The sequence below is a fragment of the Actinoplanes sp. NPDC051388 genome (assembly GCF_055586225.1).
Window position 1 is genome coordinate 1 of sequence record NZ_JBVJIP010000018.1, and the last position, 57,671, is coordinate 57,671.

Annotated in this window: 40 protein-coding genes and 1 pseudogene (1 of these 41 running past the window's edge); 14 read left to right on the forward strand and 27 right to left on the reverse strand. The window is 68.8% G+C overall.

Going from position 1 to position 57,671, the window contains the following annotated elements:
* Positions 1-369: 369 nt before the first annotated feature.
* The gene (locus ACZ6TI_RS36220) at positions 370-516 is read left to right on the forward strand and encodes an SDR family oxidoreductase (RefSeq protein ID WP_465349925.1); all 147 of its coding nucleotides are present in this window, start codon (positions 370-372) and stop codon (positions 514-516) included.
* Positions 517-614: 98 nt separating this feature from the next.
* Here the strand turns inward: ACZ6TI_RS36220 and ACZ6TI_RS36225 are convergent, their stop codons facing one another.
* The gene (locus ACZ6TI_RS36225; protein ID WP_465349744.1) at positions 615-1,454 is read right to left on the reverse strand and encodes an SAM-dependent methyltransferase; all 840 of its coding nucleotides are present in this window, start codon (positions 1,452-1,454) and stop codon (positions 615-617) included.
* A gap of 228 nt (positions 1,455-1,682) precedes the next feature.
* On the opposite strand from ACZ6TI_RS36225, the gene ACZ6TI_RS36230 reads away from it, so the two are divergent.
* The 6 genes from ACZ6TI_RS36230 to ACZ6TI_RS36255 all read left to right on the forward strand — a co-directional run bounded on the left by ACZ6TI_RS36230 (position 1,683) and on the right by ACZ6TI_RS36255 (position 7,135).
* On the forward strand, positions 1,683-3,839 hold the full coding sequence (locus ACZ6TI_RS36230; RefSeq protein WP_465349745.1) for a family 43 glycosylhydrolase: 2,157 nt from the start codon (positions 1,683-1,685) through the stop codon (positions 3,837-3,839).
* Positions 3,840-4,094: 255 nt separating this feature from the next.
* Entirely contained in the window at positions 4,095-4,994 is a 900-nt protein-coding gene (locus tag ACZ6TI_RS36235) for an MBL fold metallo-hydrolase (RefSeq protein WP_465349746.1), read from the forward strand.
* Positions 4,991-5,773: a DJ-1/PfpI family protein gene (locus ACZ6TI_RS36240; protein ID WP_465349747.1), complete on the forward strand. Its 783-nt coding sequence runs from the start codon at positions 4,991-4,993 to the stop codon at positions 5,771-5,773. Before ACZ6TI_RS36235 ends, ACZ6TI_RS36240 begins: the two co-directional genes overlap by 4 nt.
* Positions 5,770-6,234 carry a nuclear transport factor 2 family protein gene (locus tag ACZ6TI_RS36245; RefSeq protein WP_465349748.1) on the forward strand — a complete coding sequence of 155 codons (465 nt, stop codon included), beginning with the start codon at positions 5,770-5,772 and terminating at the stop codon, positions 6,232-6,234. Before ACZ6TI_RS36240 ends, ACZ6TI_RS36245 begins: the two co-directional genes overlap by 4 nt.
* Before the next feature lie 55 nt (positions 6,235-6,289).
* Positions 6,290-6,664 (forward strand): nuclear transport factor 2 family protein, encoded by a 375-nt coding sequence (locus ACZ6TI_RS36250; protein ID WP_465349749.1) that lies wholly within the window; start codon positions 6,290-6,292, stop codon positions 6,662-6,664.
* A gap of 6 nt (positions 6,665-6,670) precedes the next feature.
* Positions 6,671-7,135, forward strand: a complete 465-nt coding sequence (locus tag ACZ6TI_RS36255; protein WP_465349750.1) for a VOC family protein — start codon at positions 6,671-6,673, stop codon at positions 7,133-7,135.
* Positions 7,136-7,175: 40 nt separating this feature from the next.
* Here the strand turns inward: ACZ6TI_RS36255 and ACZ6TI_RS36260 are convergent, their stop codons facing one another.
* The 6 genes from ACZ6TI_RS36260 to ACZ6TI_RS36285 all read right to left on the reverse strand — a co-directional run bounded on the left by ACZ6TI_RS36260 (position 7,176) and on the right by ACZ6TI_RS36285 (position 15,673).
* Entirely contained in the window at positions 7,176-8,885 is a 1,710-nt protein-coding gene (locus ACZ6TI_RS36260) for a thiamine pyrophosphate-binding protein (protein ID WP_465349751.1), read from the reverse strand.
* Positions 8,882-9,517, reverse strand: a complete 636-nt coding sequence (locus tag ACZ6TI_RS36265; protein WP_465349926.1) for a DJ-1/PfpI family protein — start codon at positions 9,515-9,517, stop codon at positions 8,882-8,884. The genes ACZ6TI_RS36260 and ACZ6TI_RS36265 overlap by 4 nt, the downstream gene beginning before the upstream one ends.
* Before the next feature lie 5 nt (positions 9,518-9,522).
* The gene (locus ACZ6TI_RS36270; protein WP_465349752.1) at positions 9,523-10,386 is read right to left on the reverse strand and encodes a type 1 glutamine amidotransferase domain-containing protein; all 864 of its coding nucleotides are present in this window, start codon (positions 10,384-10,386) and stop codon (positions 9,523-9,525) included.
* A complete protein-coding gene (locus ACZ6TI_RS36275; protein WP_465349753.1) occupies positions 10,383-12,584 on the reverse strand; it encodes an AGE family epimerase/isomerase in 2,202 nt (733 codons plus the stop codon). Before ACZ6TI_RS36275 ends, ACZ6TI_RS36270 begins: the two co-directional genes overlap by 4 nt.
* A gap of 47 nt (positions 12,585-12,631) precedes the next feature.
* Positions 12,632-14,767 carry a glycogen debranching protein GlgX gene (gene glgX, locus ACZ6TI_RS36280; RefSeq protein WP_465349754.1) on the reverse strand — a complete coding sequence of 712 codons (2,136 nt, stop codon included), beginning with the start codon at positions 14,765-14,767 and terminating at the stop codon, positions 12,632-12,634.
* Between the two features lie 117 nt (positions 14,768-14,884).
* Positions 14,885-15,673 carry a bestrophin-like domain gene (locus tag ACZ6TI_RS36285; protein WP_465349755.1) on the reverse strand — a complete coding sequence of 263 codons (789 nt, stop codon included), beginning with the start codon at positions 15,671-15,673 and terminating at the stop codon, positions 14,885-14,887.
* Between the two features lie 153 nt (positions 15,674-15,826).
* On the opposite strand from ACZ6TI_RS36285, the gene ACZ6TI_RS36290 reads away from it, so the two are divergent.
* Positions 15,827-16,534 carry a hypothetical protein gene (locus ACZ6TI_RS36290; RefSeq protein ID WP_465349756.1) on the forward strand — a complete coding sequence of 236 codons (708 nt, stop codon included), beginning with the start codon at positions 15,827-15,829 and terminating at the stop codon, positions 16,532-16,534.
* Between the two features lie 51 nt (positions 16,535-16,585).
* Here ACZ6TI_RS36290 and ACZ6TI_RS36295 read toward each other — a convergent pair whose 3' ends face one another.
* On the reverse strand, positions 16,586-19,825 hold the full coding sequence (locus tag ACZ6TI_RS36295; protein WP_465349757.1) for a putative bifunctional diguanylate cyclase/phosphodiesterase: 3,240 nt from the start codon (positions 19,823-19,825) through the stop codon (positions 16,586-16,588).
* Positions 19,826-19,976: 151 nt separating this feature from the next.
* Between ACZ6TI_RS36295 and ACZ6TI_RS36300 the strand changes: the two genes are divergently transcribed.
* Positions 19,977-20,222 carry a hypothetical protein gene (locus tag ACZ6TI_RS36300; RefSeq protein ID WP_465349758.1) on the forward strand — a complete coding sequence of 82 codons (246 nt, stop codon included), beginning with the start codon at positions 19,977-19,979 and terminating at the stop codon, positions 20,220-20,222.
* Between the two features lie 172 nt (positions 20,223-20,394).
* Positions 20,395-20,955, forward strand: coding sequence for a GAF domain-containing protein (locus tag ACZ6TI_RS36305; protein ID WP_465349759.1), 561 nt, complete (start codon positions 20,395-20,397; stop codon positions 20,953-20,955).
* Here the strand turns inward: ACZ6TI_RS36305 and ACZ6TI_RS36310 are convergent.
* From ACZ6TI_RS36310 to ACZ6TI_RS36360, 11 genes are all read right to left on the reverse strand, one after another.
* Positions 20,900-21,115, reverse strand: coding sequence for a PAS domain S-box protein (locus tag ACZ6TI_RS36310; protein WP_465349760.1), 216 nt, complete (start codon positions 21,113-21,115; stop codon positions 20,900-20,902). The genes ACZ6TI_RS36305 and ACZ6TI_RS36310 overlap by 56 nt on opposite strands.
* A gap of 25 nt (positions 21,116-21,140) precedes the next feature.
* Positions 21,141-23,246: a putative bifunctional diguanylate cyclase/phosphodiesterase gene (locus tag ACZ6TI_RS36315; RefSeq protein ID WP_465349761.1), complete on the reverse strand. Its 2,106-nt coding sequence runs from the start codon at positions 23,244-23,246 to the stop codon at positions 21,141-21,143.
* A 174-nt stretch (positions 23,247-23,420) separates the two neighbouring features.
* Positions 23,421-25,091 carry a GGDEF domain-containing protein gene (locus tag ACZ6TI_RS36320; RefSeq protein WP_465349762.1) on the reverse strand — a complete coding sequence of 557 codons (1,671 nt, stop codon included), beginning with the start codon at positions 25,089-25,091 and terminating at the stop codon, positions 23,421-23,423.
* 289 nt (positions 25,092-25,380) lie between these two features.
* The gene (locus ACZ6TI_RS36325; protein WP_465349763.1) at positions 25,381-26,838 is read right to left on the reverse strand and encodes a S8 family serine peptidase; all 1,458 of its coding nucleotides are present in this window, start codon (positions 26,836-26,838) and stop codon (positions 25,381-25,383) included.
* Positions 26,839-27,962: 1,124 nt separating this feature from the next.
* Positions 27,963-30,830 (reverse strand): glycosyl hydrolase family 95 catalytic domain-containing protein, encoded by a 2,868-nt coding sequence (locus ACZ6TI_RS36330; protein WP_465349764.1) that lies wholly within the window; start codon positions 30,828-30,830, stop codon positions 27,963-27,965.
* 19 nt (positions 30,831-30,849) lie between these two features.
* Complete coding sequence (locus tag ACZ6TI_RS36335; RefSeq protein WP_465349765.1) at positions 30,850-32,550, reverse strand: ThuA domain-containing protein; 1,701 nt, start codon at positions 32,548-32,550, stop codon at positions 30,850-30,852.
* A gap of 14 nt (positions 32,551-32,564) precedes the next feature.
* On the reverse strand, positions 32,565-35,390 hold the full coding sequence (locus ACZ6TI_RS36340; protein WP_465349766.1) for a PQQ-dependent sugar dehydrogenase: 2,826 nt from the start codon (positions 35,388-35,390) through the stop codon (positions 32,565-32,567).
* The gene (locus ACZ6TI_RS36345; RefSeq protein WP_465349767.1) at positions 35,387-36,745 is read right to left on the reverse strand and encodes an endo-1,4-beta-xylanase; all 1,359 of its coding nucleotides are present in this window, start codon (positions 36,743-36,745) and stop codon (positions 35,387-35,389) included. The genes ACZ6TI_RS36340 and ACZ6TI_RS36345 overlap by 4 nt, the downstream gene beginning before the upstream one ends.
* On the reverse strand, positions 36,700-37,665 hold the full coding sequence (locus tag ACZ6TI_RS36350; RefSeq protein WP_465349768.1) for an RNA polymerase sigma factor: 966 nt from the start codon (positions 37,663-37,665) through the stop codon (positions 36,700-36,702). The genes ACZ6TI_RS36345 and ACZ6TI_RS36350 overlap by 46 nt, the downstream gene beginning before the upstream one ends.
* A gap of 72 nt (positions 37,666-37,737) precedes the next feature.
* A complete protein-coding gene (locus tag ACZ6TI_RS36355; RefSeq protein WP_465349769.1) occupies positions 37,738-37,878 on the reverse strand; it encodes a hypothetical protein in 141 nt (46 codons plus the stop codon).
* A complete protein-coding gene (locus ACZ6TI_RS36360; RefSeq protein WP_465349770.1) occupies positions 37,875-39,497 on the reverse strand; it encodes a glycoside hydrolase family 27 protein in 1,623 nt (540 codons plus the stop codon). Before ACZ6TI_RS36360 ends, ACZ6TI_RS36355 begins: the two co-directional genes overlap by 4 nt.
* Positions 39,498-40,192: 695 nt before the next feature.
* On the opposite strand from ACZ6TI_RS36360, the pseudogene ACZ6TI_RS36365 reads away from it, so the two are divergent.
* A pseudogene (locus ACZ6TI_RS36365) lies at positions 40,193-40,999 on the forward strand (type I glyceraldehyde-3-phosphate dehydrogenase); the annotation flags it as partial.
* On the opposite strand, the gene ACZ6TI_RS36370 reads toward ACZ6TI_RS36365, so the two are convergent.
* Positions 40,899-43,289, reverse strand: coding sequence for an RICIN domain-containing protein (locus ACZ6TI_RS36370; RefSeq protein ID WP_465349771.1), 2,391 nt, complete (start codon positions 43,287-43,289; stop codon positions 40,899-40,901). The pseudogene ACZ6TI_RS36365 and the gene ACZ6TI_RS36370 overlap by 101 nt on opposite strands.
* Before the next feature lie 762 nt (positions 43,290-44,051).
* Here ACZ6TI_RS36370 and ACZ6TI_RS36375 point away from each other — a divergent pair.
* The 3 genes from ACZ6TI_RS36375 to ACZ6TI_RS36385 all read left to right on the forward strand — a co-directional run bounded on the left by ACZ6TI_RS36375 (position 44,052) and on the right by ACZ6TI_RS36385 (position 50,510).
* The gene (locus ACZ6TI_RS36375) at positions 44,052-47,600 is read left to right on the forward strand and encodes a ThuA domain-containing protein (RefSeq protein WP_465349772.1); all 3,549 of its coding nucleotides are present in this window, start codon (positions 44,052-44,054) and stop codon (positions 47,598-47,600) included.
* A 64-nt stretch (positions 47,601-47,664) separates the two neighbouring features.
* Positions 47,665-49,131: an arabinofuranosidase catalytic domain-containing protein gene (locus tag ACZ6TI_RS36380; protein ID WP_465349773.1), complete on the forward strand. Its 1,467-nt coding sequence runs from the start codon at positions 47,665-47,667 to the stop codon at positions 49,129-49,131.
* Between the two features lie 29 nt (positions 49,132-49,160).
* A complete protein-coding gene (locus ACZ6TI_RS36385) occupies positions 49,161-50,510 on the forward strand; it encodes a ricin-type beta-trefoil lectin domain protein (RefSeq protein WP_465349774.1) in 1,350 nt (449 codons plus the stop codon).
* A gap of 239 nt (positions 50,511-50,749) precedes the next feature.
* On the opposite strand, the gene ACZ6TI_RS36390 is transcribed toward ACZ6TI_RS36385, so the two are convergent.
* The 7 genes from ACZ6TI_RS36390 to ACZ6TI_RS36420 all read right to left on the reverse strand — a co-directional run.
* Entirely contained in the window at positions 50,750-51,100 is a 351-nt protein-coding gene (locus ACZ6TI_RS36390) for a YciI family protein (RefSeq protein WP_465349775.1), read from the reverse strand.
* Positions 51,097-51,435, reverse strand: a complete 339-nt coding sequence (locus ACZ6TI_RS36395; protein WP_465349776.1) for a DUF6069 family protein — start codon at positions 51,433-51,435, stop codon at positions 51,097-51,099. Before ACZ6TI_RS36395 ends, ACZ6TI_RS36390 begins: the two co-directional genes overlap by 4 nt.
* Positions 51,436-51,706: 271 nt before the next feature.
* Positions 51,707-52,462 (reverse strand): cellulose binding domain-containing protein, encoded by a 756-nt coding sequence (locus tag ACZ6TI_RS36400; RefSeq protein ID WP_465349777.1) that lies wholly within the window; start codon positions 52,460-52,462, stop codon positions 51,707-51,709.
* A gap of 17 nt (positions 52,463-52,479) precedes the next feature.
* Positions 52,480-52,848 carry a DUF742 domain-containing protein gene (locus ACZ6TI_RS36405; protein ID WP_465349778.1) on the reverse strand — a complete coding sequence of 123 codons (369 nt, stop codon included), beginning with the start codon at positions 52,846-52,848 and terminating at the stop codon, positions 52,480-52,482.
* Positions 52,845-54,464, reverse strand: a complete 1,620-nt coding sequence (locus ACZ6TI_RS36410) for a sensor histidine kinase (RefSeq protein ID WP_465349779.1) — start codon at positions 54,462-54,464, stop codon at positions 52,845-52,847. Before ACZ6TI_RS36410 ends, ACZ6TI_RS36405 begins: the two co-directional genes overlap by 4 nt.
* Positions 54,461-56,995 (reverse strand): LuxR C-terminal-related transcriptional regulator, encoded by a 2,535-nt coding sequence (locus ACZ6TI_RS36415; RefSeq protein ID WP_465349780.1) that lies wholly within the window; start codon positions 56,993-56,995, stop codon positions 54,461-54,463. The genes ACZ6TI_RS36410 and ACZ6TI_RS36415 overlap by 4 nt, the downstream gene beginning before the upstream one ends.
* A protein-coding gene (locus ACZ6TI_RS36420) for an Hsp70 family protein (RefSeq protein ID WP_465349781.1) crosses the window boundary here: on the reverse strand, positions 56,992-57,671 show its 3' portion. It continues 349 nt past the right edge of the window; the window shows 680 of its 1,029 coding nt (coding positions 350-1,029); its start codon lies beyond the right edge, outside the window; it ends in the stop codon at positions 56,992-56,994. The genes ACZ6TI_RS36415 and ACZ6TI_RS36420 overlap by 4 nt, the downstream gene beginning before the upstream one ends.

Here is a 57,671-nt window from a genome sequence, read left to right on the forward strand (position 1 = left end):
CTCGCCCGACTGATCGGCACCTGCCCAACCTGCCAAACCCGCTTCCCGCAACGCATCCAGCGCGCAGGACGAGGACCATGACAAAGCCCTACTAGGCGACCAGATGTGGCGAGTTGACCGTTCGCCGGCGGCCTAGCGGACTCGATGAGCTTTGAACGCCATGGCGACACCGCCGGCCGGTGAGCCCGGTCCAGCATTCGTACCTCAAAGTCCGTCGTGACCGCCACGCGGTGTCTCTGGGACATCCGCCGACGACGCGGAGGTTGAACCCGCGTCCTATTTGGAGGAGGTGCGGGCGGCGGCGTAGCTGGTCCAGTTGCCTCCGGCAGTCAGGGTCCGCGGCGTTGACCGCTATCCAGTGCCGGTGAGCTGGGCCGGCTCGGGCAACCATCCGACGTCGCAGCGATGGTCCTGGCGCTCATCAAGGCCCCCTTCGTCACCGGTGAGGTGATCCACGTCGACGGCGGCATCAACCTCGTCACCCACGTCGACGCGCCTCGCAACGACGACGAGTGATCCGTGAGCCCGTTCCGCCCCGCTGAGCGGGCGCATCCGCATCGGAACGATCCGTCCGGCGCCCGAGTGAATCACCGCGCCGCCGCTCGCCCCGTGCGTTACGGCTTTCGACCCATGCCGGCCCCGATGATCTTCCCGGCGAAGCTCATCGGGTCAGGCACGATGTCGCTCGGATCCGGACGCCAGAGCGGGTTGTAGACGACACCCGGCTCCAGCAGCTCCATGCCGGCGAAGAGGCCGCGGACCTCGTCGAAGCTCCGGAACCGTCCGCTGCCCAGGTCGGTGAGCATCACCCGTTCGATTTCGGCGGTCTCGTCGCCACCGTCGATGAAATGGGTAATGAATACGAAGCTGCCGGGAGGGACCGCGTCTCGATAGCGTGCGACCAGCTCGTCGGGGCGTTGTGCGTCGTCGAGGTGGTGGAGCACGGCGACCATCAGCAGCCCGACCGGCCGGCCGAAGTCGATCAGAGCACGCAGATCGCGGTTGTTCAGCACCTCCTCGGGTTCGCAGAAGTCGGCCGTGATCACCGCGGTGTTCCCGTTCTTGGCCAGCAATGCGCGGCCATGGACCAGCACCATCGGGTCATTGTCGACGTAGACCACCTTGGCTTGTGGATTCTCGCCCTGCGCGACCTCATGGGTGTTCTGCACTGTCGGCAGGCCGGCACCGAGGTCGATGAACTGATCGATGCCCTGGCTGACCATGTACCGGACACCCCGACCCAGGACGGCCCGATTGTAAAGCGGCACGTCGGCCCCACCGGGGGTCAACTCCATGAGCTTGTCTGCGATGGCCCGATCGACAGTGAAGTTGTCCTTCCCGCCCAGAAGGGCGTCGTAGACCCGTGCCACGCTCGGCACCGTGGCATCTATACCGACCGGCACCTTCTGCGTTAGTCCCGGAGCGTCGTCGGCGGTTTCGGCAGCGTGATCCATTGTGTGCACTCCAGGTCAATGAGGGTGCTGGCGGAGCACAGCGTACCCAGGCTGCTCGACGCCACGACGCGCAGTGTCATGTCCGCCCTGTACGGTCCGTGCGGTGTCTTCGGGGCGGGACGCGCCTCGCGACAGAATTGATGCCGGAAGGGCGCCGCGTGACGTCGTCCTTGGCTATATTCATCGAAGGATAGCAATCTCCGGTGGTGAGATGTTAGCTTCACCACCGTGAAACGTTTCATACTGACTGCCCTTCTCCTGGCCGCCTCCACCTGTCTGACGGTGGTGTCCCCGGCGAGCGCCACCCCGGACACGGCGAACGCGACCATCGAGAACACCCGCCCGGACGGCGGTCAGGTGAGTCGCTTCGATGTCGACGGCAACGCCCTCGATGCCCACGACGGGTCGTTGCTGCAGGTCGGCGACACCTTCTACCTGTACGGCACGAGCTACGCGTGCGGATACCGCTACCAGCAGAACAGCCAGTTCTGTGGCTTCAAGGCGTACAGCTCGCCCGACCTCGTGCACTGGACGGATCGCGGCTACATCGTCGCGCCCGGCGCCTGCGGCTACTGCTTCCGGCCGCACGTCGTCTACAACGCCGTGACCGGCAGGTACGTCTTGTGGGCCGATGCCGGCGGCCGGTACATGGTCGCCACGAACACCGCGCCGACGGGCATCTTCACGGCCGAGCCGGACCCTGTGCCGGCGGTCGGCGGAGCAGTGGACGAGTCGCTGTTCGTCGACACCGACGGCACCGGGTACGTCATCCACAACACCACCCAGGTGGCCGCGGGGCTGACCGCCGACATGGTGGTGGAACGGCTCACCCCGGACTACCTGCGTACGACCGGCCAGTACGTGCGTCTCGGCCTCGGCGACGTCGAGGCGTTCGCCGTGTTCAAGCGGAACGGCCTCTACCACGCGCTGATGTCCGACCCATCCTGCGCATACTGCTCAGGCTCCACCGGCGAGATGACCGCCACTTCGATGCTGGGTCCGTGGTCGGGCGCCTGGTACGACCCCGCCGGGGTGCACCAGAGCGGGCGGCCGGAACCCCGGTGGCGTGCCCGGATCGTCAATGCCGACAACTGCGGAGGGCAACCCCTCGCAACCCTCCCGATCACCGCCGCCGACGGGACCACCGGCTATTACTTCGTTTCCGACCGATGGAACAACCGCGCACCCAACGAATCCCTGGCGAACTTCTTCATCGGCCCGATGAATTTCGACAGCACGGGAACGCTCCAGGACATCGTCTGCACGCCGTCGTTCTCCTTGTCGCTGCCCGGTGCCGCAGGGGCGTACCCCGCGTCTCCCGATCTCGACCAGCGCAGTGGCTTCGCGGGTTTCCGGCACTACTGCGACGTCGCCGGCCGGGTCGCCCGCCAGCAGAGCTTCGTCCCATCGCGCACCGGCACGCTCAGCGCCGCGTCGATCACCACCTTCCAGAGCGGCGGCCCGAACGCGCCCGTCACCCTCGAGGTCCTCGACGCCCAGGACGGCAAGCTGCTGAGCCGGACCGACTTCCCGGCGGCGAGTGTGCCGTGGTCCCCCGCGGCACTGACCGCACATCCAGGTGTCGCCGTCAGCGCCGGGCACGCCTATCTGCTGCGGCTGCGCTCCGCCACCACCACCGGCTGCTACGGCTGGGAGTACAACGACTCCGGCCCGTATGCGGCCGGGGTCGAGTCCTACTCCACGGACGACAGCGCGTCGTTCACCACCGAACCCGGCCGGGACCTGAAATTCACTACCGACGTCTCCGCCGCACCGGCCTTCACCGCCGAAGGAGTTCCTCAAGGCTTCACCCGCTGCGCCGGCGAGGCCGAGCGATGCACATTCACCGGAACCAGAATCGCCGCCTACGGCGTCGGCTCGGCCGCCGGGTCCTACCGCTTCCGGATCGCCACCGGCGGGATGGACTGTGGCATCGTCGCCTTCGGCGGCGACCCGGCTGTCGGCGTACTCAAGTCCTGTTTCGTCGCGCCGGCGGGCGGCCCGGCCGGATCCACGAGTTGTTCCGGCGAGGGCGGCAGCTGCACGGTCGCCGGCCCCACGCTGATCGCCTACGGAGCAGCCGGCGCCTACGCCTTCCGCCTCGTCAGCAACGGGCAGGTGGCCTGTACCAACGATGCCTTCGGCCGGGACCCCCTGCCCAACGTCCTCAAAAGTTGCTACCTGCCACCTGCGGGCGGCCCACCCGGCTGGACAACCTGCGCGGCGGAGAACGGCGTCTGCACACCCGGGACGGCCCGAGCTGTCGTCTACGGAGCACGCGGCGCTTTCTACACCCGCTGGCAGACCGGCGCGGTGAACTGCACTTCCACCGAGTTCGGCGGCGACCCGATCCCCGGGGTGGTCAAGGCCTGCTATCTCGGTTGAGGCGCAGGAGTCGGATAAGACGTAGAGCCGGGTCATCCCGATGGTCTCGACCGTCAGGAAGTCGCAGGCCAGGGTGTCGGCGGCCTGGGTGCGAAGGAACTGCACCCAGGGCAAGCCTCAGCTCGGCGACGCGCTGATTTCTCGGGAGCGGGTCTGGGCTTTCCCGCCTGACGGACAGATACCCCGATATGTTGGTCAAACGGACCGATCGCCGCGCCCGTTCAGAATGTCGTCACCACCGGCTGGAGCGAACCCATGGCAGACACCGTTCCGCGCGTACACCGCTACCAGGCGACCCTGGGGGGCTTCCTGGTCAATGCCTGGCTCGTGGAGACCACCACGGCGGTGGTTGCCGTCGACGCGACGCTCGCGGTGCCCTCGACCGACGAATTGCGGGCGCAGCTCGACGCGATCGGCAAACCGCTCAAGGCCGTGCTGCTGACGCATGGCCATCCGGACCACTACACCGGGATCGGCGAGCTGATCCGGGGGCGAGGCGACATCCCGGTGCTGGCCACCGCGGGGGCGATCGCCCAGTGCCACACCCGCGACGACGAGGAAGCCGGCTACCTCGGCAGCGACCAAGCGTTCGGCCAGGCGTACCCGAAGCGCCGGGTGATGCCGAACCAGGCGGTGGCCGACGGCGAGACCTGGACCTTCGACGACGTGGCCTTCACGCTGCGGCACAGCGGACCCGGCGAGTCCGACGACGACTCGCTGTGGACCACCGACATCGGCGGTACGCCGACGGTGTTCAGCGGCGACATCGTCTATCACGGCATGCACTCGTTCTTCCGGGACGGCCACACCCGCGAGTGGCTCTCGGCGCTGGACCGCTGGCTGCTGGAATTCGACGAGACGACGGTGTTCCACGGCGGCCACGGCGACAGCTTCGGCCTGGCCGCGCTGCACTGGCAGCGGGGATACATCAACGCCTTCGTCGACCTGCTCGCCCGGATGCTGGCCGGCCGGGTCACGCTTCCACCAGACGAGCAAGCGCTGCTGATCGGCCACATGCACAGTTACCTGCCGACCGACGACCTATCGTTCCTGGCCGGCTGGCAGTTCGACGACATGGTGGCCGCGCTGCGTGCCAACGGCGTGCTTCGGCCCGCCGACCAATCCACGCGTGACCGACAGGAGGCGCTGCGATGACCAGAGTTCTGATGATCGCGAGCAACGTCGGGCTGTGGGCGGAGGAGTTGCAGGCGCCGTGGGACGCGTTGCGCGGGGTCGGCGCGGACTTGACCCTGGCCACGCACCAGGGCCGCACACCGCTGCCGCTGGCCATCAGCATGGATCCGGCGATGGTCGATCCGAAGCAGAACTATCTGGTCAACCCGCCCGAGGTGGTCGAACGCACGGCGGAGATCATCCGCTCGGGCGAGTGGGACACCGGCACGCGTATCGACAGCGTGTCGATGAGCGGGTATGACGCGATCTGCGTCGTCGGCGGGCCGGGTGCCGCGCTGGACCTGACCGGCAACATGTTCCTGCACCGCCTGCTCCTGGCCGCGTTCACCTCCGGCAAGCCGATCGCCGCCCTCTGTTACGCGGTCGGCGCCCTGGTGTGGACTCGGCTGCCGGCCACCGGCCAACGCCTCGGCCGCAGCCTGCTGCACGGGCGCCGGGTCACCGCGCATCCGCACGCCTGGGACTTCGACACCGACATGGACTACCTGCTCTGGGAACCCACCGCGGACAACCCAGGCGCGTCGCTGGTCACCCCCGGATTCGCGTATCCGCTGCAGCCGATCGTCGAGGACGCGGTGGGTCCGGACGGTGAGGTCGTCTCCGATGCGGCCGCGAACCGGGGGTCGCCGTGCGTCGTCGTGGACGGCAACCTGATCACCGGTCTGTCTGTGGAGTCGTCCATCGCGTTTGCTGAGGCGTGTGTGAAGGAGTTCGGCTCGACCCGGGCGCCCGCCGGATGAGCCGGACCGACGGCACCCCGGCCACGGTCGCGCCGCTGGCGCGCTGGGAGGTCGCCGACCTCGTCACGACCTGGTTCCGGCGGTTGACCGACAAGGCATCACCGTCGCAGATGTTGGCCATGCTGGACCCGGCCGGGTCGACCCTGGTGTTCCCCGAGGGGACGTTCACCGGCGAGGACGGATTCCGGACCTGGTACGGCGCGGTCACCAGCCGATTCTTCGACCAGGTCCACGAGCTGCGGACGGTGGACGTCGAGTGCCGGGCGGACGGCGCCGAGGTCCGGCTGACCGTCGACTGGCAGGCCCGGACGTGGCAGCCGCCGGCCGCGAACAGCGAATGGACCGGCGCCACCGCGCGCCAGCACTGGAGCGTCCGCCGGGTTGACGACCGGGCGGTCATCGCCGCGTACCGGGTTCTGGCGCTCGAGCCGATGACCGGTGGCGTACGCCGGCTGCCCTGACCCGCACTGCCCTGACCCGCAGGGCTTTGCCCGATCGATTTCAGCGGAGGCCATAGTGGACACCCGTACTGTCGTGGATTCCTATTTCGCGTGCGTCAACAACGGGCGCTGGGATGATTACCTGGAATTGTTCAGTCCGAATGTCGTCATGGACGAACAGCTGGCCGGGCACCTGGAGGGGCGAGCCGCGATCGCGGACAGCATCCAGGGCCTGCGCAGCAATCCGGACTTCCGCAACCACCCGTTGGAAATAGTCGTCGACGGCGACCGGGCCATGGCGAGCTGGCACATCACCAGTCCACGGCCGGACGGTGGCACCCTGGACGTCCGCGGGGTCAACTTCTTCCGGATCAGCGCCGGCATGATCAGCTACTTCGCCAACTATCACGACACCAGGCCGTTCACGTCGCCCGCCCCGGTCCCGAGCTGAGCGGCGATGACGGCGAAGACGGTGCCGGTGGCACACATCGCGCTTGCGGCCGCGGACCCGCTGACCGTGGAGCAGTGGTACAGCGAGCATTTCGGCTTCACCCGGACCAGGGTGTACGACGCCGGGCCTGACCAGGTGGTGATGGTCGGCAACGGGCAGCTCGAGCTGGAGATCTTCCGCGCCACCGGGGAACGGCCGGACGGCGCGCCGACCGAGGCCGGACCGCTTTACCCGGGATGGCGGCACCTCGCGTTCGTGGTGGCCGACCTCGACGCTACTCTGGCCAGCCTGGGCGACACGGCCCGGCTGACGCTGGGACCGCTGGACATGCGGCAGTACATCGCCGGGATGCGGGTGGCGTGGGTGGCCGACCCGGCCGGCAACATCGTCGAGCTCAATCAGGGTTACGTCGCCGAGTCCACACCGCCAACCCTGGCCGACGACCTGGCCAGGCGTACCGCCACCGCTTGACCTGAGCGGCGATGTCGCGGTTACCGCCTAAAGGCTCCGGTCAGGGCACGTCGCGCTCGAGCATGACCTCGAGCAGGTGGGGCCCGTCGTGGTCGAGCATGGCGCGTAGCGCCGGTTCGACCTCGCCCGGCTTGCTGACCTGCGTCGCTGGTACGCCCAGCGCGCCGGCCAGCGCGACGAAGTCGATGCCCGGCTCGTGCACGTCGAAGCACGGCGGGAACTCCCGTCCCGCGCTCTGACCGTCGGTGTCCTGCCAATAGCGGACCAGGTTCTGCTTGAGCAGCCGATAGCTGGAGTTGTTGCAGACCACGAACTTCGCGCCGATCCGGTGGTGCGCCGCGGTCCACAACGCCTGGTAGGTGTACATCGCGCCGCCGTCGCCGGTGAACCCGATGACGGTACGGCCGGGATGGGCGAGCTTGGCGCCGACCGCACCCGGAATGCCGACACCCAGCGTCCCGCCGGGCGTCTGGAAGAACTGCCCCGGCGTGCTCGGGGTCAGCCAGCGGGTGAGCTCCGGCGAGTTGGTGAGCGCCTCGTCGAAGACGATGGCGTCGGCCGGCAACATCTCGGCCAGCCGCGCCGCCACCGAGGACATCCGCAGCGGGAACTCCTCGGAGCGCGCTTCGTCGAGCGCCCGCGCCTGCACGCGGTTCCGGGCGCTGTCGTCGCCGTGGCGCCGCACCCGTTGTTCGGCTGCCGTCCGCTGGCTGTCCGTGATCACCCGTCCGAGGGCGTCGGTCAGGGCTCGCAGGGTCAGGCGCGGGTCGCTGACCATCCCGACGGTCACCGGGTGGTTCTTGGCGATCGCGTACGGATCCAGGTCGATGTGGACCACCGTCGCGTCGCCGGGCAGCGGGTTGCGGGTGGCGCCGAAGACGTCCGGGAACACGTACGTGCCGCAGACCACCACCGCATCGGCCTGCGCGACGATGGCGGCGCTGTCGCCGCCGAACATGTGCCCGGTCAGCCCGCCGTAGAGCGGATGGGTCCACGGCATGATCACCTCGGAGGCCATCGCGCCCCAGACCGGGGCGCCCCACGCCTGCGCGAACCTGGCGAGCTCGTCGACGGCTCCGCTGGCCGCGACACCGTCACCGGCGAGGATCACCGGCGTACGCGCCCCGGCGAGCATTCTGGCGGCCTTCTCGACGGCACCCGGGTCCGGCACCACCCGGGTGTCCAGTACCACGGTCGGGACCACGATCTCGTCGTTCAGCTGGTCCAGCACGTCCTGGGGGACGGCGAGGAAGACCGGTCCGCGCGGCGGGGTGGAGGCGACCTTGACGCAGCGCCGCAGCAGCCGGATCAGGCTCGCGGGGTGGATCGCCCGGGTGGCGTACTTGGTCACCGGCTTGGCGATGTCCACCAGGTTCACCGACATGTGTGCCTCGAGCGCGTCGTAGGCGACCCCCGCCTCACCGGCCATCACCACCATCGGGGTCTGCCGGTGCAGCGCGTGGTAGAGGCTGCCCACCGCGTTGCCCAGTCCGACCCCGCTGTGCAGCAGCACCACCGCGGGTTTCCCGGTGGCCTGCGCATAGCCGTCCGCGGTACAGACCACGGCCGCCTCCTGCAGCCCCATGACGTATTCGATGTCCGGGAACCGGCTGATCTCGTCGAGCAGGCCCTCCTCGCTCGACCCCGGGTTCCCGAACAGGTACTTCACGCCGTCGGCCCGGAGCTGTTCCAGCAGCCGGCGATGACCGGTGACCGCGCCGCCGGCCGGCGCAGCCGCGGTCGCGGTCACGTCATTCCCCCGCGCGCGGCGCCCACCGGCTCCAGCACGCTCCCGTCAGCGGCTCCGCGTGCCTGCTGCGCGTTGATCTGCTCGATGATGGTGGCGGCGAACATCCCCGCCTGGGCGCCGCCGCGCCCGGTCACCAGGTCACCGTCGACGACCACGTCGGCGTCGACATAGTCGGCGCCCATGTTGAGCGCGTCGCCGTAGAGGTTCGGGTGGCAGACCAGACGGCGCCCGCGAATCAGCTCCGGGGTACGCGACATCAGCCAGAGCCCGTGACAGATGATCCCTTTGACGATCCCGGGTTCGGCGAAGGCCCGCCGCATCAGGTCCGTGGCCGGGGCGAGTTTCGTCAGGTCCTCGCTGTACCGCAGCCGGTCCGACACCATGGCCGACGGGACGATGATCGCTGAATACCCGCGCAACGTCTCGTCGTCCATGTCCTCGAAGCTCTCGGTGCACACCAGCGGCGCCTTGTACTCGTGCCCGGTGAAGGTCAGCGACGGCTGCCCCCACAACCGGGTGAGCAAGTGGAGTTCCGCGCCCTCCTCGGGAAAGCGGTACCGGTAGTACGAGATCTCGTGCTCGTAGAAATCGCTCTCGATCAGCACCGCGATCTTGTGGCCGGCCAGCCGCATGCCAGTCACCAGCCGCTCCTGCGAAGGTCGCGGTCGAGCACGTCGACCAGGGCGCGTCCGCAGCCGACCGACGACTCGGTCGATCGGGCGGTGATGAACGGATAGTCCACGACGACGGACTCGGCGTGCCCGACGTTGCCGATGAACTCCCCGTCCGGGCCGACCGCGTCGCGCAGGATGAACTCCAGCGGATAGAAGGGCGGCCCGAAGTTGACATACCCGTCGCCGAAGCCCCGGTCGGAGCCGTCGACCGCGTGCGGGCCCGCGAAACCGGTGCCGTCGTGGAAGTCGTAGTCGATGGGGTGGCCGGTGACCCGCTTGCCGCGGATCAGGCTCGCCTTGCGCAGCGGATCGCGGGCGAAGGCGAGCGCGGCGACGCCGTAGCAGACCGCGGCCACCGGTTTGTCCAGCCGGACGAAACCCATGATCAGCTCGTGCAGGCGCTGGTTGTTGGCCAGGTCCACCATCGCGCCGCTGCCACCGACGATCAGAAGCGCGTCGTAGGCGGGCAGGTCCTGGGTGACGACCCGCTCGATCGCGCGGTAGTGCGTTTCCATGTCCCGCAGGTAGGTCGGTGAGCTCGGGTAGGGCCGGGCCGGCACCCAGTCGGCCAGGTTTGTGGGCTTGTCCAGCCGGGAGGAGGCGTCCAGGTCACGCGTCCGGTCCGCCATCGCCTGCGCTACCACCGATTTGCCCTGTGGCGGGTCGACGAAGTCGGTGCTCATGCTGACCGCCAGCGGTGTCGGCCGAGCGCCGGTGGGGGTGAGGAACTCCACCTCGTAGCCGGCCCGGTCGCAGGCCTCCAGCGGGCCGATGAGTTCCTCGCCCCAGTATCCCCACTCGGAGATCACCATCAGTACCTTGGTCATGACCGGTCACCCTTGTCTCCCTGGGCCGGACCCGCTCCGGCCATGACCAGCTCTTGGTAGAGCTCACTGTCCTGGATCTGCTGCTCGACCTGGCCTTGGGCGCCGACGATCTCCAGCGCGAAGTCCCGGTGCTGCTTGGTCAGGACGAGGTAACGCACCGCCTGCGGGTCGAGGTACACCAGGTCGGTGGCGTCGATCGTGATGGTGTCGCAGTTGGCGGTGAGGGCGGCTTCGATCTGCTCGCGGAGCGCGGACAGGTCGCCCGCGCCGAGCGTGCCGGCCAAGGCGATGCGGGCGGTCGTTCCGGTGGTGTCGAGCGTGTCGGCGCTGAAGGTCACCGCGACCGGGGCCAGCCGGACGCGTACCGTCTGGGGGTCATTGCTGCGTGGCAGCTTGACGGTCAATCCTTCCGGGTCGAAATCACGGTGTTCGTGGCCGTTCACCCAGACCTGCATGATCGTCAGGCTCTTCGGCGGCAGCAGGTCCGGCGACACCCGCAGCACCCCGCCGAAAGCGGCCGGCCCGGGCTGGAAGAAGAAGTCCATCGGCCGGTTATTGGTGAGCAGGTTGGTGTAGATCGAGGCGAGGAAGGCCAGCTCCGCGCTGTGGTACATGGCCATCGAGTGCGAGCCCTTGCTGCGCTCCCCGCCCATCGTGAACGGCATGCCGTCGGCGAGGACGTTGAAATACACGCCGCCGGCGCCGGTGTCGAGCATCCAGGCGTTGTAGAAGGCGCTGCTCTCGCGGGCCTGCTTGGCGTACTCCGGTTTGCCGAAGATGCCACCCAGGATCAGGTAGGCCAGGATGCCCTGCTCCTGCTGCCACCAGGCCTTGCGGTCGTGCCAGACGAGGCGGTGGAACGTCTCCCCCGGTTGGGTCACCCGCTCGACCATGTCGTACCAGCCGCCGCGCTGCCGGTCGCCGCCTACGGCCGGCATGAGTTGCGCGATCTTCTCGGCGAACTCGACGTACTCGGCCTTGGGTCGGGCGCTGTTCACCCGCATCAGGTTCCAGGCGATCTTCAGGTTGTGCCCGACGATGGCACGGTTCTGCTGGCCGCCGTACTTCTGGTCCTTGGTCCAATCGCCGAAGAACTTCTCCTGCACGAACGGGCTGTTGTCGTAGTCCGGGAAGTGCTTGGTGATCGTGTCGCACTGGGCCTCGAGCATGTCGCCGTACCGTTCCTCGCCGGTGGCCAGGTACAGATTGATCAGGTACGCCGGGATGTGGTCGCCCACCGAGTTCCAGTTCTTGCGGTTGCCGTTGCTGCGTACGCCGTCCTCCAGCGCCGGGCTCAGCGGGTCGAACGTGACCGGGTCGATGTGCGAGTAGTACCCGCCGCGCGGCGTGCCCTCGGGGGAGCTCGTGTGGTCCTTGAAGTACTTGTCGAACAGGTTGACGGTCAGATCGATGATCTCGCGGATCTTCGAGTCACCGGTCAGTCGGAACACCTGGGTCAGCCCGGCCAGCGCGTAGATCTGCTCGTAGCAGGGGATCGCGTCGAAGTCGTCGCCGAACTCGGACGCGAAGATCTTCCGCTCGGTGCCGTCCGGCAGCACGTTGACCCCGTGGTACCAGTACGCGATCTCCTCGCTCCGGTCCACACAGCACAGATGGTCGATCATGTAGTGCGCCCCGGAGGTCGCGGCGTCCAGATAGGACTGCTTGCCGGTCAGCAGGTACGACGTCGCCAGGCCGTAGACCAGACGGGAGATTGTGTCGGTCTCCTGCCGGGTGGACTGCGTCTTGCTGCCGAGCATGGACAGGTCGGTGCGGTATCCGCGGTAGTCGAAGGTCGTCGCCCCGGCGCCGAACTCGGACTCGAGGTAGAAGTCGGCGATCATCCGGATCTGCCGCAGCCACCAGTCCTGCGACTCGAAGCGGTACTCGTCCGCGGCCCGGCCGAACAGCATGACGTGCTTGCCCTCGAACGCCGTCCCGTTCGGTTCCGATGGATAGAAGGTGCCGTACACGTGGATGAATCGGCCGGGTTGCATCATCTCGCGCAACTGTGCCGTGGCGTCGTTGTACCCCTCGCCGAGGTTGCGCACCAGCTCCGCGACCGTGGTGGCGGTGAGTTTCACCGAGTACGGCCGGCCGTCGGAGGTGTGCAGCTCGACGATGTCGGTGTCGGTGTCGTAGCCGATGACGTAACCGGCGACAAGGTCCGAGAAGGTGAAGTCCAATGTATTGGACACAGATGCCTCCAGAGCTCGGTGAGACCGGGCTGTCCGCCCAGGCTTCTTCAGGTGGTCTGCAGGGCGGGCCCGGACACGAGCACGACGATGCTGCGATCGGAGACCAGGTAGGTGGATGCGTCGACCGGTTGCGGGATATCGGGACCGGCGATGTCCAGCGGCGACTCCAGCGCCGTGTCGATCGCCCGTGCCCAGGCCCGGCCCGGCACCTCCATGAGCTCGAATGCGACCGGCTCCCAGTGCATATTCATCATCACGTGCAGGTCCGGTTCGTCGCCCGGCCCGCCGATCGTGCAGGCCAACGCCTTCGCCTGCGGATCGTCCCAGCCGGGCGCGGACAGCTGGGCGCCGTGCCAGGTCAGGTCCGGCAAGCCGCGGTTGTTCGGCAGACCGGTGAAGAACTCGGGGGCGCGCAGCACGCTGTGCGAACGGCGGAACCTCAGCAGGGCCGACCAGAATCGGAACATCTCCCGGTTGGCGTCGACCAGCTTCCAATCGAACCAGCTGATCTCGTTATCCTGGCAGTAGGCGTTGTTGTTGCCCTGCTGGGTGCGACCCACCTCGTCGCCGGCCACCAGCATGGGAATGCCCCGGGACAGCATCAGCAGGGTGGCGAAGTTCTTTGTCTGGCGCGCCCGGAGGGCCTGCACGGCCGGGTCGTCGGTGGGGCCTTCGGCACCACAGTTCCAGCTCATGTTGTCGTCGTTGCCGTCGCGGTTGCCCTCGCCGTTGGCCAGGTTGTGCTTCTCGTCGTACGACACCAGGTCGGCGAGGGTGAATCCGTCATGACAGGTGATGAAGTTGACGGTGTTCGTCGGCCGATGCCCGCGCGCCTGGTACATGTCGGCGCTGCCGGTCAGCCGCTCGGCTACGGCACCGACCAGGCCCGGCTCGCCCTTGACGAATCGGCGCATGGTGTCGCGGTAGCGCCCGTTCCATTCCGCCCACCGGTACCCCGGATAGGTGCCGACCTGGTAGGCGCCCGCGGCGTCCCACGCCTCGGCGATGATCTTGGTCTCGGCGAGCGCGTCCGACAACTCGATCTGCCACACCACAGGCGGTTCGTCCAGCACGGCGCCGTCGGTACCGCGGGTCAACACCGCGGCCTCGTCGAACCGGAACCCGTCCACGTGCATCTCGCGGACCCAGTACTCCAGGCAGTCCACGATCATCTTGGTGACGATCGGGTGATTGCCCATCAGCGTGTTGCCGCAGCCGGAGTAGTCGTAATAGAACCGCCGGTCCTCCGGGTCCAGGTAGTAGTAGTTCTCGTTGTCGATGCCGGCGAAGGAGTACAACGGGCCGAGGTGGTTGCCCTCGTCGGTGTGGTTGAACACCACGTCGAGGATGACCTCGATGCCGGCGGCGTGCAGTGCCTTGACCATGTCCCGGAACTCACGGACCTGGCGGCCCGACTCGGGCGTGACGCAGAAGCCCGCGTGCGGAGCGAAGAAAGCGGAGGTGCTGTAGCCCCAGTAGTTTGCCAGTTCGTGCCCGTCGACGTGGCGGACCTCGCTGTCGTCGAAGTCGAAGACCGGGAGCAGCTCGACCGCCGTGACCCCGAGGTCGCTCAGATACGGGATCTTGTCGATCACGCCGGCGAAGGTGCCGGGTTGCGCGACGTTGGCGGTCGGCGACCGGGTGAAGCCACCGACGTGCATCTCGTAGATGACGAGGTCCTCCATCGGCTGGCACAGCGGCGCGTCGCCCTCCCAGTCGTAGTCGGCGAGGTCGATGACGGCCGATCGCAGTGATGTCGCCACGTTGTCGCCGGGCACGCACGCCGATCCCCGTTGCCACAGCGTGCGGTCCACCCCGCGGCTGTACGGGTCGATCAGCACCTTCTGCGGGTCGAAGCGGTGCCCGAGTTGCCGCCCCGCGTCGTCGTGCGGGCCGAAGACCCGCAACCCGAAGAAGACCGGTGCGCTCAGTCCGCGCAGATAAGCGTGCCAGATGGCGAAGCTGCGATTGTGCTCGTGGTCGAGCACGATCGTCTGGAACGGCTCAGTCGCGTCGTGCCGGTCGAAGAGCAGCAGCTCCATGCCCGTGGCGTGCTCGGAGAAGAACGCGAAGTTGATGCCGTCGGCGTCCGGGTGCGCCCCCAGCGGATGGTTGCGCCCGCGCTCGGCGAGGTAGCGCCCGGCGCCCGTCTGCCGACCCCGGTCCAGTTCCTGAAGCTTCATGAACACTTCCTCGGCCGTATCGATGAGGGTGGCTGCCAGGGGATCAGCTCGCCCGGCTCAGCGTACGACGGCCCGGTGCCTTAATGAGCAAATGTCATATTTTCTTCTGCCGTTCGGTCAGCGGAGCTGTTCCACCGTCGTGATCACGTCCCGGTAGCTGTCCGGCCCGATCGCCAGGTCGCCGTAGAACGGGTAGTTGAGCTCGGCCACCAGGAAAAGGTTGATCCCGACCGTGGCCGTCACCCCGGCGAGCAGGATCCCGCGCATCGCGTTGTCCCGGACGCCGCAGGTGAGCGATAGGGAGAGCACGATCATCGAGCCACCGATGACGGCGATCCACAGCACCCCCGGAAGCTGCTGTTGCTGAGCCAGGCGGATCGACGTGGCGCGCAACTCGGCGGCGTCCGCCAGCCGGTCCACCGCGTCGTTGACGAACGCGCGCTGGGCTTCGGTTTCGGGCCGGAGCCCGCCCACCATCGTTACCAGCTCGCTGAGGTCGTGGCGCACCGCCTCGGAGGCGTCGCCGTGGACGCGCTCCGGCCAGTGGTCCACGACATCCCGGTTGTACGCGATCACGCCGGCCCGGATCTGTTCCTGGACCGAGGTCTCGAAGACGCCGGTCCCGCCGACGAGCGCGAGCAGATTCGTCGCCTCCGCCTCGGTCGCCTGGCGCGCCTCGTCGACCTTGCCCCAAAGCGTGACGACGCATAGCCCGACCGCGATCGAATACACCACCACGGCCGCCGACAACATGACCCCGGCCACGTCGTTGCTGTCGCCGTTACGCCAGCGAGGCACCCGGCGGTGCACCCAGATCTGCACGAACACCATCACGATCGGCAAGACGATCAGGAAGAACGCCGCGGCCACCCACTCCGGCACGTCGCTGGCAAGCCACCTCGCCACAGTTCCTCCGCTCCGTCGGGTTCCCGTCCTCCCGATCGGGCAGTGGCATCGCACGCCCGGGCGTCACTTCATCATTCGTGGTCCGGCCGCCACCCGGACCGAAAGCGGAAAAACCGACAAGGACGAGACCGCACGCAGGTACGGTCCACATCCGTGAGGGTGATGATGTCCTGCCGGACCGGCGCGCTCGAACGCGCGCAGATCGAGGGCGTCCTCGCCGAGATGGGCTGGTGTCCGAACCACCCCAGGGACTCGGAGTACATCCGGGGGAAGATGGCCGAGGTTCTAGCCAGACTGCCGGATGCAGTACGCGCCGAGATCGCCGCGCAGGACCCGGTGCTGATCACCACGTTCCCGCACGTCTGGGGACTGGCGTCGTTCGACCGGCGGCAGGTGCTGATGCTGTGTCTGCTCGGCGATGACCTGGAAGTCGTCAAACAGCAGTGCACGCAGATCGCCGTCAACCTCCCCCGGGCCCTGGCGCGGACGCTGGACGGCCGCCCGTGCGAGTTCGACCCACACGTGGAGATCCGCCGCTTCGACGGCAATGTGCTGGTCACCCGCGGGGTCATCAGCAACACCAGCCACGTCCGGTTCCGGCGCTACCTGTGGGCGGTACGCCGCCGCGAACGCGTCACCCTGATCGTGCTCACCGCGCTGTTCGCGATCTCCACCGGGCTGGCCCTCATGCTGTACCTGCGCATCCCGGGTTCAAACTGGGCCTACATCCGCGGATACCTGGACCGGCTCGCCAGTGCGATCCTCACCGCGGCGCTCATCACCTTCGTCAATCTGGTGTTCGAATACCGGGACTGGAAGGGTTCGACCGCCGTCATCGAGTGGGCCCTCCCGGCCCACTGAGCTGACCCTGGCCCTGGAGGCTGACCCGGAGGTCGTGAGTCGAGGCGGCCATCACCGGTGAAGGGCCGCCGCCTCGTCCACGATGCGCCGTCGGGTCTCCTCTTCGGGCATGGGGCGGGCGAACAGGAATCCCTGTCCGAGTGTGCACCCGGCCGCGGTCAGTAGTTGCTCCTCCGCGGGCGTTTCGACCCCTTCGGCGACGACATCGAGCGAAAGTGTCTCGGCCAGCTGAATGATGCCGGTGACCAGGGCCAACTGCCTGCCCGAGGTGGCGATGGTGTCCACGAACGACTTGTCCAGCTTGAGCGTGTCGACGGGCACTCGGTGCAGGTAGCTCAGGGAGGAGTAACCGGTGCCGAAATCGTCGATCGAGACCTTGATTCCGGCCTGCCGCAGCTGAGCGATGCCAGTCGCGATCTCCTCCTGCTCGCCGAGCAGGAGGCTCTCAGTGATCTCCAGCGTGAGCAGGTGCGGCGGGAGACCGGCGTGGGTGAGCTCCTGAAGAACCAGCTCGACGAAGCCGGGAGCGCGGAATTGGCGGACCGACACGTTGACGCTCACGTACGGGGTCTCGGCCGGGTTGAGCCGCTGCCAGCCGGCAGCGCCGGCGATGGCCGTCCGAAGGACCCACGCGCCGAGCTCGACGATGAGACCGGATTCCTCGGCGACGGGTATGAAGGCCGCAGGCGACACCATGCCACGGGTTGGGTGCGGCCAGCGCAGCAGCGCTTCGAAGCCCACGGTCCGGGCGTTCCGCAGGTCGACGATCGGCTGGTAGTACAGCAGAAAGGCGCTTTCGGCGTACGCCCGGTCGAGTTCGGTTCGCAGCTGCATCCGGTCGATGACTTCGGCGTGGAGCACCGCCTCATAGCGTCGCCAGCGCCGCGTGCTGGCCTTTGCCGTGTCCAGCGCGACGTCTGCTTGGCTGAGCAGGTCCTTCGCGGTGCCGGCGTGCGTGGTCGTCGCCACGCCGCACCGCAGGTGCGCGCTCACTACACTGCCACCGACTTGGTACAGCTCTTCGGACGCGCCGATGACCAGCGAGGCGAGGCGTTCCACCTGGGCAAGGTCCGGCGCATCCTCGACCACGGCGCCGAACTCGTCGGCGCCGAGGCGCGCGAGCGTGCCGTGCCCACCGAGCACACCGGAAAGCCGCTTGGCCACCGCGATCAGCAGCTCATCCCCCACCTCGTGACCCATGGTGTCGTTGATGACACGAAAATCGTCGACGTTGATCACCATCACCGCGCAGATACCGTCGTCGTGCTCAGCCTGCGCCGCGGCGACGTCGTCCTGGAATTGCAGCCGGTTGCCGAGCCCGGTCAATGGGTCAAGATAGGCCCGAGTGATCAACTCCTGTTCCAGCCGGTGCCGCTGCGTGACGTCGCGTACGGTCAGGACCAGTCCGTCGACGCCGGGCTCCCCCCGCATGTCACCGATATTCACCTCAGCGTGAACCAGCTCACCGTCCCCCCGCCGCACCAACCACAGATCCAAGCCGTCGATGGAGCTGCCCTCTCGCGCAGCGTGCAGAACGTCCCGGACGTGGTCACGCTGACTCGGGTCGATGATCTCGAGGACGCTGTGGCCGATCAGATCAGCGGTACCGAAGACCAGCTCGGCAGCCGGGCTGACGTAACCGAGCCGGTTGTCGTCGCCGACGATCGCGATCACCTCGGTGGCATTGACCACCAAGGTTCTGAAGTAAGCCTGACTGTCCCGCAGGCTGATCTCCCGGCCCAGCGCGAGACGGTCGATCATGGTGGCCGCCTGGCCGGCCAGGATCGGTAACGATTCCTGCAGCTCCACCAGGGCCAGCTCGTCGGCGCCGACGTACAGGTCGCCGATGTGATGGCCACCCACCGCGAGGCGGCAGCGCAGCGCCAGGTCGAAGTCGGACAGCTCTTTCACGACATCGGCCGACAGCGTCCGTACGTAGCACAGCTCGATCAGCCCGGGATCGGACGTGCTCGGCTGCTCGAGCTCGAGCACCTTGAGTGTCACGCGCTGGGCCGTACCGACCGGGAGCATCTGCCCCACGGCCCGGCAGAGGACATCGCTGACCTCATCGGTGCTCCCCGACACCAGCACCGCCTCACAAGCCACACGCAACTGCCGTTCACGGACCAAGGTCCGGCGCAGACTGCTCGCCACCGCGGACATCCGGGCGAGCGCCAGCAGGATGAGCACGGCGGACGCGCAGGCGATGACCGCACCGTCGCTGACTGGCCCGCGCAGCGCCTGGATCAGCAGCGCGGCGGGGGCGAGCAGCGACGCCACGGTCAGGATGCCGCGCCGCAGCGAAACTTGGGTCCGGGTGAGCATGTGCGGTTCGGTCAGCCGGACCATGGAGGGTTGCAATGCCGCGGCGCCGCCGGCGATGTAGAAGATCAGCCAGCCCAAGTCGATCGGCCCGCCCAGCTGCCAGTCTCCGTTGAGCCGGGTCAGCCCGTACAGGGTGTCGGAGGTGAGCAGCGCGGCGCCGGACACGATCAGCAGCGTCACGCTCCGGCTCTGCGTGGCGGTCAGGCGGAGCCGGGCGAGGATGGCGAGCATGAGCACGTCGAGCATCGGGTAGGCGATGGATACAGCCTTGGATAGCGCACCGAGATGAGGGTCCCGCAGGAACGGACTGATCAGGAAAGTCCAGGCGAGGAATCCGGCACCGGTGGTCAGGATGACCGCGTCGATCATGCTCGCCCGGTCCGAGATTCGCGCGCCAGAACGGGTCAGGCTCAGCAGCCCCAGCAGCAACAGCGGCATCGACACGCCGAGGAACACCACGTCGGCATAGGTCGGGAACTGCCCAGCCGGCGCCATCAAGGCCACGACGGTGCCGACCGCGAACGTCAGATAGCCCGCACCCAACAGCACCCACGGGTAGCGTCGCCGGGGCCGGTTCCGGACAATGCCGACGACGAAGGCCGCCGCCGCCGAGAGCACGATGGCCGCCCAGGCCAGCACGCTGAGGAGCGGCACCAGCAGGTAGATCGCTGCCGCACCGGCGTTGACCAGGCCGTAGACCGTCAGTACGCGCTTAGACACCGGGCGGCGGCCCTCTCCCGCGAGGGCTCGTTGCCCGGCCGTCGGCTCGGGCAACGGACGGGGTGCCGGGTCACCCTCGGCCCGGGCTTGGCGGGCGACGAGAATCGCCTGCTCAACGGCATCCAAGGGGCCGCGCTCGGGCAACGCGGTCCGCGCCGCGCCGTCCGGGGCCTGCTCCGGCTCAGCACCGTCGCGCATCATGATGTGCTGCGGGCCCAGCTCGTCAGGGGAACGATCGTTTGTCATCGAGGCAACCTGCCTGAGGCCCGTGTGCTGCCCACCGGATGGCGGCTGGCCACTACGTCGTCCCAGCCTATGCAGAAATGGCGCGCCGACCCGATAAATTGAGCCGCGTGGCTGGCTTGTACGTCGCCGAAATCGAAGCTCATGGAGCCGGGTGCTAGTGCGCGCCGCCGACGGAGTCCCCGCGGTCTGCGTCTTTCCCTCGGCCGGGGAGTACCCCTACTACGACGACTTCGCGCACGACCAGATGCAGCAGGACCAAGCGCGGATGGACCGGTACACATCCGTGGTCCGCCGTTACTCCCCCGGCCGGTCGGTGCTGGACATCGGCACCGGCCCCGACGCCCTCTGGGCCCTGGAGGCCGCCCGGGCGGGCGGCACGTGTGGGCCGTCGAGGTGAGCCCTGACGCTCTTCTGGAACGCCTGCCGACGTCCGCGTCGCACAACGGGTGCGGCATACGCAACGCCGGAACCGCTTCCTCGGGATTCGGCATGCCAGTACCGATGCGGAACATGGCCACGATCTCATTAGGCTTTCACTGACCAGTAACGATCGATTGTGTGAGGTCGCCATGCCCGACGACACCGGTTACCAGTACCTCGACGACGCCAGCCCGGAGGAACAGTCCCGGCTGGAGGCCGTGCGCCGCTACCAGCTGACCGATCAGCCAGTCGAACCCTACGAACGGGCCGCCGCCGTGGCCGGCGCCCTCTTCGACACTCCCATCGCGACCATCTCCATGGTGGAACGGGACCGGGTGTGGATTGCCGCATGCCAAGGCCTGCATGGAGTACGCGAAGTCGGCAAAGAACCCGGCCTGTGCGCGTCCGTGATCCTTCGCGACGGCGCCTACGTGGTCAACAACGCGGCGGTCGACCCGCGTACCCGCGACCACCCCTTGGTCCGCGGGGACCTCGCGCTCCGGTTCTACGCCGCAGCGCCGATCCGGACCTACGACGGCTATCGCCTGGGCACCGTGAACGTGATCGACACCCGGCCACGGGAGACGACCCAGCGGCAACTCGAGGCGCTCGAACACCTGGCCGCACTGGTCGCCGACGAATTGGAGCTGCGACTCATGGTTGTCCGCAGCGCGGTCGCCGAGCAGCGCATGCGCGACACGGTGGACTGAAAGTCGGTCGCTGCGGCACGATCACTTCTTCGACTGGCCGGCCGCGGGCTTGCTGACGGGTACAACCGAACGGTTCCTCCGCGGCCGGGTTCCACGCCACCAGCGCAGTGTCGGTGACCACCCTGATGATCGCGGCGCTCGTCAGGGCTGTGAACCCCATTGCTTCGGTGCAATATAAGTGCTGCTCAGGGAGTCGCAACCGCGTGTCTCGCCGCTGCGATCATCGCGTATGCAGCGTCTGCGGGCAACGGCCTTGCCCACAAGTACCCCTGTGCGACACCGCAGCCGAGCATCTCCAGTTCGTATGCTTGCTCCGGGGTCTCGACACCCTTGACCACCGTGGTGAACCGGAGTACCCGGCTGAGGGTCTCGACGGCCGCGATGATCGCTGAGCGCTCCGGTGAACCATTGAGATCCGCTGTGAGACTGCGGTCGATCTTGACCACGTCGACCGGCAGCCGGGTGAGGTCGTGCAGTGACGAGTAGCCGGTGCCAAAGTCGTCGATGGCGATGCGGATGCCCTGTTCGTGCAGGGCAACCAGGGATGGAACGGCGCCCTCTGCATCGAGGACCACCGACTCTGTGATCTCCAGGACAAGGTCGCGCGGGGCGAGGCCGGTACGGCGGAGCACCGCTAGGACGTCGTCAAGCAGGGCCGGCTCAAGCAGTTGCTGCGGCGACAGGTTGACGCTGGCGTACAGGTCGATGCCGGCCGGCAGGCCGGCTTGGAGACGGCGGACCTGCTGGCACGCCTGATCGAGAACCCACAGCCCGATCGCGCCGATACGACCGGTCCGCTCGGCTATCGGAATGAACTCGACCGGATCGACCGTGCCGAATTCCGGATGGTGCCACCGGATCAGCGCCTCTACTCCGATCGGCTGCCGGTCGCTCAGCCTGATCAGGGGTTGATACAACACCTCGAACTGCCCGTCGGCCAAAGCCGCCGGTAGCGCGGCGGCCAGGTGCGCGGCCCGGCCGTGCTGCGGTTCGACGTGGGTGCCCTTGGCCTTGGCCTTCGCGACGTACAACTCATTGTCCGCCTCGCGCATGCATTCTTCGACGGACTGGTAGCACCGCAGTAGGGCGACGCCGACGCTGATCTGTGGCGTCAGCACCCGGCCACGGAAGTCGGTGGACTGTTGCACGGCACGACAGAGCTTGTCTGCCACACGGTGGGCATCCGACTCTGAACCGATGTCGTGCAGCAAGACAGCGAACTCGTCGCCGCCGAGGCGCGCGACGATGTCGCCCTCTCGTGCGGCGCGACCGAGTCTCGTTGCCACAACCGTCAAAACATGATCACCGGCTGCGTGCCCCAAAGAGTCGTTGATCTGCTTGAACCCGTTTAGATCGAAAAGAAGTACGGCGGACAGCACCCCGAGCCGTGTCTGTTCCTGGGCGACGGTGAGCCGATCGCGCAGAAGGGCACGGTTGGCCAGGCCGGTCAGGTGGTCGTGGGTCGCTTCGTGGCGCGCCTCGTTGAACGCGTGGTGGAGAATGCCGAGGGTCTCATTCAACGAATCGCCCATCCGGCCGATCTCGTCCTTGCGCGCGAACCGCACCTGCTTGCTCAGGTCGCCGCGGGCCACCCGGTTCAGCACATCGACTACCTCACCGAGCGGCCGCGAAATGCTGCGCGCCGTCAGCACCGAAAGCACCAACGCGGCCACGGCGCCGAGAATGGCGAGCAGCAGCAGTAAGCGGGCGGTCGCGGCGCTGGCGTCCGCTGCCTGCCGGGCGCCCACCGCTAACTCGTCGACTATCTGGCTGAGCAACTCGTCTGCGGATCTCTTCACGCTGGCCGAGATGGTGTCGAGCCGGGAAATCGTATAGATGACGCCCTGGAGGTGTTCCTGGGTCCGAGACGCAGCCAATGCTCCGTCTCGGGCCGTGCGCCACACCGCGACGTTCGACACGAGTTCGCGGAGGCTGGCCTGTTCTTCGTCTGGCAGGCCGATTTGGGCGAGTTGGGCAAGCTCGATATGAATTGTCCGGTCGGTCTCGGCGATTACCTCCTCGTAATTGCTGCCGTATCCGCCGGCGTCAGCAAGGATGAACGACAGCACTGCCTCTTGCTGACTGCCGACGGCGGCACGGGCGCTGGTCATATGCCCGAGCGCCCGCACGTTGGTCTCGTATTCACGCTCCTGCAGGGCGGTGACCTCGCGCAGACTGAGTTGGCCGAAGCCGCCCACGGCTACGAAGATCATCGAGCCCACGACGGAGGCGCTCACGATCTTCGTGCTGATACGGAAATCAGTAAACCTGCGACGGACACGGAGCCACACAAGTACCCATCGGCCGCGTGACCCAGCACCTGAGAGGATGGCTTCAGTCGTAAGCCTAAAATTTCATGCGCCGAGGTCGCCGAACCGCGCGGCGACTTGAGCGCTAGGCACCAGGTCCTGTTCCTTGTGGAGAGTGTTGGGCCGTCGGTGCGGTGTCACGCCCACGGCGGGTGGTCAACCCAGCTCCAGCTCGGGGTCGACACAAACGCGGTCACGTCCCGCGTGCTTGGCCGCGTACACCAGTTCGTCGGCCCGGGCGAGCAGGCCACTCGGCGTAATATCGACCCTGGTCGCGGTCATACCGATGCTCACGGTGACGGTCAGGTCGTCGGCGAGCGCTTGCCACGGATAAGCCGCAATTTTACGCCGGAGCGTTTCTAGATGAGGTGCCGCCGCCTCCGGGCCGATCCCGGGCAGGATCAGCAGGAACTCCTCGCCTCCCGTGCGGGCCGCGAACCCAGGGAACTCTGAAGCCGAGGCCGGGACGGCCGCAGCCAGTAGACCTGCCATGACGACGAGGACCTGATCGCCGATCTGGTGGGAGAACGTGTCGTTCACACGTTTGAAGTGGTCTACGTCAATCACCGCGGCTACCAGCGCCACACCGACGCGTTCGGCGTTATCGATCATGGCGGGTAGGTGTTCGTCCAGGTGGCGACGGTTCGGCAGTCCGGTGAGCGGATCGTGCCGGGCCTGCTCCCGGAACCGTGCGGCGTCCTGGCGCGCCTCAGCGGTTTCGAACATCGCCTGGCGGGTGCGAGCTTGCGCCTCGCGCTGTTGGGAGACGAGTTCGCTATCGGCAGCGTGGAATGCCTTGTGCATCAGAAAAGCACGCTGGAACTCGCCGCACGCGCCGTACAGTTCGGCCTGTTCCTGGAGGAGCTGCACACTGATCTTGGTTAGGTCCCGCTCGTCGCACAGAAGCCGGCAGCGATCGAGCGTGTCCTGCGCAGCCGCGGTGAGCCCCAAGTGGCGTTGAGCCACCGCGAGCGTGGCCATGAACTGGGCCAACGAGTCGACCTCCTGCTCCCAGCTACCGGAGCATGCCTGAATGCTGGCCCTGGCGGCCTTCTCGGCTTCGGCATACCGGCCGAGTGCGATCTGGACCTGCGCCACGGTGTCCAGGTAGTTGGGGTTCAAGTCGGATCGGTGCTCCGCGGCGACCGTCTGCAGCCTTTGGACCACCTCCCACGCGTACTCGGCATCACCGGCCTCGAGTTCCGAATAGGCCAGATTGTTGAGCACCGCCAGCTGGCGCTGCACGTCACCGCTGGATACCGCGAACCGCTCGGCCTGCTGGTAGCGCTCGCGGGCCTGCTCGAACGAGCCCGTTGCGTTCAGCGCCCCGCCAAGGGCCATGAGGTATGCCGACCGCGTGCGAGCCGGCGCGGAGTCTTCCAAGTGCTGCACCGCGCTGACCGCATGCTCGAGGCAGGCCGCCATATCACCGAGGGCGTAGAAGATCCGCGCGGACAGCCGGTCGCTGCGTGCCCGCAGAGCGCGGTGATCATGTTCGACGGTCCACGCGTCGACCTCCCAGAGGACCCTCGCCACCGCTGTGGCCTGGCCCAACCGCTGCCACATGTCCGCCTGCAACAGGCGCGCCCGCAGGCGCAGCTCTGAATCGCCCCGGGCTTCGGCGGCGTGCTCGATCTCCGCCGCCTTGGCCAGGACGACCGCAACGTCGAAGCCGAGCGCGTCCTCAAGATCATCGAGCTCGGTGGCCAGCTCATCCGCCCGGCGGATCGCGGTGACCTGGGGGTCCGGCGGCTCGCACGGCGAGGCGCTCGAAGCGCGCGCCACCGGCGCGTGCTCCGAGCCGTCTACCGCCAGCCGCCCGTTCATGGCCACCCCATCGGCGCCGCGGCCGTAAAGCGTAGAAAATCAGGTAGTGATCTGATCCTGGGCGCCCGGCAGGTCCGATTACGCACGTCGTGGCCGCCGTTCTCGATCTCGCCCTACGCCCATGGCCCGGACAGTGGTATCCCTCGCTCGCGGGACGTCGACGCCCCGCGCCGTCAAGGAGCGGCTCGCGATAACCGCCGCGATCTGCCACGGCCGGATCGCGGCGCGACGCATCGCGGCGGACCGCGTCGTTGCGCTGACACGATCCGCCGTGATGTGGTGTCGTAGGTCAGTTCCAGGACGCGGTTGCCCAGTCCTCGCTCGACCAGGAGCGGCCGGTCCAGGTGCCCGCTGACCAAGACCGGCCCGACCAGGATCGGCCCGACCAGCTCGGGTCGACCCAAGATGTCGCCGAGCCGCCCCACGGCGCGCCCGACCAGCTGGCGCCGGCCCATGTCTTGGAAGCGAACGAGCTACCCGTCCAGCCGTCCCCGGCGATCCGGTTGCCCATCCACGAGCCACCCTGCCAGGACGTGCCGGCGGCGGACGCCTTCGACCATGCCGCAGCGTCGAACGGTCCATAGATGCTGTTCTGCCCGCTGAGCGCCACGCCGTTAGTGACCACTCGGCTGCCGCCCCGGGCGCTGTCCAGCGTGCCGCTGGCATCGGACGGCAGCCATGGCTGGGCAAGCGTGCTCGGTGTCAGGCTGAGCGCCGCGTTGAGGTTGATCTCCCGGATACCACGCTCGGCGGCGATGCCGACCCTCATGAAGGTGCCCTGCCTCAGCACGTCCTTGACCTGGTCGGGCGTCAGCGTGGGCCTGGCCTGCAGAAGCAATGCCACTGCGGCGGAGGTCACCGCGGCGGCCTGCGACGTGCCGCTGCCCCGTACCAGGGTGTTGCCGACACGCGCGTCCGGATACCTGTTATCGATGTTCGAGCCCGGCACCCGCAGCGAGGCGATCGACTGACCCGGGGCCAAAAGGTCGGGCATCTTCTCCGACGTCGCCAAGTTGCTGTACGCGGACAGCGCGTCATCGGCGGTCGACACGGTGCCCATCGTGTTTGTGGCGGCCACCCCGATAACGAACAGATCGCTCGCCGGGTTAGCCAGGCGCGGCGACGAGTTGCCGTCATTACCGGCGGCGGCGATCACCACGATGCCGGCCTTCCAGGCGCGCTGCACAGCGAAGCTGAGCGGATCGCTCCAGAAATTCGGGTTGCCACCGCTGCCGTACGACAGATTCAGCACCCGGATCCGGTTGGCCGGGTCGTCGTTGCGGTGCGCCACAACCCAGTCGATCGCGGCCATGACCTGAGTGACGTCAACGGCACCGTTGGCGGTGCCCAGCTTCAGCGACGTCAGCTTGGCGTTGGGGGCAAGGCCCTTGGCGCCGGTTGCGATGTCGTTGCCGACGATGATGCCCGCCATGTGACTGCCATGGCCGTATGTGTCGAGATAGCGCAGGTTCGCCGTTTGCGATTCGAACGACAGGTCCGGCCCGTTGACGATCTGTGCCGCCGGCAAGCCGGGCACCCCTGCCACACCGGTGTCGATCAGCGCGACACCGACGCCCGCGCCGGTGAGGTTGGCAGCGGCACCGACGTCAGCACCGATAATCGTCCGGACGTCACGGAGACTGGTGCCGCCGGACGCCGCCGATTGCTCGCTCAGCCACAGACCCGACCAGCCACCACCTGGGCGGACGTCTCCGCCCGATGGGAAACCGAGCGGGCTGGCGACCACGAGTGGGACCAGCGCGGTCGCTACCGCCGCCGAAAGCAGGCGAGATGATCTGCCCCAGTGTTTCACCGTAGACACAAGATGTCCTTCCATGGATTCTGAGATGCCGAGGCTGAATGGCCTGGCCCAACCCTTCGGCCAGAGCCGCTGGTCTTCCCGTCCGTACTCCACAAGCCCTGACTCGCGCCGGTCGCCGCCACGTTGCGGGCACCTCCCGGGGACGTTCGCCGCTTGCGGCACCCATCTCTCACGGCACTGCTCATGCTGAACTGGTCTCCATCCGCGCTGGCAGTGACGGGGTTTGCTAGTCGGGGCCGCCCGGGTTGATCGTCCGATGCATGCGAAATCTGAACAGAAACACGTAACTTCGGCTTGACTGCTTGTGGCCGCATCAGGTGGCGTCGCTACCCTGCGGGTGCCGAAAACCTCGTCCGTCCTGGCCACAGCCACCTTGATCATCGATACGAGACCATCGACGCAGTCCCGAGCTCTCCCAGCCCCGAGGCGGCGGTGATCCACGCTGACCCACTGTGCTGTTACGACTGGCCTACCCGGCGTCAGATCGCCGGCAAGCCGTGGGCTCGGGCAGGCAGGAACGTTCGCCAGCTGGTGTCCGCCGCTCGCGGTGCCGGACCGAGCCGCCGGGCAGCGGAATGCCAGTCCAACACGACCAACTGCAGCACTTGTCGCAACACCAGATGTCCGAACGACGGGACCATGCCCGTCAGCCTGCCTCCTGAGCAGCGAGCAGCAGCGTACAGAACCCCAGGTCAAACCCTCGAACCCAATTTTCGAGCGGTACAGGATCCATCGCGGCGCCGACAGCGCGCGGCCAGCACGGTCGAGACGAACTCACCGGCCGGATCGCGCAGCCCAGCCAGGCCGGCAAGCACCGCGCGGGGATGCTCGGCAAACACTTGCGCAGACCGACCGACAGCTCCGACCGAAGCCTTCTGTCCGCTTGTCCGCGTACCGTCACCTCGATCATGCCGCGCTCGACTTCGCTAACCAGCCCAACCCCGGACCCGGCCATGAACGCCCCACCAGTTCGTTCGGCAACCGGCCGCATCACGGCAGCAGACGGCCGAGGCAAGCGTCCCGGCCGGTCACCGGCGGCGCCGCGCGGGTCATATGAGAACAGAGACGCGCTGCAGGAGGAAACGCTGGTTCGCGCCACCGCCAGGCGTCCACTGCGAGATGCGGGCGCCGTCGGCGGTGGAGGCCTGCCACACGTCCATGGCCAGCCCGCTCTGGCGGTTGACGAGACGGGCCACCCCGCCGCCCTGGTCCTCCACCCGCCACTGCTGGCTGGTGGCGTCGGTGTCGGTCTGCTGGGTGATGTCGGCGCCGGTGCCGTTGCTCGCGACCTGCAGAACCAGACCGCTGTGCCGGGCCCGGATCCGGTGGTAGCCGCCGTCCGAGGCCAGAAAGTCGAACTGCTGGTTGAGCGCGCTGCCGGCCTGCCACTGGATCAGCTGCGCACCGGTGGCGGCGGACGCACCATTGATGTCGGCGGCTTTGCCGCTGTGCTGGGCCACCAACCGGTAGTTCACGCCGGTTTCCACCGGTCCCGACCGCACTGCCGACGCGCGGTAGGTGTGGCCGGCCTGGCCGGCGAACTCGATGAGATCGGCCTCAACCCGCGTCGATGTGACGGCGACGCCGCTCGTGTCGTCGCGCAGTTCGAAGGCACCGGTGAAGACCCGGCTGCGAACCCGGACCGTGCCGCCGCGGTCGGGCGTGACGACGAGCTCGATCCGGCTGGTGCTCCAGGAAGCGCCGACCGTGTATCCGCCCCGACCGCGCAGGCCCGTGACGCTGCCGGCCGGCCAGGCCGACGGCAGCGCGGGCAGCACGTGCAGTTCGCCGTTGTGGCTGTGCAGCAGCATCTCGGCGATCCCGGAGGTGGCGCCGAAGTTGCCGTCGATCTGGAACGGCGGGTGCAGGTCAAACATGTTCGGCGCGAGCCGGTCGGTCCGCACCAGGTCGCGGATGAGCTTGTGGGCACGGGGACCGTCTTCCAGCCGCGCCCAGAAGTTGATCTTCCAGGCGAGCGACCAGCCCGTACCGTCGTCGCCGCGCAACTCCAGCGTCTGACGCGCGGCCTGGTAGAGCTGAGGCGTCCCCCGCCTGGTGATCTGATTACTCGGATGCAGGCCGTACAGGTGGGAGACATGCCGATGCGTGCGCTCGGTCTCCACCCAGTCGGCGAGCCATTCCTGGATGTTGCCGCGCGAGCCGACCCGGGTCGGCGCCAACCGGTCCCGTGCTGCCAGTACCTGGGCACGGAAGGTGGCGTCCACGCCAAGGATCTCGCCGGCGCGCGCGACACCGTTGAACAGGTCGCGCAGGATCTGGTTGTCCATGGTCGGCCCGGCGCACACGCTGGCGTTCGCGTGGTGGGGCAGCTCCGGGGAGTTCGAGGGATTGGTGACCAGGTATCCGAGCGTCGGGTGGGCGACCAGTGAGTCGAGAAAGAACTGGGCGGCGCCTTTCATCGCGGGATAGTTGGTACGGAGGGACTCAATGTCACCGGTGAACAGGTGGTGGTCCCACACCATCGTGGCGAGCCACGCGCCGCCGGTCTGCCACATGCCCCACAATGCGCCGTCGACGACCGACGTGCCGCGCCACGCGTCGGTGTTGTGGTGGGTCACCCAGCCGCCGGCGCCGTACTGGACCTGGGCGGTACGGGCGCCGGTCACCGCCAGATCCCTGATCATGTCGAACACCGGCAGGAAGCACTCGGAGAGGTTCGTGGTGTCGGCCGGCCAGTAATTCATCGGCAGGTTCGCGTTGATGGTGTATTTCGAATCCCAGGCCGGGGCCATCTCTTCGTTCCAGATGCCCTGCAGGTTCGCCGGCTGGGTGCCGGGCCGCGAGGAGGAGATCAGCAGGTACCGACCGTACTGGAACAGCAGGGCCGAGAACTGCGGGTCACTGACGCTCCCGTGCTGGGCGATCCGCACGTCGGTGGTCTGGTCGGCCGCCGGCGTTCGACCCAGGTCGATCGTCACACGGTTGAAGAGCGCCTGGTAGTCGGCCACATGCCGGGCACGCAACTGGTCGACGCCGACGGTGCGGGCGGCGGTGAGGTGCCTTCGCGCGATGCCCTGGTAGTCACCGTTGACCGTGCGGTAGTCGACGTAGCTGGAACCGATGGACACCAGCACGGTGACGCTGGTCGCACCGGACACCCGCAGCGTGCCACCGGAGCTGCTGACCGTGCCCCCGGACACGTTCGCGCTCGCCAGGGCGAGGAAGCGGACCGAACCGGCGATCCCTTCCATGGCGCCCGAGATGCCGTCGAGGGCGATCGTCGCGGAGTCCGGGCTCGACACGGTCGTCCGCTGTGGACTGTCGAACGTCGCGGTGAAGGTGATCGAGTTGGCGCGGTCGGCGGTCAGCCGGATCACGATCACCTGGTCCGGTGCGCTCGCGAACACCTCGCGCTGATACCGCACGCCGCCCTGCACGTACGTCGCGGTCGCGGTGGCGGTGGTCAGGTCGAGTGTCCGGTTGTACTGCGACGCCCCGCTCGCGCTGCCGAGGGCCAGCCGGAGGTTTCCGACCGGCTGGTACGCCAGCTGCCCGACGGGACTGCCGAGCATCGTCTGGTTGGCCAGGTCCTGCGCCTGGGTCCACTGGTCGGCGAAGACCCGTCGCCGGATCTCCGCGAGGTTGGCCGCTCCGCGTGTGTTGGCCGAGTCGTAGGGTCCGCCGGCCCAGACGGTGTCCTCGTTGAGCTGCAGCCGCTCCGTGTCGACGTTGCCGAACACCATGGCACCGAGGCGTCCGTTGCCGATCGGCAAAGCCCGCAGCCAGTCCGTTCCGGCGGCTTCGTCGTACCACAGCGCCAGGTCTCCGGCGGCAAGCACGCCTGCCGGTGGCACGGAACCGGCCCTGGCGATCGCGGTCCACCCCATCGGCAGCAGCGATGCTCCGGCCCCGACCACACCGGCGGCGAGCAGTTTCCTGCGTGTCACGTCAGTCATGATGTCTCCCCCGCAACGCCTACGGAAGGGTCCAGCGCTGGTTCGCGCCGCCGTGGCAGGTCCAGATGATCAGTTGGGTTCCATCAGCGGAACTGCCGCCGTTTGCGTCCAGGCACTTGCCCGACTGCGAATCGACCAGGGAGCCGTTGGCACTCGGGGTCCAGTTCTGGCCGCCGGCGCCGGTGCAGGTCGACAGCTGCACCAGCGCGCCGTTCGCGGTGCTGCCACCGGCGACGCCCATGCACTTGTTGAGCGCGCGCAAGGTGTTTCCGTTGACCGTCCACTGCTGGTTGGCGCCGCCGTGACAGCTCCACAGCTGGATCTTCGTGCCGTCGGCCGAGCCCGAGCCGCTGACGTCGACGCACTTGCCCGCGGCCGCGGTGATCGGACCGACCCGGGGCACAGTGCCACCCGCCTCCTTGATCCGGATGTTGCGGAACGACACATCGTCACCGGTACCGTGGTTCTGGATGCCGATGTAGCCGGAGGTCAACGACCGCACCGGGTCCGTGTTGGTGAAGTCGTTGATTTTGACGCCGTTCAGGAAGACCTGCAGCCGCTCGCCCTCGACCAGCAGCTCGTAGGTGTTCCACTCGCCGGGCGGGTTCAGCGCGGCGTCGCGGGCGGCGATGTCGGCCGACTTGACCCCGTACACCGAGCCCGTGGTCCGGTCCGGAGTATCGGTGGCGTCGATCTGCACCTCGTACCCGTTGGTCATGGCCGAGTTCGGATCGCTGCTCGCCGGGAACCCGATGAGGACGCCGGAGTTGTCGTCACCCGGCACCATCCAGTCGAGTTTCAGCGAGTAGGAGCGGAACTCCTTGGTGCTGTACCACAACATGCCCAGTCCGCCGGAGGACGTCAGCGTGCCGTTGCTGTTGCTGAAGGTGCCTGGCCCGGCCTGCGACCAGCCGGTGGTGGCGCCGTTGTAGAGGGTGGTGTAGCCGGTTTCCGGTCGGCAATCGGCCTTGGTGCGGTTGGCCGCGTACCTGATGCCGCCGAGGAGCAGCGCCCGGAAGCCCGCCTCCGTGTAGCTGGCCTGGGTGTGGCCGCTTCCGGTGTAGAACGACCGTCCACCCTGGAGGGTCTTGCACCAGGTGTGCGGGTGGTCGGCTCCCATCGAGCCGCCCGAGTAGCTCGACTCGTCCAACGTGGCCAGCACGCGGGCCGACGACCGGGGATTGCTCCGGAAGTTGTACCACTCGTCGGTACGCGCCAAAGTCGGGCTCAGCCCGGCGGTCGCCGCGTGCGCCCGGTTCTCCACCCGCACGGTGGCCTGCTGGATCGCCGGGTGCGAGGAGAAGTACGCGCCGACCAGCTCGCCGTAGAACGGCCAGTCGTACTCGGTGTCCGACGCCGAGTGCACGCCCACGTAACCGCCGCCGGCCCGGATGTAATTCTCGAAGGCGGTCTGCTGAGTGGCGTTCAGCACGTCGCCGGTGGTGTTGAGGAAGACGACGGCTTCGAACTGGGCGAGGTTGCCCGCGTTGAACTGGTTCGAGTCCTCGGTCGCGGTCACCGTGAAGCTGTTGGTCGCACCCAGGTCCCGGATCGTCTGGATGCCGACCGCGATCGAGTCGTGCCGGAAGCCGGCCGTCTTGGAGAACACCAGGACGTCGTACGGCGCGTCCGCGGCACTCGCCGGCGGACTTCCGGTGCCCGCCAGGATCAGCAATGCCGCCGCCGCGACGCCGAGGACTTTGCGGGTGGTTGATCGCATGGCCGGGATTCCTCTCATGGCAGGGTCCAGCGTTGGTTGGTGCCGCCGTGGCAGCTCCAGATGACCAGCTGGGTGCCGTTGGCGGAGCTGCCGCCGTTGGCGTCGAGACACTTGCCTGACTGAGCGTTGACCAGTGATCCGTCGGCTCCCGCCGTCCAGTTCTGTCCGCCGGAGCCGTTGCAGGTCGACAGCTGCACCAGGCTGCCGTCGGCGGTGGCGCCGCCGGCCACGCCCATGCACTTGCCCAGCGATCGCCAGGTGTTGCCGTTGCGGGTCCATTGCTGGTTGGTGCCGCTGTTGCAGGTCCACAGCTGGATCTTGGCGCCGTCGGCGGAGCTGGCGCCGTTGACGTCGACGCACGCACCGCCGGCACCGACGATCCGCCCGGTGCCGCCAGTGCTCGGTGCCGTGCCGAACGTGAACGCGTCGAGGTCGAACAGCGTTCCGGTGCCGCCGTGGAAGGTCAGGTACAGCGTGGTGGTGCCGGCCGGAGCCGCGGACAATGCCGCGGAAACCTCGGTGAAGGTCTCCCAACTGCCCGTGACCGGTACGGTGACGGTGCCGAGCACCGTGCCGGTGGGCGAGCCGGCGCGGACGGAGAGCGTGCCACCGGAACCGCCGGACGAGACCCGGGCCGTGAACTGGGTTTCCCCCGCGAGTGCGTAGCGCTGGAACGCGATCCAGTCGCCGTTGCTGATGTCGCCGACGGTCTGCCCACCCTCCGCGGTCGTCTTGCTGAAGAGCGCGGTGCCCGACTGGGTGGCGCGGTGCTCGGCCTGCCGGTGCCGTGGCTGAAGGATCTGCTGTGTGTGCGTGGTCAGCGTGGGCTGGCCGTTGGCACCCCGGTCGGTGTACTCGGCGTCGAACACCGCGTACAGGTTGGCCGCCGTGTCGTGCTCACCGTCGGCCGGGATCTGCAGCGTTCCCGAGCACCCGGTACTCGAGGTGATCGAGTGGGCGTGCTCGTCGTGGCCGAGGAAGTAGGTCAGCTTCACCCGCTCGCAGTCGACCGTGCCGTCCTCGGGATCCGACACAGTGATCGTGTACGGCACGGCGTCATCGAAGTTGAACAGCTTTCCGTCGACCGGCGTGTTCAGCACGATCGTGGGTGCGGTATTGCCGACCGTGATCACCACCGAGGCGGTGGCGGTGAGACCGGCGGGATCGGTGACGGTGAGCGTGACCGTGTACTGGCCGTTGCCGGTGAAGGTGTGACCCGGGTTGGCCGCCGAGGACGTGCTGCCGTCTCCGAAGTTCCACGAGTAGGTCAGTGCTCCGCCCTCCGGATCGGAGGAGCCACTCGATGAGAAGTCGACAGTCAGCGGTGCGGTGCCGGACGTGCGGTTGGCGTTGGCGCGCGCGACCGGTACCCGGTTGTTACCGGCCTGGTTGTACTCGATGCGGTACAGCGCCGAACTGGCGTCGCCACTGCCCCAGCCGGTGCCGTAGTCCAACACGTACAGGGCTCCGTCGGGCCCGAACGCGCTGTCCATGATCTGCGTGCCGCGCCACGGGAAGTCGCTGATCAGTCCTGCCGACCCGTCGGAGTTGACGTCGACGGTCTTGATCCAGCGCCGGCCGAACTCCATCGCGAAGTAGTGCCCGTCGAGAGCGACCGGGAACTTGACCGTTGACGGGTTGGCCGGGTCGTAGCGGTACACCGCGCCACCCATCGGCGACTCCGAGCCGCAGCCGAACGCGGCCAGGGAACAGTTGTCGTACTTGATCCACGCCGGACGCGCAGCCGGCAGACCGGTCAGCCCCGTGTTGCGTGGGGAGTTGTTGACCGGCGCGGCGCAGTTGAACCGGTTCCCCGACGGGCCGGACGGGAACACATAGTCCACGTAGGTCTCCGGCGTCGTGTTCGAGCCGGTGCAGTAGGGCCAGCCGTAGTTGCCGGCCGACGTGATCCGGTTGAACTCGACCTGGCCCGCCGGTCCCCGGGTGGCGGTGCTCGTGCCGGCGTCGGGTCCGTAGTCGGCGACGTACACCGCGCCGGTCGCCTTGTCGACGCTGAGCCGGAACGGGTTGCGGAAGCCCATCGCGTAGATCTCCGGCCGGGTCCCGGCCGTGCCCGGCGGGAACAGGTTGCCCGTGGGGTTCGAGTACGTCCCGCCGGAGTTCACCTTGATCCGCAGTACCTTGCCGCGGAGGTCGTTGGTGTTGCCCGCGCTGCGCTGCGCGTCGTAGACCGGGTTGCGGTTGGAACGCTCGTCGATGGGGGTGTAGCCGCTCGAGTCGAACGGGTTCGAGTCGTCCCCTGTGGACAGATAGAGGTTGCCGGCCGCGTCGAAGTCGATGTCGCCACCGACGTGGCAGCACATGCCGCGGTTCGTGGGAACCTCCAGCACGGTCACCTGACTGCCCGTGTTGAGCGTGAAGTCGGCGTTGAGCGTGAACCTGGCGAGGCGGTTCACCCCGTTCCACGCGGAGAAGTCGGTACCGGTGGCCGGCGCGTCACCTCCGGGGGTCGACAACGGCGGCGCGTAGTAGAGATAGATGAACCGGTTGGCGGAGAAACCCGGATCCACACCCACGCCCTGCAGACCCTCCTCGTCATGTGTGTAGACCTGAAGGGTGCCGATCACGGTGGTGGCGCCGCCGGCGGTGGTCCGGCGCAGGACCCCGTTGCGGGCGGTATGCAGCACGGAGCGGTCCGGCAGAACCGCCATCGACATCGGCTCCCCCAGTTCGGCCACCCCCCGCGCCAGCTCGACCTGCTGGAAGTCGGCCGCGTTTATCGGGTGCGCGGCCGCGGGTGACGCGGGGCCGACGATCATCACCGCCATGCCGGCGGTCGCGAGGAGGGCGGTCGCGGCCGCCAACAGGCGTGTTCTCATGCCCGCGCCCACCGCTGGTTGCTGCCGCCGTGACAGGACCAGACGATGACCGCGGTGCCGTTGGCGGTGCCGGCGCCGTTGACGTCGAGGCACAGCCCGGTCTGGGTGTTGACGACGGTGGCGTTGCCGCTGACGGTCCACTGCTGGTTGGCTGCGCCGTTGCAGTCCCAGATCTGGACGCGGGTACCGGCGGTGGCGTTGGACGGTGTCTCAAGGCACTTGCCCATGACCTGGAGCGCCGAGCCGTTCACCGTGAACTGTTGGTTCGAGCCGGTGTGGCAGTCCCACACCTGTGCCTGGGTCCCGTTGGTGGTGGCCGAATTCGGGATGTCGAGGCAGCGTCCGGACGCCTCGCCGCGCAGCCGGTTGCCCGTCGGGGTCGAACCACCGTTCAAGGTGTCCAGCACGGCGTTGTAGGCGGCCTTCTTGTTGCCCGCGCAGTCGAACAGGAGCGGGTTGTCACTACCGCGCCATGAGTCGCAGTCCCGGACACCCCACACGGTGATACCGGTGCACCGTGACACCGCAAGACACGCCCGGGTGACTGTGGCGTAGGCGTTCGCGTTGGCCTGGGCGATGTCGAGCTCGGTGATCTGGACGTCGACGCCCAGGTCGGCAAAGCGCTGCAGGTTTGCCTGGTAGTCACCGGGCACGGAGGTGCCGAGGTGCGACTGGAAGCCGACGCAGTCGATCGGCACACCGCGCGCCTTGAAGTCGCGAACCATGTTGTAGATGCCGGTCGACTTCGCGTTGATCCCGTCGGTGTTGTAGTCGTTGTAGCACAGCTTGGCCGCCGGGTCGGCCGCGCGTGCGGTACGGAACGCCACCTCGATCCAGTCGTTGCCGGTACGCTGCAGGTTCGAGTCGCGCCGGCCGCCACCGCCGCCGTCGGCGAACGCCTCGTTCACCACGTCCCACGCGTAGATCTGCCCGCGGAAGTGGCTCGCCACCTGGGTCACATGGTTCATCGCCGCGTTGCGCAGCGCCGAGCCCGAGAGGCCCTGCGCCCACGGGGGTTGCTGGGCATGCCACAACAACGTGTGGCCGCGCACCGACATGCCGTGGGACCGGGCGTGGTTGACGATGCGGTCGCCGGCCGCGTAGTTGAACTGGCCCGGCTGCGGCTCGGTGTGGTCCCACTTCATCTCGTTCTCGGCCACGAGGCTGTTGAACTCGCGGTTGAGGACCGTCATGTAGGTGCTGTCGCCGAACTTGTACGTCCCGACGGCGGCGCCGAAGTAGCGACCTCGCTCCGCCGCGGACGCGCCGAGGGTGGTGGCGGCGTTGGCCGGGCCGGCGATGGTCACGGTCAGGCCGGCCGCCAGCAACCCGACGGCCGCAAGGGGCCGGAGCATGTGCCGTCTCGACCCGCTGGAAAATCCCATGGTGAACCTCTCTCTCGGAGTTCGGGCCGATAAGTCCGGCCCGCCGGGGGCTTGCGGGTGGGAGCGCTAGCCATCGATGCCCGGCACATTGCCAGATTGTTTCCGCGCAATAGATAAATGACTGTCGATGAATTGGCGTATTTCCCGGAGTGTGGCATGTAGCCACGACGGGACTTCGATCGCCTTTCCGGATAACAGAAATCCCGAATCAACATGAGGCAGTCGAACAGGCGCTCGGTCGGAAACAGCCGCGCGGATGCGTGCCGGCACGTCGGGCACGACCGGACGTGCCGCAGGATCCGTTTGCGCCAGAGCGGACCCGGCGCCCCGTCCCAGCCCTCCAGCGTCTCGACGAGCCCGGTGCAACGCGGCTCGGTGTCGAGGGCGGCCACGATGGATCTGCCGGCGTCCAGCCGGCCGCGGGCCCGCTGTACGCATACGCCCGCGTGCGCCACGCTCTTTCCCAGCGTCGACGCCAGTTCCGCCCGGGTCAGCCGGCCGATGCTCTCCAGGAACCACAGCGCCAGCGGCAGCCCGTCGTCCGTGTCGAGCCAGTGGCCGGCGCGCGTCACCTGCAGGCGCTGGACCGACAGCTCCAGGCGGATCAGGGCCAGCTCCTCGGCGGCCGCCGACGGCGTGTCCACGACCTCGTCGAGAGCGACGGTCCACTCGCACACCGCCTGCCGTCGCCGGAGGAACGTGCTGACCTGGCGCGTGGCGATCGTCATCAGCCACGGCCGGAAGCTCTCGGGTGCGCGCAACGACCGCAGTTCCCGCAGGGCCCGTAGCATGGTCTCCTGCACGACGTCGTCGACCTCCGGCGCACAACCCAGTCCCCTGCGCGCGATGGTGTACACCAGCGGCAGGTAGGCGGTGACGAGCTCGCCCAACGCGCGCCGGTCGCCGGCCTGCGCGGCGGTCAGCAGGCTCAGCTCGTCGGCACCGGCAACCGGAGTCACATGTCACCCCCGCGCCGCCTGTGGCGTCTCGGCGGCGGCCAGACCGTCGGCGTCCCAGCGCCGGACCGGCTCCTCGATCCAGGTGAGATCGAGCACCGCCGCGCCGAGGACGAGGGCGAGGCCTGCGGCGATCCAGAGCTTCATCGAGACCACCGCTGGTTGATGGCGGCGGTGCAGGTCCACAGCAGCACGGCGGTGCCGTTGGCGGTCAGGTTGCGGTCGACGTCCAGACATAGCCCGGATGGGGCGCCCCGGACGGTGCCGTCGGCGTTGATAGTCCATTGCTGGTTGCTGCCCCCGTTGCAGTCCCAGAGCTGAACCTTCGCGCCGGCGGTGGCGTTGAGCGGGGCGTCGAGGCACTTGCCGAGTGCCTGGATGCTCTGGCCGGTCACGGTCCATCGCTGGTTGGCGCCGCCGTTGCAGTCCCAGATGACCGGCTGGGTGCCGTTTGCCGTGGCGCCGTTCGGCACGTCCAGGCAGCGTCCGGACGCGGCGCTGATCAACGGGGTCCCGCTTGGCGGCGGGGTGGTGGTGCCGCCGCTCACCCGGTAGACGACGGTGCCGTGCCCGGGCACATTGGCGGAGATCGTGCCGGTGCTGCTGGTGGTGACGCCGCTCCACGCCTCGCGCAGGGTGAACGAGTTGCCGCTCTTGCCCGCCGCGGCCGCGGTGGTGGAAACGGTGGTGGTGGCGCTGCCCTGGTTGAACAGGGCTACCGCGACGTCGCCGTTGGCCAGGCTCTTGGCCAGCACACGCCGGGTGCCGTCGTTCGAGATCTGTGTCGCCTGCAGCCCGAGGGCGTCCTGATTGATCGTGATCAGATCCTGGTTCTTCAGGATGGTCTGGGTGGCGGAACTCATCGAGCGGAGGTCGTTGCCGGCGATCAGGGGCGAGGCAAGCACGGCCCACAGCGCGAAGTGGCTGCGCATCTCGGTGTCGGTCATGCCGCCGCGGCCGACCTCCATCATGTCTGGGTCGTTGAAGCCGCCCGGGGCGGCGTATCCGGCGAGGGGGACGGTGACGTTGACGATGTTCTGGATGCCCATCGGGTATCCGTTGCTCTGCCCGGTGTCCCAGGCGTTGGTGATGTCCTCGGTGGTGCGCCACAGGTTCGCGACGTCACCCCAGTCGCGCTGCGGTCCGGTCTTGGCGTGGATGCTGTTGGAGTTGATGCTGTAGACGATCGGCCGACCGGTCGCCGCGAGCGCGTCACGCATCTTGGCGAAGGTCCGCACCTGGTCGTCGATGGTGCCGGTCGGGGAGCACCAGTCGTACTTCAGGTAGTCCACGCCCCAGGCGGCGAACTGCCGGGCGTCCTGGGCCTCGTGGTTCAGGCTTCCGGTCGCGCCGGGATAGCTGCCGAAGTACTGGGCGCAGGTCTTGTCCAGTGGGCCCTGGTAGATGCCGAACTTCAGGGCCTTGCTGTGCAGGTAGTCGCCCAGTGCCTTCATCCCGCTCGGGAACCGGCCGGGATCGCCTTGCAGGTTTCCGGCCGAGTCGCGGTTCGGGTTGAACCAGCAGTCGTCCACGACCACGTACTGGTAGCCCAGATCCCGCATGCCGCTGCTGACCATCGCATCGGCCATCTGCCGGATCAGGGTCTCGTTGATGTTGCAGCCGAAGGTGTTCCAGCTGTTCCAGCCCATCGGCGGGGTGCGGGCGACCCCGTTGTCGAGGGCATGCGCGGCGGGGGCGCCGAGGACTGCGGTGACGCCTGAGAACAGCAGCACCCCGGCCGCGATGACGGCTTTCCAGCGTTTCATGGTTACCTCTTAGCCCCTATCGGAAGGTTCGTCAGCGGGCCTGGCAGGCCGATGCCGCAGTGGGCGGGGCGCCGGCGCCCTGGAAGCCGAACTCTGTGATCCTTCGGTCAGCGGGTGGTTGCTGTCGGTGAGCGGGCCAACCCCGCGGCGGAGAGGCGCATGACGGTTCCCTCCCTATGGGAGCGCTCCCATCGAGAGTCACCAATGTTGCCAGAGGATTTCGGGAATACACAAGCAGTGATTTCTCCCGAGTTGGCGCCGACTGCCCCGCACTGCTCGTCCTGGTGTGCGCCATATCGTCCTGACCAGCGAACCTGACTCGCCCCGGCCCGGGCTGACGACGATCCGTAACAGATTTTCAGTAACGAAGGCGGAAACGCCCACTTTCTTTTTCGGAACGTGCGGGAGGCTCGAATGAGCTTGACGACCAAATCCCGCGCCACCGTCGGACTTGTCGACCCAAAAGGCGATGCTCCACGCCTTGCCGGCGCTGCTCGGCTGATTGCGTTGGCCGCCGCGGCATCGGAGTCGTCAGGTGCCACGTCTCCGTGTTGCCGGGAGCAGCCGCACACAGCAGCGGCCCGGGCCCGGGTCGAGCTCCGCGAGAAAGGGGGAGTCAAGGTCGGCCGGATGACCCAGGACCCACAGGTCCGCGAGGACCCGCTGCTGCTTGCCCCGGCGGCGCGCGCATCCGCATAAGGGTCTTCGCGCAGTCCGACCCGGCCACCATCCCCTGGGGTGATGTCGGTGCCGACGTCGTCATCGAGTCCACCGGCCACTTCACCGACGGCGTCGCCGCGGCGCCCCACCTCAAGGGTGGCGCGAGGAAGGTCTTCATCTCGGCGCCGGCCAAGGGAGACGTCCCCACGTTCGTTCTCGGGGTGAACGACGACCGGCTCGACCCGGACCGCCATGACGTCTTCTCCAACGGCTCCTGCACCACCAACTCGCTGGCGCCCTTGGCGAAGGTGCTCAACGACTCGTTCGGCATCGAGTCAGGACTGATGACCACGGTCCATGCCTACACGGGCGACCAGCGTCTCCACGACGCGCCGCACTCCGACCTGCGCCGGGCCCGCGCGGCAGCCGTGTGGACCATCCCGACGTCGTCAGGCGCGGCGAAGGCGATCGGCAAGGTCATCCCCGAGCTCGACGGGCGTCTCACCGGCGCCGCGTTGCGCGTTCCCGTCCCGGCAGGGTCGATCACCGACCTCACCGTGGTCCTCCGGGAGGGTGCCGGCGTCGAGGACGTCAACGCGGCGTTCCGCGAGGCGGCCGGCTCTCAGCGGGTGCGGCACTACCTGAAGTTTTCCGAGGCGCCGCTGGTCTCCGCGGACATCGTCGGCAACCCTTACTCGTCGATCTTCGACGCGCCGCTGACCGCGGCCGTCGGCAATCAGGTCAAGGTGCTCGGCTGGTGCGACGGGTCCACTGCTGGTTCGACCCGCCGTGGCAGGCCCACAGGTGGATCCTCGTGCCGTTGGCGGTGCCCGCACCGCTGACGTCCAGGCACAGCCCCGACTGCACGCCCGTGATCGTGCCGCTGGCGTTGACGTTCCACTGCTGGTTCGGCTGGCCGTTGCAGTCCCAGATGATCGCGGCGGTGCCGTTGGCGGTGCCCTGACCGTTCGCGTCCAGGCACTTGGTGCCGTACACCATGAGCTGCCGGACGGAGGTGTAGGTCCAGTTCTGGTTGGCGCCTCCGGAGCAGTCCCACAGCTGGGTCTGCGTGCCGTTGGTGGTGGTCGAGTTCGGAACGTCGAGGCAGCGCCCGGACGCCACCCCCACGACCTGGCTACCCGGCTGCGTGCTGCCACCCTGCGGCCCGGCCGCCGCCATCACCGCCTGCGCGCCCGCCGGCCAGGCGCCGTTGGTGACGGTGACGTTGTTGGAGACCACGTTGCCGCGGTCGCCGTTGGTGACGTTCGTGCTCCCGTTCGTCGTCCAGTTGCCGGTGACGGTGAAGTTGCCCATGTTCTCGGCGAAGAAGTAGTTGGCGGTGGCCCAGGTGCCGGTGGCGGAGAAGACGTTGCGGGTCGCGGTGTAGTAGCGCGAGCCCTCGTCGAAATAGATGCCGAAGTAGCCGTTGGTCCGGAGGCAGTAGTTGTCGCTGATCACCGCGTTCGGGTTGGCCGACAGCGTGTAGATGCATCCACCGTCGTTCATCTGCTGCATGACGTCGTGCACGTAGTTGCCGACGAGCCGGTTGTTCGACGCTGTGGTCGCCGTGGTGTACCGCGGCTGATAGTTGTACAGGCCACGGTCGGCGTAGTGGTTGCTGCCGCCGGCGTCGTTGGAGCCCCAGCCGTACCCGATCGACATGCCGGTGTAGGGCAGGTTGTAGACCTCGTTGTGCGAGATGGTGGCGTTCGTGACGTAGGTCGCCAGCACCGAGACGATGCCCCGGTACTCCAGCCCCAGGTCATGGATGCGGTTGTCGCTGATCGTGATGTCGCGGTTGACCATCCGCTGGTCGCTCGGATGGTGCGCGTCGGCGCGCACACCGCCGACCACGATGCCGCCGGCGGAGTTCTGCGCGATCTCCGAGCGGGTCACGGTGATGCCGCTGGCGCCGAGGCCCACGCCGCTCGCGTGGGCGTTGGCGTCGTTGCCGATGCCGATGGCCGTCTGGCCGAGGTTGACGAACCGCGAATCGTTGATGGTGACGGTGTTGGCGGCCGATACCTGCACCGCCGCGGGCATCTGGGACCAGTTCGGCCGGGTCGCCTCGAACTGCGGGCAGCCGTTGTGGCACGACGTGAAGCTCGGCCAGTTCCAGTTGCCGGCCATGTAGGCGCCGGTCTGCTGGTCGACGAAGCCCTGGTTGCTGCTCGGGCCCAGCCAGCTCGTGCCGCTGAACGTGATGCCGCTGAACGTGATGTGGTGTGCCGGCGCGCTGTACGTGCCCCCGATTGAGACCAGGGACTGCAGCGCCGGCAGCTCCACGTTGGCCGTCGACATGTTCTGCCCGGACCGCGGAATGTAGAACAGCACCCCGGTTCCGGGGTTGAGGTACCACTCGCCGGGTGAGTCGAGAAACTCGTAGGCGTTGGTCAGGTACATCGGACCGGCCCGGTGCGGGCTGGTGAAGGTGTCGTAGCCGAAGTTGTTGTTGTTCCACGCCGGCTGCTGCATCGTGATGAGGTTCCCGCTGATGCTCTGCACCGGCGAGTACCGGTCGGTGAAGGAGTTGACGGCCTCCAGCTCGACCCGGTTCTGGTTGGCCAGGGTGTTCAGGTACGCCAGGGCGCTGTTGGTGAACCGCATCCCGGTGCTGGAGGCGGTGAAGTCGGCGCGGTTCACCTGCGTGCGGGCCCGGGTGGCGATGGCCCCGTCGACGTAGAGCTGCCGGGAGTCCAGTCCGGGAGTGACGCCGGCGCGCCAGATGTTGCGACCCTGGTCGGCCACCGACCATCCGGTGACCGCCCGGGAACCGCTGATCACCGGACGGGCCGACGCCGCGGCACGCCAGATCACCGTGCGGCCGTTGGATCCGGAGTCGTCGGCGGTCAACTGAATCGGTGCCGACAACCGGTACACGCCGTCGGCCAGTTCGACGACGATGTCGTCGGACATCGCGTCGTTCAACGACCGGACGGCGGACTGCGCCTGCGTCAGCGAACAGGGCAGCGCGCTCGAGCAGGCGGTGCCCGTGCCCGACGGCGCTACGTACACGGTGGTGACCGCCGCGGACGCGGGGGCGGCGAGGGTCAGAACGGTGGCGGTGGCGGTGGCGGTGGCGGTGGTCGCGGCCAGCAGCCGCCTTCGTACCGCGGAGAACGATACGAACACGGAATCCTCCTACCAGGGTGGGGGCGGGTGATCACGGGACGCGGCAACGAATTCCCCGGTACTGACGGCCGGATGGTCGGCGAGCCATCCGGCCGTCGGACCCGGGATCCGGTCCGGACGCGCAGCGCGTACGCGGCGCCCGTAACCCGCGGTCGGACGTGACCGCCCGGTCGCGAGACGGCCGCGACCGGTGGAGAGGAGATCAGATTCATGTGACGTATTACGAAAACGTGCGCAAACTTTAGAATGTTAACGTTCTCTCCGTCAAGTGACCGGCGTCGATTTAATGCATGGCCGCACGCAGGAACGAGAGTCCGTCCTGGCAAGGGCGTCCTGCGACCGCGCGTGAGGACGCCAGATCGACGGCGAGCAGCGGCGACGGGAGCTGACTGGACACGGAAGGGCTCCTACGTTGCACCTTCGGCGATCGAGTCGTCACACGGGTCGAATCGCTCGGTACGGCGCGGAGAGCACCTCCGCGAGCGCCGGCAATTCTCAAATCGTTATGGGTTAAGTGTTATGGGATCCCTCCCACGAGAGTCGCATTGACTTCCTTCGATTCGTGTCTGATGCTTGCCACGCAGACCACGGACGAGTCGCATCTGATGTGACGCTTCGGCACTTTCCGGAGAGACCTGACTGCCCGTCACGGCGGACGGCATGACGATCTGACGGCACACGCACGGTTCCCCGCGCCCAGGTGCGGGCGCACCGACTCGTGCCGGTGGTCGCGGCACCGTACCCGCCGAACTAGGAGACGGCATGCGTCGCAAGACTCTGATCATCGCTGCGATCGTCGGCCTGCTGCTGTCGCTCGCATTCGTCGCCCCGGCATCGGCCGCACCGGCCTTCCGCGCCCTGCTGTTCACCAAGACGACCGGCTTCCGCCACGACTCGATCCCGGCCGGCGTCAGCATGTTCCAGGACCAGGCGGCGGCCAACAACTTCGAACTCGTGCACACCGAGGACTCCAGCGTCTTCACACCCGCCAACCTCGCCACCTTCGACGTGCTCATCATGTTCCAGACCTCCGGCATGGTGTGGACGACGGCGGCACAACGGCAGGCCGTGGAGGGCTTCCTGGCCAGCGGCAAGGGCATCGTCGCGGTCCACAACGCCACCGACATGGGGATCGAGGGCGAGTACCCGTGGTGGGACCAGACCATCAATGCCGGAGCGCACATGCCGGAGCACTCCCCCGGCGTGCTGCCCGGCACCGCGATCGTGGCCGACACCAGGCACCCGTCGACGGCCGGCCTGCCGGCCCGCTGGAACCGTAGCGAGGAGTGGTACAACTTCGACCGCAACCCGCGCGGCGACGTGCACGTGCTGGTCACCGCCGACGAACGCACCTACAACCCAGGCCCTCGTGCGATGGGACCCGACCACCCGATCTCCTGGTGCCGCAACGCCGCCGGCGGACGCGTCTGGGCCACCGCCATGGGTCACGCGATCGCGTCCTACAGCGAGACGAACTTCCGCAACCACGTCCTCGGTGGCGTCCGGTGGGCCGCGGGCAACGCGTCCGGCGACTGCGGCGGCACCGTGTGGAGCAACTTCGAGAAACGCACCCTCGACGACAACACCGCCGATCCGATGGCCCTCGCGGTCGCGCCGGACGGACGCGTGCTTTACGTCCAGCGCGGCGGGCAGGTGAAGATCTTCAAACCGGCCACGAACTCCACGGTGACCGCGGGAACGCTCAGTGTCTACACCGGCGGCGAGGACGGCCTCACCGGCCTGGCGCTCGACCCCGACTTCGCCAGCAACGGCTACGTCTACCTGTACCACTCACCGGCGAACAGCACCACCGACATCAACCGGGTCTCCCGCTTCACGCTCACCGGCGACACCCTGACCATGTCCAGCCAGGTGACCGTCATCGACATCCCGGCGTACCGCGACCGCACATTCCCCGAGCCCGGACACACCGGCGGCTACATCGAGTTCGGCCCGGACGGCAACCTCTACATCGGCACGGGCGACGACACCCCGCCCAACCTCGACCCCAACTGGCAGGGCTACGCCCCGTTGGACTGGCGGCCCGGCAAGGCGAACCTCGACGCCGCGCGCACCGCGGGCAACACCAACGACCTGCGCGGCAAGCTGCTGCGCATCCGGCCGTCGGCCGGCGGCGGCTACACCGTCCCGACCGGGAACCTGTATCCGCAGGGGACCGCGCAGACCAAGCCCGAGGTGTACGCCATGGGCTTCCGGAACCCGTTCCGCTTCTCGATCGACCCGGCCACCGGCTGGGTGTACCTCGCCGACTACGGCCCCGACCGGGGCGGTCCAACGACCAACCGCGGCCCCGAGGGACTCGTCGAACTCAACGTCATCAAGGCCGCCGGCAACTACGGCTGGCCGTTCTGCCACGGCGACAACCAGCCGTACGCGCCCTACAACCCCGACACCGGCGCCGTGGGCGCCAAGTTCAACTGCGGCGCACCGGTCAACAACTCCCCCAACAACACGGGCCTGACGAGCCTCAAGCCGGTCGTCGCACCGAACATGTGGTACGGCTACGGTGCCTCACCGACGTTCCCGGAGCTCGGCACCGGCGGTTCGGCGCCGATGGGCGGACCGGTCTACCGCTACAACGCGACCAACCCCTCGCAGACGAAGTTCCCGCCGTACTACGACGGCGTCCACTTCTTCTACGAGTGGGAGCGCAAGTACATCAAGGAGGTCCACTTCGACTCCGCGACAGCCGTCACGCGGACCAACCCGTTCCTGCCGGCCGGCAACTTCAACAAGCCCATGGACATGGAGTTCGGCCCCGACGGTTCCCTGTACCTCCTCGAATGGGGCTCCAACTTCGGCGGCGGCAACAACGACTCCGGGCTCTATCGCATCGACTACATCCAGGGTGGACGATCACCGATCGCCAAGGCCACCGGCACGCCGACCAGCGGCACGGCCCCACTGACGGTGCAGTTCAGCAGCGCGGGCACCACCGACCCGGACCCCGGTGAGACCCTCAGTTACCTGTGGACCTTCGGGGACGGCGCGACCTCCACGGCGGCCAACCCGGCACACACCTACACCACCAACGGCAACTACACCGCACAACTGCGGGTCACCGACAACACCGGCAAGACGGCCTTCGTCAACGTTCCGATCACCGTCGGCAACAGCGCACCGGTCGTCACCATCACCGTGCCGCCCAACGGAGGCATGCTCGCCTTCGGCGACCGGGTGTCCTACACCGTCACGGTCACCGACCCGGACGGCGGAACCGTCGACTGCACCAGGGTCTTCGTCAACCCGGCCCTCGGCCACGCGGAGCACGAACACGAGACCACGGACTACCCCGGGTGCTCGGGCACCATCCCCACCGACCTCCTCGGCGGTCACCCCGACGGCGCCAACCTGTACTACGTACTCAACGCCCGGTACACCGACAGCGGCGGGGCCGGCGGAGCGGCTCCGCTCACCGGCTACGCCAAGGTGATCCTGCAACCCAAGCACAAGCAGGCCGAGTACCACACCAACCAGTCCGGGGTACGGATCGTCGAACAGTCCGCCGCGGAGAGCGGCAACCGAATCGGTGACATCTCCAACAACGATTGGGTGTCTTTCGCCCCGATGAGCCTGTCGGGCATCACCTCCGTCAGCTACCGGCTGTCGTCGCCGGGTGGTGGGGGGACGATCGAGCTGCGCGCCGACTCACCGACCGGGACGCTGCTGGCCACCACCCCGGTGCCCGCCACCGGCGGCTGGGACACCTACCAGTCGACGCCCGCGGCTACCACCGCCGCCCTCTCCGGAAGCCACACGTTGTACATGGTGTTCAAGGGCACCTCGAACAACTGGTTCGACCTCGACTCGTTCACCTTCGGCGGCAACGGGGTCGGTCAACCGGACACCGACGGAGGCGTCGCCGGGCGGACCTGGACCGTAGCGGCGATGCACAGCGGCAAGCTCATGGACGTCAGCGGCGCCTCCACCGCCGACGGCGCGCAGGCCGTCCAGTGGGCGGCCACCGGCGGCAACAACCAGAAATGGCAGGCCGTCGACGCCGGAAGCGGTGCCGTTTACCTGAGAGCCATCCACAGCGGCAAGTGCCTCGACCTCATCAACGGGTCGACCGCGCAGGGCGCCTTCCTGCAGCAGCTCACGTGCTCCAACGGCAACCAGCAAAGGTTCCAGGTCGTACCGACCGCCACGTCGGGCGTCTACACCGTGAAGAGTGTCCTCAGTGGACACTGTATCGACGTCAACGGCGGCGCGACGACCGACGGCGCGCGACTGCTGCAGTGGGGCTGCCACAGCGGCGCGAACCAGCAGTGGCGGTTCAGCATCGCCTAGCCCCACCACCGGGTGCCCGGCGCGGCCTCGCCGGGCGCCCTCCCACGACGCGTAAGGACCCGCCATGGCCCCTCCATACCTCCCGCACAGGCGGCTGACCGTGCTGGGCGCCGCCCTGCTGCTCACCGTCGTCTCCGGCACCGCGGTGGCCGCGCCGATCCAACCCGGGCAGAGCGCCACCATCACCGGCGTCCAGTCAGGCCGCTGCCTCGACATGCCCGGCTCCGCCAATGGCACCCAGGCACAGCTACGGGACTGCGACGGCGCGGCCGGCCAGACGTGGACCTACACCTCGACCCGACAGCTCATGGTCTACGGCACCAAATGCCTCGACGCCAACGGGCAGGGAACCACCAACGGCACCGCGGTCATCGTCTGGGACTGCAACGGCCAGCCGAACCAGCAGTGGAACGTCAACGCCAACGGCACGATCACCGGAGTGCAGTCGGGGCTGTGCCTCGACGCCAACGGCGCCGGAACGGCGAACGGCACCAGGACCATTCTCTGGGCCTGTCACGGACAGAGCAACCAGCAGTGGGACTCACCGACGGTCCAGCCACCCTCCGGTACCGCGCCGTGCGACATCTACGCCTCGGGCGGCACCCCCTGCATCGCCGCCCACAGCACCGTGCGGGCCCTCTACGGCGCCTACGGCGGCAACCTCTACCAGGTCCGGCGCTCGTCGGACAACACCACCCGCAACATCGGCGTGCTGACCGCGGGCGGCATCGCCGACGCGGCGGCCCAGGACTCGTTCTGCGCCGGCACCGCGTGCGTCGTCACCGTGGTCTACGACCAGTCCGGACGCGGGAACGACCTGTGGTACCAGGGATCCAGCGTGGTCCCCGGCTCCGCCCAGAGCCGGCCGGCGTCGGCGACCTCCGAGTCGCTGACGGTCGGGGGCGCCAAGGCGTACTCGCTGTACATCAACCCCGGTAACAGCTACTGGCGCGACGGCCACCTGACCGGCGTGCCGACCGGAAGCGCGCCCGAAGGCATGTACATGGTGACCAGCGGTACACACGTCAACAGCGGCTGCTGCTTCGACTACGGCAACAGCGAAACGACGCGCTCGGCCGACGCCGCCGGCGCCATGGACGCCATCAACTTCAGCACCCAGTGCTGGTTCGGCGGCTGCTCCGGCAGCGGTCCGTGGGTGCAGGCCGACCTGGAGTGGGGTCTCTACCCCGGCGGCAGCCAGTCGTGGAACCCCAATCAGCGCGCGTTCACCAGCAAATTCGTCACCGCGATGCTGAAGAACAACGGCACGACGCGCTTCGCGCTCAAGGGCAGCAACGCCCAGGCCGCAAACCTGTACACGTTGTGGGACGGCGCGCTCCCGTCGGGATACAGCCCCATGCGCAAGCAGGGCGCCATCATCCTCGGCAGCGGAGGCGACTGCTGCAAGCCGGGCGGAGGCGCAAACCTCAGTGCCGGCACCTTCTACGAGGGAGCCATGGTCGCCGGTTACCCGTCCGACGCGACCGAGAACGCGGTGCAGGCCAACGTCGTCGCCGCCGACTACCGCTGAGTTGTCAGGCCAGAGATTGGAGAACGCACATGAGAAACCGTAACAACCGCCATCGGTGGTACACGGCCTTCGCCGTCGCGGCAACGACCGTGCTGGCCGTCGTCGGATTCGTCGGCGTCGGCCCCGCGGCCGCCGACGTCGCCTCTCTCGGCGACAAACCAGCTGTTTCAGTTGTCCCGCTCGCGGCGACGGCCGGGTGCGGCCAGGCCCCCGGACTGGCCAGCGGCACCCACACGATCCAGAGCGGCGGCAAGTCGCGCAGCTTCATCCTTCGGGTGCCCGCCAACTACAACAACAGCAACCCGTACCGCCTGATCTTCGCGTTCCACTGGCGGGGCGGCACCATGAACGACGTCGCCTCCGGCGGAACCAGCGGTACCCCCTGGTCCTACTACGGGATGCAGGAACAGTCGAACAACAGCGCGATCCTCGTCGCCCCGCAGGGCCTCGGCAACGGCTGGGCGAACTCCGGCGGTGAGGACATCACGTTCGTCGACGACATGAACCGGCTCATCGACAACGCCCTCTGCGTCGACACCACACAGCGCTTCGCGCTCGGATTCAGCTACGGCGGCGGCATGAGCTACGCGATCGCGTGCGCCCGGGCCACCGTGTTCCGTGCCGTCGCGGTCTTCTCCGGCGCACAGATCAGCGGATGCAACGGCGGCACCCAGCCCATCGCGTACTTCGGGATCCACGGCATCTCCGACAACATCCTCAACATCTCCGCCGGGCGTTCGCTGCGCGACACGTTCGTCCGCAACAACGGCTGCACCGCCCAGAGCCCGCCCGAGCCGGCCGCCGGCAGCCGGACGCACATCACCACCGTCTACTCCGGGTGCCGGGCCGGATACCCGGTCCAATGGGCCGCATTCGACGGCGGCCACATGCCCGGGCCGGTCGACGGATGCGCCTGCGAGAGCGGCATCACCACCTGGACCAAGGGCGAGGTGTGGAGGTTCTTCTCGCAGTTCCAGGGAGGCGGCCCGGATCCCGGCCCGACCGGCAACCGGTTGCGCAGCGAGGCGTCCGGCCGCTGCCTGGACGTCAGCGGAGCGTCGTCGGCCAACGGGACCCCGGTACAGATCTGGGACTGTCATACCGGAACGAACCAGCAGTTCACCCAGAACGGCGCCACACTGCAGGTGATGGGTAGGTGCCTCGACGTGCCCGCCAACGCCGGCGCCGGCGCCCGTGTGCAGATCTGGGACTGCCACGGCGGGTCCAACCAGCAGTGGAGCCTCACCGCCAGCGGCACGATCACCAACACCCAGACCGGGCTGTGTCTGGACGTGAACGGCGCCGGCACCACCAACGGCACCGCGGCCATTGTCTGGACCTGCCACGGCGGTATCAACCAGCGCTGGGCCCGCGCCTAGCGGAACGCCCGGCCCGACACCGTACGGCCCGCGGCTGACCGCCGCGGGCCAGGGCGCAGTCGCGCACAATCAAATCATCGTGCGGGACCGGGTGGGCAGGGTTTCATAGTCGGGCCAGACGGCGGTGCAGCATCAGCCACGGAGCAGTTCGTGGATCTGCTCGGTGGTCGCGCACCAGTCCCACCTCCCTGGGCGAGCGTGGCGAAGCACTCCGCGCGGTCGATGCCTTCGAAGTCCACTCAGTCCTCGTCCTCGAACGGCCGCACCTCGATCGGCCCGCCACAGGCCCGCGAGCACTTCTCCGCCCAGGCCAGTGCCTCGTTCAGGTCAGCGCAGCGCAACACCCAGAACCCGCCGATCGTCTCCTTGGTCTCGGCATAGGGCCCGTCGGTCATCGTGGTGTCCCCACCCTCGACCCGGACGACGGTGGAGCTGTCCGGTGCGAGCAGCCCACCCCCGAACACCCAGGCCCCCGCCTTCCGAATCTCCTCATTGACCCGTTCGACGGCCCCGTACATCGTCTGAACCTCATCGTCCGGCAGCGACGGCGCGGTGTAGTCGAACTGCACGGCCAGCAGGTACTGCTTCATAATCGTCCCCAGCTCTCTCTTCGAAGGGTCAGACGGCCAGCCGGCGGGCAACCGCCGGAACGACAATGGCCCAGCACATCCGGCACGAACGACAGCGCCGTCAGCACCACGGTCGTCCGCACGAACAGGACCCGCGGCTGCCGGGCGACCCGCTGCAGCACCGCGGCGAGCACCAGCCCCACCAGCGAGAAGATCACAGTCAGCGTCGCGAACCCGGTCACCGGAATGGGCGCTCCCGAAACGTCGAGACTGATTCCGGTGGCGCTCCCAGCAGCGGCAACAGCCGAGGTGGCCACGCCGGCCGCAGCGGCGGCGACGAGCCCGTGCCCGATCACCCGCCGAACCGAGCGAGGGGCGGTGCGAGGATTTTTCCGCCACTCCCAAACTCCCAGCTCAGAGCGCCTCTCGCCAGGGTTCGCTCTCTGCTGGTCGCTCACCTTCAAGATTAAGAACGTCCCTCCTCAGCCAAGCGCGCCGTCCGCGGCCTGGATACCGCGCTGAGCTACCACTGCGTCGGCGCGACCGGCGGCAGTCGGCGCAACCAGGCACCCGCCGGCATGGCCGCCGCCTTGCCCCACCGTGGCACGCGAATGGCGGCAGCCGCGGTCAGGTGCAGGGGGCGCCGTCGATCGTGCAGTTGGACGGGGCGGCGTTGAGGAGGGTGGCGCCGCGGACGTCGAAGGCGACCCTGACCGACTTGCCGGCGGGGATGCGGGAGGTGGAGTCGTCGGGGGTGAAGGTCCAGGTTGCGCTGTTCTGGGCTGCCGAGGCGCCGGAGACGCCGCCGATCGACAAGGACTGCCGGGGCAAGGTGATGACCAGGGTCCAGCCGGTGCGGGAGGCGGCGCCGGGGTTGGTGACCGTGACGACCACGTGGTAGCCGAGCAGGCCGGCCAGCAAGGACGACGTGGCGTAACTGGCGGTCAGCGGCGGGGCGCCGGGCGTCGAGGCGGAAGGGGCGCCGCCTGGCCGGGGGAACGAGGGCGCGGTGGCTGGAGCGGACGCGGACGCCAAGGGCGGCAGGGACGGGCGGGAGTCTGTCTGGGTCGGCCGGGCGGAGGGCGACTGCGCGACGACCGTGCCGGGGGGCGGTGCCGGCGGGCCGGGCAGGCCGGCGGCCGTCTCGGGGCGCAGGGGGGCGGTGGCGGGGGTGCGGACCAGGATGGTGATCAGCATGGCCGTGCCACCCAGGGCGGCGGCCACGCCGAAGGCCAGGAGGACGCGCCAGAGCCGGTCTCGGGAGGTGGTGCGGACGCGGGGCTGGGGGGCCGGGCCGGCATGCAGCCGGGTGCCCAAGGCCAGCAGCCAGTCAAGGACGACGACCGTGACGGTACGGCGTTGTCCGCGGGTGTTGTCGGGCATGGGTTGCCTCCGGTCTCTCAGAGCGAGCGCAGCCCGACGAGCAGTTGCTGCAGGACGTCCGGGGCGGAGTCGCCGTCGTCGGCTGGGCGTAGCACGACGACCAGGCCGGCGTCGCGCAGGCCGCAGAGCAGAGTACGCATCTCGCCGATCGGCAGGTCTAGGTGTGCGGCGATCTCGGACAGGGACACGGGGCGGCTGGACAGCCGCAGGATCGCCGACTCGGTCGAGGACAGTCCGGCGGGGGCCGCATCGTCGGGGAGGCGGGTGACGAGCGCGTTGAGTTCCAGATCGTCGCGTACGGCGGTGGAGCGGTCGCCGATCCGCGCGTACCGGCGGACCAGCGGGCCGCTCTCCTCGTCGTACCAGGTCTCGGTCCACATGCTCATGACTGGCCCACCAGTTCCTCGACAGGAAGCGCGGCCGGAGAACTGAGCAGTTCCGCGGGGACGGTCACCGAGGCGACCAGCCCGCCGGCCGGCGCGTTGTGCAGCCGGATCGTGATGCCGAGGCGGTCGGCGAAGCGGCCGGCGCTGTACAGGCCCCACCAGGTGCCGCCGGGCCTCGGCGCGGGGTCGCTCATCACGGCGTGTGCGGTGGCCAGGTCGTCCTCGGTCATCCCGGGACCCACGTCGGCAACGGTGATCTCGTAGCCGTCGGGGGTCGGCTGTCCGGAGACGCGTACCCGGGTCTGCGCTGAAGCGAAGTCCGTCGCGTTCTCGATCAGCTCGGCGAGCAGGTGCATCGTGCCGGTCACGGCGGCGCCGTCGAGGTTCACGGGCGCGATGCGGCTGGTCGACACCCGCTCGTACTCGGGGACCTCGGACGCCGCCGCCCGGACCACGTCGGCCAGCGGGACCGGGCGGCTCCAGCGGCGGCCGGGCAGGTCGCCGGCCAGCAGGACGGCCTTCTCCAGGTTGCGGCGCACGCGGTTGGCGAGGTGGTCGGCGCGGAACAGGCCGCCGAGCGTCTCGTCGTCGGTCTCGTGCCGGGCCAGCCCGTCGAGCTGGCGCAGCAGCCGGTGCACCAGGCTCTGGTTGCGGCGTTCCAGGTCGCGCAGCAGCGAGTCGAAGCCGCGTGCGGTCACCTGGGGCAGGGCCTGCGTGTCGGCGTTCCGCGCGGCCCGGGCCAGCGTCGGACGGCCGGGAACAAGCCGTCCCCGCCGGAGGAGCACGAGCAGCGCCGCGACCGCGATCAGCCCGCCGCCGCCGATCAGCGCGGCCCACGCGACAACGGCGACGGCGTACGGCGTACCCGAGGATCGGGTCTCTTGATCGGCATTTGCCGAACGCTCCCACAGCGCGTTGTTGACCTGGTTGAACGCCGCCGACCAGCCTGGCGGCACGGCACCGGGGCGCAGGATCAGAGCGTCCTCCATGGAGCGAAGCCGGCCGTCACCGGGAAGGTCCGCGCCGGTCATCAGCGCGCGGCGAGCGCCGGCCAGCTCGGCGAGGCGCGCCCGGTCGGCGTCGGCCAGCCGCGGGGTGCCGGCCACCGCCGCGAGCAGCGCGTCCTCCTCGGACAGCAGCTCACGTGCGCGGCTCAGCTCGATGCGGTTCGCCGGGTCAAAAACGATGATCTTCGTGTACGCGGCCAGCGCCCCGTGGCGATCCATCCGGCCGCCGTCCACCGCCGCGCGTACCGAAGCCAGCTCTTCCATCCGAACGGTGAGAGCGTCGGCCGCGCGGGTGGTGTCCGTCGCCCGCAGCCGGTCGAGCAGCCCGTCGCCGCCCTCGCGCAGCAGCTCACCGGCCCGGTCGGTGCGGATCCGCTGGGCCGCGAGCCCGGCCGGGGCAGCACTCGTCCCCGGCCGGGTGTTCCCGGCGACCGACAGCCGGCGTTCTGCCTCGAGGGCCAGCACGGCCCGGTCGATGAGCGGTTCCAGCCGGTCGGCGGCGGCGCGGCCGGACATCACCCGGACCGCCTCGGCCACGGCGGGCACCGCCGCCGCGGCCCACAGCACGGCCATCAGCGCCAGGCCGGCCCACCACTTCCCCCTGCTCACCGGCGTGCCCCCGGCACCGGCTCGGACGCGCCACCGATCAGCGAGCGCAGCCGGGACAGCAGTTCCTGGCGGTCGGCGCAGCCCAAGCGCTGCCGAATGCGTGCCATGTGATGCTCCACGGTCTTGGCCGAGAGGTAGAGCCGCTCGGCCACCTGCTTGTAGGTCAGTCCCTCGATGACGAGCGCGGCGACCTCGTGCTCCCGCTCGCTGAGCAGGTATTGCCCGCCGTCGGCGACCCGGGTGCGCGCGGGGGCGCCGGGCTCGGGGGCGCCGCGGACCTCGGCGGGGGCCTGAAGGGTACGGGCGCAGTCGAGCAGCACGGTCATCGCCTTGCGGTCCGGCGTGCGGATCGCGGCCTGCCCCGCGAGCCGGGTGGCGTCCCAGGTCAGCCCGAGCGAGCCGAGCCGCCGGGCGGCGTCGATCACCGGCGCCGGTTCGATCCGCCCGGCCAGCACCTGCCGCCAGGCCGTGGCCGCCGCGGCGGTGGCTCCGGCGTACGGGCTGAAGTCGCGGTTGCGGTCGAGCGCCGCGACATGGCGGTCCGCCGACGCGTGGTCCTCGGTCAGGATCGCCGCGTGCAGCCGACTCCAGTGCAGCGGGATGCTCCACAGCGGCGGGTCACCGAGGCTGCTCAGCAGCTGATCGGCCTGGGCCAGGTGGTCGGCCACCCGGTGCTGCTCGCGCAGCCGGGCCGCCGCCACGGTCAGCTCGGCCAGCGGGAGCAGCCCGAACAGGTCGACCGCCTGGCCGATCAGGGCCTGGCAGGCGTCCGGCCAGGTGGCGCGCAGGGCGACCAGGTCGCTGTTGCGGCGGGCGAGCCCGGCCCGCAACGCCGCCTCGAGCAGGACCTCGCGGCCGTGCCGCGCCACGGCGTCACCGGCCTCCGCGGCGGGGAACAACTGTTCGGCCGCCACCGGCCGGCCACGCAACATCAGGATCCACGCCTGCAGCAGGCGGTGCCGGGGCTGGAGCAGTACGCCCCCGGTGCCGGCCCGCGCCGCCCGAGACAGCAGCATCTCGGCGGTGTCCAGTTCGGCGCCCTGGACGGCGACGATCGCGCCGAGCGCGGCCGGGCTGTCGGCCAGCAGCACGCCCTGGCCGGCCGGTTCGATCAGCGCCGACGCCTGGACCAGCGCGGACAGCGCGGCGGTGGGCGAGGCGGTCACCGAGTCGTGCACGCCCCGCGCCATCAGCGACGCGGTCGCGCTCAGCGAGGTCGGCGGCTCGGGCGAGGCGCCCGCAGAGGCCATCCGCTGCTGCGCGTCGGCGAGGCGGCCGGTGGCGAGCAGCCCGATGGCGCCGAAGCCGGGCGCCGCGCCGTGCCGGGACCAGTCGTACAGCGCGACGGCCTGGGCCGGTTGGCCGCGGTGGGTGAGGACGACCGCGGAGACGTAGGCCGCCTCGGACCGCTGCTCGGCCGTGCCCGCGACCAGGGCCTGGTCGGCGAGGCGGGAGGCCAGGTCGAGGTCGCCGGAGAGCGCGGTGGCCAGGGCGCGCCGGGCCGCGGTGGTACGCCCGGCGCCCGCCGCCGCCGCGAACAGCTGCGCGGCCAGCGCCGGGTCGTCGCCCAGCGCCTCCTCGCCGGCCGCCTCGTAGACCGGCCCGAGGTCGTTGCCGGCCGCCCCGGGCACCAGGCCCGCACCGGTCGCGGAGCCCAGCAGCGGCCGGACCAGCGGCAGGACCGGGCCGCCGCGGGTCAGCTGCGACGCCGCCAGCCGCTGCCGCACGTCGATGCGCTGGGCGATCGGCCCGAGCGCGGCGATCGCCAGCCGGGCCAGCGGCACCAGGGTGCCGTCGGCCGCCAGCATGCCGGTGGCCCGGCCGGCGTCGGCCAGGTCGGCGACCCGGTCCGCGTCCTGGCCGAGCAGCGCGGCGATCAGGTCGTAGGACAGTCCGGCGCCGGCCTCGACGGCGAGCAGCAGCGTCCGCAGGGCGGCCGGCAGCTCGTCGAGGTCGGCCGCGAACGGTGCCAGGGAAGCTGCGGGAACGCGTTGCGGCAGCGCGGGATCCGCCGCGCTCAGGCCGGCCGCCACGCGTTCCACGTATCGGGGGATGCCATGGGTCTGTGTCGCCACGAAGGTGACGAGTTCGGGTGTGGACCCGGCCGGGAGCATCGCCCGGATCCGGTCGGTGCCGAGCGGCGTCAGCGTGACCGGCGGATGGGTAGGCCGCAGCACGTCGAGCAGCCGCAGCATCGCCGTCGACCGCGGCCAGGGCCGGTGCGCGACGACCAGCCGCGCTTCCGGCCGTTCGGCCAGCCGGGCCACGTCGGCCAGCCGGTCCTCGTCGAGCCGGTGCGCGTCGTCGACCAGCAACAGATCAGCGTTCGCGGCCTCGGCCGGCGGCCAGGCCGCGGCCACGGTCAGGCCGGCCCGGCGACCGGCCCGCTCCAGCTCACGGAGCAGGGTCGTCTTGCCGTAGCCGCCGGGCGCGCCGACGGTCACCCGCAGCGGGGCCTGCGGGTCGGACGTCAGCCGGTCGATCAGGGCGGACGGGCTCAGCATCGGATCGGGCAGCACGGGCGCGCTCACCTGGCGTCCTCCGTCCGCACCGAGCTCACCTGGACCGGCGGGCGCGGCGGCTGTTCCGGGACCACGCGCACGCCACCGGCCGTCTCCGGCCAGGACGGCGTGGCGCCGACGACCGCCGGGACTCCGGCCGGCGCCGGCGGCGGCGCCGTACGCGTCTGAGGGCGGGCCGCGAGCGCCGCGCCGCCGGCCACCGTCATCTCGGCGTCGTGGTCCACCAGCACGGGAACCGGGAAGGCCGAACTGAGCAGATCGGTCACGATGGGATGTACGGCCGCAGTGCCTCCGGCGATCAGTACGGCGGCAAGATCAGTTCGCACTCCCCCGCAGTTCCGCACGGTGTGCTCGGCGAGGTCCACGGTGGACCTCAGCACCGCGCGCACCTGATCGGCGCCGGTCAGGTCGTACCCGCTGACCTCGTCGATCTCGGCGCTCCCGAGCAGCTCCAACCGGCCGGGACCGTGCGTGACCACCACCGAGACCTCCACGCCGGCCTCGCCGAGGCGGTAGACGACCAGCATCCCGCCGGACGTCGCGACCCGGCCGGCCGCCTGGAAGCTCTCCACCACCGCGCGGGCCCGCGTTACCAGGGCGGCGCCGGCCAGGTCGGCCTCGGCCAGCGCGGCGTGCACCAGCCGCGCCCGGCCCGGGCCCCAGCCGGTCGGGCAGGCCAGCGCGA

Bases quoted from the DNA above. Each gene is read 5' to 3' on its own strand.
- ACZ6TI_RS36225 (WP_465349744.1), bottom strand. From the start codon at position 1,454: ATGGATCACGCTGCCGAAACCGCCGACGACGCTCCGGGACTAACGCAG.
- ACZ6TI_RS36235 (WP_465349746.1), top strand. From the start codon at position 4,095: ATGGCAGACACCGTTCCGCGCGTACACCGCTACCAGGCGACCCTGGGG.
- ACZ6TI_RS36240 (WP_465349747.1), top strand. From the start codon at position 4,991: ATGACCAGAGTTCTGATGATCGCGAGCAACGTCGGGCTGTGGGCGGAG.
- ACZ6TI_RS36245 (WP_465349748.1), top strand. From the start codon at position 5,770: ATGAGCCGGACCGACGGCACCCCGGCCACGGTCGCGCCGCTGGCGCGC.
- ACZ6TI_RS36255 (WP_465349750.1), top strand. From the start codon at position 6,671: ATGACGGCGAAGACGGTGCCGGTGGCACACATCGCGCTTGCGGCCGCG.
- ACZ6TI_RS36265 (WP_465349926.1), bottom strand. From the start codon at position 9,517: ATGCGGCTGGCCGGCCACAAGATCGCGGTGCTGATCGAGAGCGATTTC.
- ACZ6TI_RS36270 (WP_465349752.1), bottom strand. From the start codon at position 10,386: ATGACCAAGGTACTGATGGTGATCTCCGAGTGGGGATACTGGGGCGAG.
- glgX (WP_465349754.1), bottom strand. From the start codon at position 14,767: ATGAAGCTTCAGGAACTGGACCGGGGTCGGCAGACGGGCGCCGGGCGC.
- ACZ6TI_RS36295 (WP_465349757.1), bottom strand. From the start codon at position 19,825: ATGACAAACGATCGTTCCCCTGACGAGCTGGGCCCGCAGCACATCATG.
- ACZ6TI_RS36305 (WP_465349759.1), top strand. From the start codon at position 20,395: ATGCCCGACGACACCGGTTACCAGTACCTCGACGACGCCAGCCCGGAG.
- ACZ6TI_RS36310 (WP_465349760.1), bottom strand. From the start codon at position 21,115: ATGGGGTTCACAGCCCTGACGAGCGCCGCGATCATCAGGGTGGTCACC.
- ACZ6TI_RS36320 (WP_465349762.1), bottom strand. From the start codon at position 25,091: ATGAACGGGCGGCTGGCGGTAGACGGCTCGGAGCACGCGCCGGTGGCG.
- ACZ6TI_RS36330 (WP_465349764.1), bottom strand. From the start codon at position 30,830: ATGACTGACGTGACACGCAGGAAACTGCTCGCCGCCGGTGTGGTCGGG.
- ACZ6TI_RS36335 (WP_465349765.1), bottom strand. From the start codon at position 32,550: ATGCGATCAACCACCCGCAAAGTCCTCGGCGTCGCGGCGGCGGCATTG.
- ACZ6TI_RS36340 (WP_465349766.1), bottom strand. From the start codon at position 35,390: ATGAGAACACGCCTGTTGGCGGCCGCGACCGCCCTCCTCGCGACCGCC.
- ACZ6TI_RS36345 (WP_465349767.1), bottom strand. From the start codon at position 36,745: ATGCTCCGGCCCCTTGCGGCCGTCGGGTTGCTGGCGGCCGGCCTGACC.
- ACZ6TI_RS36355 (WP_465349769.1), bottom strand. From the start codon at position 37,878: ATGAAGCTCTGGATCGCCGCAGGCCTCGCCCTCGTCCTCGGCGCGGCG.
- ACZ6TI_RS36360 (WP_465349770.1), bottom strand. From the start codon at position 39,497: ATGAAACGCTGGAAAGCCGTCATCGCGGCCGGGGTGCTGCTGTTCTCA.
- ACZ6TI_RS36375 (WP_465349772.1), top strand. From the start codon at position 44,052: ATGCGTCGCAAGACTCTGATCATCGCTGCGATCGTCGGCCTGCTGCTG.
- ACZ6TI_RS36380 (WP_465349773.1), top strand. From the start codon at position 47,665: ATGGCCCCTCCATACCTCCCGCACAGGCGGCTGACCGTGCTGGGCGCC.
- ACZ6TI_RS36385 (WP_465349774.1), top strand. From the start codon at position 49,161: ATGAGAAACCGTAACAACCGCCATCGGTGGTACACGGCCTTCGCCGTC.
- ACZ6TI_RS36390 (WP_465349775.1), bottom strand. From the start codon at position 51,100: ATGAAGCAGTACCTGCTGGCCGTGCAGTTCGACTACACCGCGCCGTCG.
- ACZ6TI_RS36400 (WP_465349777.1), bottom strand. From the start codon at position 52,462: ATGCCCGACAACACCCGCGGACAACGCCGTACCGTCACGGTCGTCGTC.
- ACZ6TI_RS36405 (WP_465349778.1), bottom strand. From the start codon at position 52,848: ATGAGCATGTGGACCGAGACCTGGTACGACGAGGAGAGCGGCCCGCTG.